This is a genomic window from Pseudomonas sp. BN606, assembly GCF_029873115.1.
Classification (GTDB): domain Bacteria; phylum Pseudomonadota; class Gammaproteobacteria; order Pseudomonadales; family Pseudomonadaceae; genus Metapseudomonas.
Map to the genome: position 1 here is coordinate 171,211 of NZ_SSOF01000039.1, position 54,765 is coordinate 225,975.

At 63.4% G+C, this 54,765-nt stretch carries 58 protein-coding genes, 1 tRNA gene and 1 pseudogene (1 of these 60 only partly in view); 32 read left to right on the plus strand and 28 right to left on the minus strand.

Annotation, left to right across the window (positions count from 1 at the left end; all coding sequences use genetic code 11):
• Window positions 1–5 precede the first annotated feature (5 nt).
• On the plus strand, window positions 6–476 hold the full coding sequence (locus tag E8E75_RS04045) for an LEA type 2 family protein (protein ID WP_153920602.1): 471 nt from the start codon (window positions 6–8) through the stop codon (window positions 474–476).
• A 3-nt stretch (window positions 477–479) separates the two neighbouring features.
• Here the strand turns inward: E8E75_RS04045 and cysC are convergent, their stop codons facing one another.
• Window positions 480–1,061, minus strand: a complete 582-nt coding sequence (gene cysC / locus E8E75_RS04050) for an adenylyl-sulfate kinase (protein WP_120654417.1) — start codon at window positions 1,059–1,061, stop codon at window positions 480–482.
• Window positions 1,054–1,499: pseudogene (locus E8E75_RS04055) on the minus strand (sulfotransferase family 2 domain-containing protein). The gene cysC and the pseudogene E8E75_RS04055 overlap by 8 nt, the downstream one beginning before the upstream one ends.
• A gap of 198 nt (window positions 1,500–1,697) precedes the next feature.
• Between E8E75_RS04055 and E8E75_RS04060 the strand changes: the two are divergent.
• Window positions 1,698–2,039 (plus strand): zinc ribbon domain-containing protein YjdM, encoded by a 342-nt coding sequence (locus tag E8E75_RS04060; protein ID WP_120654416.1) that lies wholly within the window; start codon window positions 1,698–1,700, stop codon window positions 2,037–2,039.
• Window positions 2,040–2,338: 299 nt separating this feature from the next.
• Entirely contained in the window at window positions 2,339–3,151 is an 813-nt protein-coding gene (locus tag E8E75_RS04065) for an NYN domain-containing protein (protein WP_153920604.1), read from the plus strand.
• Window positions 3,152–3,223: 72 nt separating this feature from the next.
• On the opposite strand, the gene E8E75_RS04070 is transcribed toward E8E75_RS04065, so the two are convergent.
• From E8E75_RS04070 to E8E75_RS04080, 3 genes are all read right to left on the minus strand, one after another.
• Window positions 3,224–4,720 carry a CoA-acylating methylmalonate-semialdehyde dehydrogenase gene (locus E8E75_RS04070; protein WP_280358076.1) on the minus strand — a complete coding sequence of 499 codons (1,497 nt, stop codon included), beginning with the start codon at window positions 4,718–4,720 and terminating at the stop codon, window positions 3,224–3,226.
• 101 nt (window positions 4,721–4,821) lie between these two features.
• Entirely contained in the window at window positions 4,822–5,109 is a 288-nt protein-coding gene (locus tag E8E75_RS04075) for a cupin domain-containing protein (RefSeq protein WP_120654413.1), read from the minus strand.
• A complete protein-coding gene (locus E8E75_RS04080; RefSeq protein WP_120654412.1) occupies window positions 5,109–6,455 on the minus strand; it encodes an aspartate aminotransferase family protein in 1,347 nt (448 codons plus the stop codon). The genes E8E75_RS04075 and E8E75_RS04080 overlap by 1 nt, the downstream gene beginning before the upstream one ends.
• A 120-nt stretch (window positions 6,456–6,575) precedes the next feature.
• Between E8E75_RS04080 and E8E75_RS04085 the strand changes: the two genes are divergently transcribed.
• The 5 genes from E8E75_RS04085 to E8E75_RS04105 all read left to right on the plus strand — a co-directional run bounded on the left by E8E75_RS04085 (window position 6,576) and on the right by E8E75_RS04105 (window position 11,220).
• Window positions 6,576–7,496, plus strand: a complete 921-nt coding sequence (locus E8E75_RS04085; RefSeq protein ID WP_120654411.1) for a LysR family transcriptional regulator — start codon at window positions 6,576–6,578, stop codon at window positions 7,494–7,496.
• Between the two features lie 150 nt (window positions 7,497–7,646).
• Complete coding sequence (locus tag E8E75_RS04090; RefSeq protein WP_120654410.1) at window positions 7,647–8,315, plus strand: TetR/AcrR family transcriptional regulator; 669 nt, start codon at window positions 7,647–7,649, stop codon at window positions 8,313–8,315.
• Window positions 8,315–8,899, plus strand: coding sequence for a YigZ family protein (locus E8E75_RS04095; protein ID WP_120654409.1), 585 nt, complete (start codon window positions 8,315–8,317; stop codon window positions 8,897–8,899). Before E8E75_RS04090 ends, E8E75_RS04095 begins: the two co-directional genes overlap by 1 nt.
• Window positions 8,900–9,442: 543 nt before the next feature.
• Entirely contained in the window at window positions 9,443–10,393 is a 951-nt protein-coding gene (locus E8E75_RS04100) for an adenosine deaminase (protein WP_120654408.1), read from the plus strand.
• Between the two features lie 434 nt (window positions 10,394–10,827).
• The gene (locus E8E75_RS04105; protein WP_120654407.1) at window positions 10,828–11,220 is read left to right on the plus strand and encodes a type II secretion system protein M; all 393 of its coding nucleotides are present in this window, start codon (window positions 10,828–10,830) and stop codon (window positions 11,218–11,220) included.
• On the opposite strand, the gene E8E75_RS04110 is transcribed toward E8E75_RS04105, so the two are convergent.
• The 5 genes from E8E75_RS04110 to E8E75_RS04130 all read right to left on the minus strand — a co-directional run bounded on the left by E8E75_RS04110 (window position 11,157) and on the right by E8E75_RS04130 (window position 16,627).
• Window positions 11,157–11,810: a 7-cyano-7-deazaguanine/7-aminomethyl-7-deazaguanine transporter gene (locus E8E75_RS04110; protein WP_153920608.1), complete on the minus strand. Its 654-nt coding sequence runs from the start codon at window positions 11,808–11,810 to the stop codon at window positions 11,157–11,159. The genes E8E75_RS04105 and E8E75_RS04110 overlap by 64 nt on opposite strands.
• A 266-nt stretch (window positions 11,811–12,076) precedes the next feature.
• On the minus strand, window positions 12,077–12,610 hold the full coding sequence (locus E8E75_RS04115; protein WP_280358079.1) for a cytochrome b/b6 domain-containing protein: 534 nt from the start codon (window positions 12,608–12,610) through the stop codon (window positions 12,077–12,079).
• Window positions 12,611–12,613: 3 nt separating this feature from the next.
• The gene (locus E8E75_RS04120) at window positions 12,614–12,880 is read right to left on the minus strand and encodes a PepSY domain-containing protein (RefSeq protein WP_153920610.1); all 267 of its coding nucleotides are present in this window, start codon (window positions 12,878–12,880) and stop codon (window positions 12,614–12,616) included.
• A 120-nt stretch (window positions 12,881–13,000) separates the two neighbouring features.
• Complete coding sequence (locus tag E8E75_RS04125; protein WP_280358082.1) at window positions 13,001–15,604, minus strand: PAS domain S-box protein; 2,604 nt, start codon at window positions 15,602–15,604, stop codon at window positions 13,001–13,003.
• A gap of 108 nt (window positions 15,605–15,712) precedes the next feature.
• The gene (locus E8E75_RS04130) at window positions 15,713–16,627 is read right to left on the minus strand and encodes a LysR family transcriptional regulator (RefSeq protein ID WP_153920614.1); all 915 of its coding nucleotides are present in this window, start codon (window positions 16,625–16,627) and stop codon (window positions 15,713–15,715) included.
• A gap of 100 nt (window positions 16,628–16,727) precedes the next feature.
• On the opposite strand from E8E75_RS04130, the gene E8E75_RS04135 reads away from it, so the two are divergent.
• The 3 genes from E8E75_RS04135 to E8E75_RS04145 all read left to right on the plus strand — a co-directional run bounded on the left by E8E75_RS04135 (window position 16,728) and on the right by E8E75_RS04145 (window position 18,512).
• Window positions 16,728–17,741 carry a zinc-binding alcohol dehydrogenase family protein gene (locus E8E75_RS04135; protein ID WP_153920616.1) on the plus strand — a complete coding sequence of 338 codons (1,014 nt, stop codon included), beginning with the start codon at window positions 16,728–16,730 and terminating at the stop codon, window positions 17,739–17,741.
• 176 nt (window positions 17,742–17,917) lie between these two features.
• The gene (locus tag E8E75_RS04140) at window positions 17,918–18,316 is read left to right on the plus strand and encodes a hypothetical protein (protein WP_153920618.1); all 399 of its coding nucleotides are present in this window, start codon (window positions 17,918–17,920) and stop codon (window positions 18,314–18,316) included.
• A 16-nt stretch (window positions 18,317–18,332) separates the two neighbouring features.
• A complete protein-coding gene (locus E8E75_RS04145) occupies window positions 18,333–18,512 on the plus strand; it encodes a hypothetical protein (protein WP_120655344.1) in 180 nt (59 codons plus the stop codon).
• Here E8E75_RS04145 and E8E75_RS04150 read toward each other — a convergent pair.
• The 3 genes from E8E75_RS04150 to E8E75_RS04160 all read right to left on the minus strand — a co-directional run bounded on the left by E8E75_RS04150 (window position 18,509) and on the right by E8E75_RS04160 (window position 24,172).
• Window positions 18,509–19,699 carry a Bcr/CflA family multidrug efflux MFS transporter gene (locus E8E75_RS04150; protein ID WP_120654399.1) on the minus strand — a complete coding sequence of 397 codons (1,191 nt, stop codon included), beginning with the start codon at window positions 19,697–19,699 and terminating at the stop codon, window positions 18,509–18,511. The genes E8E75_RS04145 and E8E75_RS04150 overlap by 4 nt on opposite strands.
• A gap of 143 nt (window positions 19,700–19,842) precedes the next feature.
• Window positions 19,843–22,983 carry an efflux RND transporter permease subunit gene (locus E8E75_RS04155; RefSeq protein WP_120654398.1) on the minus strand — a complete coding sequence of 1,047 codons (3,141 nt, stop codon included), beginning with the start codon at window positions 22,981–22,983 and terminating at the stop codon, window positions 19,843–19,845.
• Window positions 22,984–22,996: 13 nt separating this feature from the next.
• Entirely contained in the window at window positions 22,997–24,172 is a 1,176-nt protein-coding gene (locus E8E75_RS04160) for an efflux RND transporter periplasmic adaptor subunit (protein WP_120654397.1), read from the minus strand.
• 145 nt (window positions 24,173–24,317) lie between these two features.
• Between E8E75_RS04160 and E8E75_RS04165 the strand changes: the two genes are divergently transcribed.
• Window positions 24,318–24,938 (plus strand): TetR family transcriptional regulator, encoded by a 621-nt coding sequence (locus E8E75_RS04165; RefSeq protein ID WP_120654396.1) that lies wholly within the window; start codon window positions 24,318–24,320, stop codon window positions 24,936–24,938.
• A 64-nt stretch (window positions 24,939–25,002) separates the two neighbouring features.
• Here the strand turns inward: E8E75_RS04165 and E8E75_RS04170 are convergent, their stop codons facing one another.
• Entirely contained in the window at window positions 25,003–25,200 is a 198-nt protein-coding gene (locus tag E8E75_RS04170; RefSeq protein WP_069085773.1) for a cation transporter, read from the minus strand.
• 109 nt (window positions 25,201–25,309) lie between these two features.
• Here E8E75_RS04170 and E8E75_RS04175 point away from each other — a divergent pair, with 109 nt between their 5' ends.
• The 3 genes from E8E75_RS04175 (at window position 25,310) to cueR (ending at window position 28,618) form a co-directional block, all read left to right on the plus strand.
• Window positions 25,310–25,681, plus strand: a complete 372-nt coding sequence (locus tag E8E75_RS04175; RefSeq protein ID WP_120654395.1) for a hypothetical protein — start codon at window positions 25,310–25,312, stop codon at window positions 25,679–25,681.
• A gap of 61 nt (window positions 25,682–25,742) precedes the next feature.
• Window positions 25,743–28,127, plus strand: a complete 2,385-nt coding sequence (locus E8E75_RS04180; protein ID WP_153920619.1) for a heavy metal translocating P-type ATPase — start codon at window positions 25,743–25,745, stop codon at window positions 28,125–28,127.
• Window positions 28,128–28,216: 89 nt separating this feature from the next.
• Complete coding sequence (cueR, locus tag E8E75_RS04185) at window positions 28,217–28,618, plus strand: Cu(I)-responsive transcriptional regulator (RefSeq protein ID WP_120654393.1); 402 nt, start codon at window positions 28,217–28,219, stop codon at window positions 28,616–28,618.
• On the opposite strand, the gene E8E75_RS04190 is transcribed toward cueR, so the two are convergent.
• The 4 genes from E8E75_RS04190 to E8E75_RS04205 all read right to left on the minus strand — a co-directional run bounded on the left by E8E75_RS04190 (window position 28,584) and on the right by E8E75_RS04205 (window position 32,334).
• The gene (locus tag E8E75_RS04190; RefSeq protein ID WP_153920621.1) at window positions 28,584–29,486 is read right to left on the minus strand and encodes an EamA family transporter; all 903 of its coding nucleotides are present in this window, start codon (window positions 29,484–29,486) and stop codon (window positions 28,584–28,586) included. The genes cueR and E8E75_RS04190 overlap by 35 nt on opposite strands.
• 457 nt (window positions 29,487–29,943) lie before the next feature.
• Window positions 29,944–30,408 carry a bacterioferritin gene (gene bfr / locus E8E75_RS04195; RefSeq protein WP_120654391.1) on the minus strand — a complete coding sequence of 155 codons (465 nt, stop codon included), beginning with the start codon at window positions 30,406–30,408 and terminating at the stop codon, window positions 29,944–29,946.
• Window positions 30,409–30,474: 66 nt separating this feature from the next.
• Entirely contained in the window at window positions 30,475–31,368 is an 894-nt protein-coding gene (locus tag E8E75_RS04200) for a PA4780 family RIO1-like protein kinase (RefSeq protein WP_120654390.1), read from the minus strand.
• A 72-nt stretch (window positions 31,369–31,440) separates the two neighbouring features.
• Window positions 31,441–32,334, minus strand: coding sequence for a LysR family transcriptional regulator (locus E8E75_RS04205; RefSeq protein WP_120654389.1), 894 nt, complete (start codon window positions 32,332–32,334; stop codon window positions 31,441–31,443).
• Window positions 32,335–32,435: 101 nt separating this feature from the next.
• On the opposite strand from E8E75_RS04205, the gene E8E75_RS04210 reads away from it, so the two are divergent.
• The 3 genes from E8E75_RS04210 to E8E75_RS04220 all read left to right on the plus strand — a co-directional run bounded on the left by E8E75_RS04210 (window position 32,436) and on the right by E8E75_RS04220 (window position 33,997).
• On the plus strand, window positions 32,436–33,077 hold the full coding sequence (locus E8E75_RS04210) for an NAD(P)-dependent oxidoreductase (RefSeq protein WP_153920623.1): 642 nt from the start codon (window positions 32,436–32,438) through the stop codon (window positions 33,075–33,077).
• 11 nt (window positions 33,078–33,088) lie between these two features.
• Complete coding sequence (locus E8E75_RS04215) at window positions 33,089–33,373, plus strand: DUF2218 domain-containing protein (RefSeq protein WP_120654387.1); 285 nt, start codon at window positions 33,089–33,091, stop codon at window positions 33,371–33,373.
• A 294-nt stretch (window positions 33,374–33,667) separates the two neighbouring features.
• Window positions 33,668–33,997 (plus strand): hypothetical protein, encoded by a 330-nt coding sequence (locus E8E75_RS04220; RefSeq protein ID WP_120654386.1) that lies wholly within the window; start codon window positions 33,668–33,670, stop codon window positions 33,995–33,997.
• Between the two features lie 115 nt (window positions 33,998–34,112).
• On the opposite strand, the gene E8E75_RS04225 is transcribed toward E8E75_RS04220, so the two are convergent.
• On the minus strand, window positions 34,113–35,390 hold the full coding sequence (locus E8E75_RS04225; RefSeq protein ID WP_120654385.1) for an acetyl-CoA C-acetyltransferase: 1,278 nt from the start codon (window positions 35,388–35,390) through the stop codon (window positions 34,113–34,115).
• Between the two features lie 161 nt (window positions 35,391–35,551).
• Between E8E75_RS04225 and E8E75_RS04230 the strand changes: the two genes are divergently transcribed.
• Window positions 35,552–36,907, plus strand: coding sequence for a 3-oxoacyl-ACP reductase (locus E8E75_RS04230; RefSeq protein ID WP_153920624.1), 1,356 nt, complete (start codon window positions 35,552–35,554; stop codon window positions 36,905–36,907).
• Window positions 36,908–37,087: 180 nt separating this feature from the next.
• Here E8E75_RS04230 and E8E75_RS04235 read toward each other — a convergent pair whose 3' ends face one another.
• Window positions 37,088–38,086: an AraC family transcriptional regulator gene (locus tag E8E75_RS04235; RefSeq protein WP_153920668.1), complete on the minus strand. Its 999-nt coding sequence runs from the start codon at window positions 38,084–38,086 to the stop codon at window positions 37,088–37,090.
• Window positions 38,087–38,255: 169 nt separating this feature from the next.
• On the opposite strand from E8E75_RS04235, the gene E8E75_RS04240 reads away from it, so the two are divergent.
• From E8E75_RS04240 to E8E75_RS04275, 8 genes are all read left to right on the plus strand, one after another.
• Window positions 38,256–39,110 carry a MaoC/PaaZ C-terminal domain-containing protein gene (locus tag E8E75_RS04240; RefSeq protein WP_153920626.1) on the plus strand — a complete coding sequence of 285 codons (855 nt, stop codon included), beginning with the start codon at window positions 38,256–38,258 and terminating at the stop codon, window positions 39,108–39,110.
• A 53-nt stretch (window positions 39,111–39,163) separates the two neighbouring features.
• The gene (locus tag E8E75_RS04245; RefSeq protein ID WP_120654382.1) at window positions 39,164–39,466 is read left to right on the plus strand and encodes a MazG-like family protein; all 303 of its coding nucleotides are present in this window, start codon (window positions 39,164–39,166) and stop codon (window positions 39,464–39,466) included.
• Window positions 39,463–40,212 carry a methyltransferase domain-containing protein gene (locus tag E8E75_RS04250; RefSeq protein WP_120654381.1) on the plus strand — a complete coding sequence of 250 codons (750 nt, stop codon included), beginning with the start codon at window positions 39,463–39,465 and terminating at the stop codon, window positions 40,210–40,212. Before E8E75_RS04245 ends, E8E75_RS04250 begins: the two co-directional genes overlap by 4 nt.
• Window positions 40,213–40,419: 207 nt before the next feature.
• Window positions 40,420–41,019 (plus strand): DUF4136 domain-containing protein, encoded by a 600-nt coding sequence (locus tag E8E75_RS04255; protein ID WP_120654380.1) that lies wholly within the window; start codon window positions 40,420–40,422, stop codon window positions 41,017–41,019.
• Between the two features lie 134 nt (window positions 41,020–41,153).
• Window positions 41,154–41,714: a DUF4136 domain-containing protein gene (locus E8E75_RS04260; protein ID WP_120654379.1), complete on the plus strand. Its 561-nt coding sequence runs from the start codon at window positions 41,154–41,156 to the stop codon at window positions 41,712–41,714.
• Between the two features lie 7 nt (window positions 41,715–41,721).
• Entirely contained in the window at window positions 41,722–42,219 is a 498-nt protein-coding gene (locus tag E8E75_RS04265; RefSeq protein WP_120654378.1) for a GNAT family N-acetyltransferase, read from the plus strand.
• 5 nt (window positions 42,220–42,224) lie between these two features.
• Entirely contained in the window at window positions 42,225–42,728 is a 504-nt protein-coding gene (locus E8E75_RS04270; RefSeq protein WP_120654377.1) for a GNAT family N-acetyltransferase, read from the plus strand.
• A 163-nt stretch (window positions 42,729–42,891) separates the two neighbouring features.
• The gene (locus E8E75_RS04275) at window positions 42,892–43,359 is read left to right on the plus strand and encodes a YbaK/EbsC family protein (RefSeq protein WP_120654376.1); all 468 of its coding nucleotides are present in this window, start codon (window positions 42,892–42,894) and stop codon (window positions 43,357–43,359) included.
• 106 nt (window positions 43,360–43,465) lie between these two features.
• On the opposite strand, the gene E8E75_RS04280 is transcribed toward E8E75_RS04275, so the two are convergent.
• The 5 genes from E8E75_RS04280 to E8E75_RS04300 all read right to left on the minus strand — a co-directional run bounded on the left by E8E75_RS04280 (window position 43,466) and on the right by E8E75_RS04300 (window position 47,666).
• On the minus strand, window positions 43,466–43,918 hold the full coding sequence (locus E8E75_RS04280) for a hypothetical protein (protein WP_153920629.1): 453 nt from the start codon (window positions 43,916–43,918) through the stop codon (window positions 43,466–43,468).
• Between the two features lie 195 nt (window positions 43,919–44,113).
• Window positions 44,114–44,395: a hypothetical protein gene (locus E8E75_RS04285; RefSeq protein WP_120654374.1), complete on the minus strand. Its 282-nt coding sequence runs from the start codon at window positions 44,393–44,395 to the stop codon at window positions 44,114–44,116.
• 1,186 nt (window positions 44,396–45,581) lie between these two features.
• Entirely contained in the window at window positions 45,582–46,310 is a 729-nt protein-coding gene (locus tag E8E75_RS04290) for a hypothetical protein (RefSeq protein WP_280358094.1), read from the minus strand.
• A gap of 5 nt (window positions 46,311–46,315) precedes the next feature.
• The gene (locus E8E75_RS04295) at window positions 46,316–46,834 is read right to left on the minus strand and encodes a hypothetical protein (protein ID WP_280358096.1); all 519 of its coding nucleotides are present in this window, start codon (window positions 46,832–46,834) and stop codon (window positions 46,316–46,318) included.
• On the minus strand, window positions 46,812–47,666 hold the full coding sequence (locus E8E75_RS04300) for a ParA family protein (protein WP_280358098.1): 855 nt from the start codon (window positions 47,664–47,666) through the stop codon (window positions 46,812–46,814). Before E8E75_RS04300 ends, E8E75_RS04295 begins: the two co-directional genes overlap by 23 nt.
• A gap of 535 nt (window positions 47,667–48,201) precedes the next feature.
• On the opposite strand from E8E75_RS04300, the gene E8E75_RS04305 reads away from it, so the two are divergent.
• The 5 genes from E8E75_RS04305 (at window position 48,202) to E8E75_RS04325 (ending at window position 51,818) form a co-directional block, all read left to right on the plus strand.
• Entirely contained in the window at window positions 48,202–48,417 is a 216-nt protein-coding gene (locus E8E75_RS04305) for a DNA-binding protein (protein ID WP_280358100.1), read from the plus strand.
• On the plus strand, window positions 48,414–48,662 hold the full coding sequence (locus E8E75_RS04310) for a helix-turn-helix domain-containing protein (protein ID WP_280358102.1): 249 nt from the start codon (window positions 48,414–48,416) through the stop codon (window positions 48,660–48,662). The genes E8E75_RS04305 and E8E75_RS04310 overlap by 4 nt, the downstream gene beginning before the upstream one ends.
• Entirely contained in the window at window positions 48,655–49,038 is a 384-nt protein-coding gene (locus E8E75_RS04315) for a hypothetical protein (RefSeq protein ID WP_280358104.1), read from the plus strand. Before E8E75_RS04310 ends, E8E75_RS04315 begins: the two co-directional genes overlap by 8 nt.
• Before the next feature lie 468 nt (window positions 49,039–49,506).
• Window positions 49,507–50,790: a hypothetical protein gene (locus tag E8E75_RS04320; protein ID WP_280358106.1), complete on the plus strand. Its 1,284-nt coding sequence runs from the start codon at window positions 49,507–49,509 to the stop codon at window positions 50,788–50,790.
• On the plus strand, window positions 50,790–51,818 hold the full coding sequence (locus E8E75_RS04325) for a tyrosine-type recombinase/integrase (protein WP_280358108.1): 1,029 nt from the start codon (window positions 50,790–50,792) through the stop codon (window positions 51,816–51,818). The genes E8E75_RS04320 and E8E75_RS04325 overlap by 1 nt, the downstream gene beginning before the upstream one ends.
• 38 nt (window positions 51,819–51,856) lie before the next feature.
• Here E8E75_RS04325 and E8E75_RS04330 read toward each other — a convergent pair.
• The 3 genes from E8E75_RS04330 to selA form a co-directional block, all read right to left on the minus strand.
• A tRNA-Sec gene (locus tag E8E75_RS04330) sits at window positions 51,857–51,952 on the minus strand.
• 11 nt (window positions 51,953–51,963) lie between these two features.
• Window positions 51,964–53,877: a selenocysteine-specific translation elongation factor gene (gene selB / locus E8E75_RS04335; RefSeq protein WP_280358110.1), complete on the minus strand. Its 1,914-nt coding sequence runs from the start codon at window positions 53,875–53,877 to the stop codon at window positions 51,964–51,966.
• Window positions 53,874–54,765: the 3' portion of an L-seryl-tRNA(Sec) selenium transferase gene (selA, locus tag E8E75_RS04340; RefSeq protein ID WP_153920631.1), read on the minus strand. 515 nt of this gene lie beyond the right edge of the window; the window shows 892 of its 1,407 coding nt (coding positions 516–1,407); its start codon lies beyond the right edge, outside the window; its stop codon occupies window positions 53,874–53,876. The genes selB and selA overlap by 4 nt, the downstream gene beginning before the upstream one ends.

Sequence of the window (54,765 nt, forward strand, 5' to 3'; positions counted from 1 at the left end):
ACGCCATGCGCACCACCGGCCTTGCCGCCCTGTTGATTCCCCTGCTGCTCCTGACGGGCTGTGCCGACTTCGGTACACGCGACCCGTTGCAGGTCGACCTGGCAGGTATGGAGCCCATTCCCGGCGAGGGGTTGGAAGTGCGCTTCAACCTCAAGCTCCGCGTGCAGAACCCCAACGAGGGCGCCATCCATTACAACGGCGTGGCCCTGGAACTGGACTTGAACGACCTGCCCATGGCCAGCGGGGTCAGCAGCAAGGGCGGGACGGTGGCGGGATTTGGCGAGACGCTGATCGAAGTTCCGGTGACCATCTCGGCCTTTTCGGTCCTGCGGCAGGCCTGGACGCTCAGCGGCACCCATCCGTTCCAGAACGTGCCCTACGCCCTGCGCGGCAAACTGGGCGGCGGCTTCTGGGGAACCCGGCGCTTCACCGACGCCGGCGTTCTGAGTATTCCCGAACCCATCGACACGCCCTGAGCCTCAAGTGCTCAGCACGAATCCCAGCAGCTCGTGAGTCGCCGACGTCAGCGAAATAGCTCCGGTATCAATTTCCCAGTCCGCATCCAGCGGCGGCTCGTAGGGACTGTCCAGGCCAGTGAAGTCACGGATACGTCCTTCCAGCGCCGCCTGGTACAGGCCTTTCGGATCGCGCTGCGCACAAACATCGAACGATGTGCTGACGTACACAGAGAAGAATTCACCCGGATTGAACAACTGCCGCGCCATTTCACGATCAGCGCGAAAAGGCGAGATCGCCGCGACGATCACGATCAACCCCGCATCCACCATCAGCCGTGCCACTTCGGCGATGCGCCGGACATTTTCGCGACGATCCTCGGCACTCATGCCCAGGCCGCGACAGAGACCACCGCGCAGATTGTCGCCATCCAGCACATAGGTGTGCAGGCCACGGGCGTTGAGCTCAAGCTCCAGGGCATTGGCCAGGGTGGACTTGCCGGAGCCGGACAGGCCGGTCAGCCAGATGCAGCGTGGACGCTGATGCTTGATCGAAGCTCTGGCCCGTGCAGGCACGGCCAACGTGCAGGTGACTGCCTCACTCATAGCCCAACCACTCGTAATCTCGCGCATAGACCCGGCGCACTATGCGCCGAGTGCGCGCCGAACAGAATTCCCGCACCGGGACCGACTGCCGCTGCAAAGTGTGGTTCATGTGCTGTAGGCGGAACAGGCGCGCTCCAGCGGGTCGCGCACGAAGGTGAACTTGAACGCCCTCGCGTAGTGCTCGGGGAACTGCTGCTCGTACCAGTACAGCGGCACATGCCCCGGCCGCCAGTTGCCGAACAGCGCCGAGCTGACACTGTTGCCGGCGAACTTGGGGACGTGGATGAAGAGACAACCATTGAGGCTGAACTGCGGCGGCAACCCGAGCCTGGCGGACATCGACCGGTTCACTACCTGACGATCCACCGCGCTCAGGCGGCTACGCAGGAAACTGCGCTGCTCCCTGGGGATCAGCTTCCAGAACACAGGTTGCAGCATGGCACCCTCGATGCGGGATAGGCCCGCGCACTATCAATGGAGCCAGACTAGCAGCCGCTTTTCCCGAGAAGATTTTGACATGGTCAAGTCGGTAAAGCGGCGGATACAAACGCATTACGAACGCGCAGAAATGGGCAAGGCGATGGCAAAACCCTATACAATCCATGGTTTTTCGTGACACCGACGTCGAGGTAAACCGTGAGCACCCTGCCGCCCTGCCCCAAATGCAACTCCGAATACACCTACGAAGATGGCGCAATGCTGATCTGCCCGGAGTGCGCCCACGAGTGGTCCGCCGACACCGGCGCTGAGGCAGTCAGCGACGACAAGGTGATCAAGGACTCCGTCGGCAACGTCCTGCAGGACGGCGACACCATCACCGTGATCAAGGACCTCAAGGTCAAGGGCTCGTCCCTGGTAGTGAAGGTCGGTACCAAGGTGAAGAACATCCGCCTGGTCGACGGCGACCACGACATCGACTGCAAGATCGATGGTATTGGCGCGATGAAGCTGAAATCGGAATTCGTGCGCAAGGTGTAAGTCTCTACCCCCCGACAAAAAGCCCGGCATCTGTCGGGCTTTTTGTTGGGTCATAGATGCAAGCTCCATAGGTTGGCGCTGAGCGAAACTAAGCCCAACAAGGTGACCAGACATAACTCCTGCAATCCCCGCAGCACCGCTGCCAGCCTTGCAGGGGGACATCGCTTTACATGCGCATCCAGCCTCCGTCGGTGAGCCGGTGAAGCTTGCGCCACCCTACGAAAACGACCCATCGCTGGCCATGGCACCAGTCACCGGTCCGCAGTATGGTCAGGCATTCACTACCCCAAGGATGAACCATGGCCATCAAGCAGCAAGCCACTCGCCAGCAGAAGCACCTGGCCGTTCTGATCGACGCCGACAACGCGCCGGCCGCTATCATCGAGGGCCTGTTCGAAGAAATCGCCAAGTACGGCGTGGCCAGCGTGAAACGCATTTACGGCGACTGGACCGGCCCGCAACTGGGCAGCTGGAAGAAAGTGTTGCTCGACCACTCCATCCAGCCCATCCAGCAGTTCGCCTACACCAAGGGCAAGAACGCCACCGACAGTGCGCTGATCATCGACGCCATGGACCTGCTCTATACCCGGCGCTTCGACGGTTTCTGCCTGGTTTCCAGCGATAGTGATTTCACCCGCCTGGCCGCGCGCTTGCGGGAAGAAGGCCTGACCGTGTACGGATTCGGTGAGGAGAAGACACCCAAGCCCTTTGTCTCGGCCTGCGACAAGTTCATCTACACCGAGATACTTCGCGCCGAGCTTCTGCCTGAGCCAACCCCCAGCGGTGACAAGCCGTCCGTTGCAGCGCCGCAACCGGCCGAGGCGCCCAAATCGACTGATAAGCCCTCCCCGGTGAAGCCGCAGAAAGTTCCGGTGAACGCAATTGCAACAGTCATCGACGGGCTAGACGAAGAAGACGGCTGGGCTCCCCTCGCAGCTGTGGGTTCCAACATCACCAAGATCCGCACCGACTTCGATCCGCGCCTGTACGGGTTCAAGAAGTTGAGCGACCTGATCAAGGGGAACCCGAAACACTTCGAGCTCGAGGAACGTGGAACCACCACGACTGGGGGAAAGGTGCTGTTCGTGCGCAACCGCAAGATCGGAAAGTAACTGTCCGCTCAGTTACCCATCAAAACAAAAAGGCCCGGCAAATATGCCGGGCCTTTTCGTTCAACGGGTCAATCAACCGTTGCTGGGGAAGGCGAATTGCGCAGCCTCGTGGCTGGCGCGCTGCGGCCAGCGCTGCGTGATGGCCTTGCGACGGGTGTAGAAGCGAACGCCGTCCGGGCCGTAGGCGTGCAGGTCGCCGAACAGGGAGCGTTTCCAGCCGCCAAAGCTGTGGTAGGCCACCGGTACCGGCAGCGGCACGTTGACGCCGACCATGCCCACTTCGATTTCGTCGCAGAACAGACGGGCGGCTTCGCCGTCACGGGTGAAGATGCAGGTGCCGTTGCCGTATTCGTGGTCGTTGATCAGCTGCATGGCGTCTTCCAGGCTGCCGACGCGGACGATGCACAGCACCGGGCCGAAGATTTCTTCCTGGTAGATGCGCATGTCGGCCTTGACGTGGTCGAACAGGGTGCCGCCGACGAAGTAGCCGTCTTCATGGCCGGCCACGCGGTAGCCACGGCCGTCCACCACCAGCTTGGCGCCAGCAGCGACGCCGTCGTCGATGTAGCCGACCACCTTGTCGCGGGCGGCGGCGGTGACCAGCGGGCCCATGTCCAGGCCGCATTGGGTGCCGGCGCCGATCTTCAGGCCCTTGATCTGCGGAACGATCTTGTCCACCAGGGCATCGGCGATCTGGTCGCCCACGCACACGGCCACGGAAATGGCCATGCAGCGCTCGCCGCAGGAACCGTAGGCGGCCCCCATCAGTGCGCTGACGGCGTTGTCCAGGTCGGCGTCGGGCATCAGCACGGCGTGGTTCTTGGCGCCGCCGAGGGCCTGCACGCGCTTGCCGCGCTTGGTGCCTTCGGCATAGATGTACTCGGCGATCGGGGTCGAGCCAACGAAGCTCAGGGCCTTCACTTCGGGCGCTTCGATCAGCGCATCCACGGCTTCCTTGTCGCCGTTGACCACGTTCAGCACGCCCTTGGGCAGGCCGGCCTGATGGAAGAGCTCGGCGATCAGCAGGGTGGAGCTCGGGTCACGCTCGGAGGGCTTGAGGATGAAGGTGTTGCCGCAGGCGATGGCCAGCGGGTACATCCACAGCGGCACCATGGCCGGGAAGTTGAACGGGGTGATGCCGGCGACCACGCCCAGCGGCTGGAAGTCGCTCCAGGCGTCGATGTTCGGGCCGACATTGCGGGTGTATTCGCCCTTGAGGATTTCCGGGGCGGCGCAGGCGTACTCGACGTTCTCGATACCACGCTTGAGCTCACCGGCGGCGTCTTCCAGGGTCTTGCCGTGTTCTTCGGCGATCAGCTTGGCGATGACTGCTTCGTTCTGCTCCAGCAGTTGCTTGAAGCGGAACAGCACCTGGGCGCGCTTGGCCGGCGGGGTGTTGCGCCATGCCGGGAAGGCGGCCTTGGCGGCGTCGATGGCCTGCTGGATAGTGGCGCGGCTGGCCAGGCCGACCTTGCGGTGGGCTTCGCCGGTGGACGGGTTGAACACGTCCGCGGTGCGGCCTTGGTCGTCGATACGTTCGCCGTTGATCAGGTGCGGAATGAGGCTCATGGGTGGGGTCTCTTGTAGGGCATTTTGTCCGGTAGGTCCGCAGGGGAGGTGGTTTCCCTCACCCCAGCCCTCTCCTGGAGGGAGAGGGGGCAGACCGTGCATTACTTGATTTCTGTTTCCACGAAGACCACTTCGTGGTCGCTGGCGTTGATCACGTTGTGTTCGACGCCTGCCTTGCGGAAGTAACTCTGGCCGGCCACCAGGGGGGCGTGCTTGTCGCCCTCCGGGGTTTCCAGCAGCAGGGTGCCGTTGGTCATCGGCACCACGACATAGTCGTAACCATGGCGGTGGCGACCGGTTTCGGCACCGGGGGCGAAGCGCCACTCGGTGACGATCACCTCGTCGTTATCCACCTGCACGGTGGGCACGGCCTGCGGGCGTTGGCTCATCAGTTGACGCCCTGCAGGGCCTGGCCGACGGCGTCGAACAGGCGATCCAGCTCTTCCGGCTTGGCGTTGAAGGTTGGGCCGAACTGCAGGGTGTCGCCGCCGAAGCGCACGTAGAAGCCGGCCTTCCACAGGGCCATGCCGGCCTCGAACGGACGCACGATGGCGTCGCCGTCACGCGGGGCGATCTGCAGGGCACCGGCCAGGCCGCAGTTGCGGATGTCGACGACGTGCTTGGCGCCCTTCAGACCGTGGATGGCCTTCTCGAAGTGCGGAGCCAGTTCGGCCGATTGCTGCACCAGGTTTTCCTTCTCCAGCAGGTCCAGGGCGGCCAGGCCGGCGGCGCAGGCAACCGGATGCGCGGAGTAGGTGTAGCCGTGGGTGAACTCGACGGCGTACTCGGGCGTCGCCTGGTTCATGAAGGTCTGGTAGATCTCGCGGCTGGCGATCACCGCGCCCATGGGGATGGCGCCGTTGGTGATCTGCTTGGCCACGTTCATCAGGTCCGGGGTCACGCCGAAGTATTCGGCACCGGTCATCTTGCCCATGCGGCCGAAGGCGGTGATCACTTCGTCGAAGATCAGCAGGATGTTGTTCTGGTCGCAGATTTCGCGCAGGCGTTGCAGGTAGCCGGCCGGCGGCACGATCACGCCAGCGGAGCCGGACATCGGCTCGACGATCACGGCGGCGATGTTGGACGCGTCATGCAGTTCGATCAGTTTCAGTAGTTCGTTGGCCAGCTCCACGCCGCCGGTTTCGGCTGCGCCCTTGGTGAAGGCCATGCCCGGCTGCAGCGTATGCGGCAGGTGGTCGACGTCCATCAACTGGCCGAACATCTTGCGGTTGCCACCAATGCCGCCCAGGGCGGTGCCGGCGACGTTCACGCCGTGGTAGCCACGGGCGCGGCCGATCAGCTTGGTCTTCTGCGGCTGGCCTTTGAGGCGCCAGTAGGCGCGGGCCATCTTGATGGAGGTGTCGGCGCACTCGGAACCGGAACCGGTGAAGAACACGTGGTTCAGCTCGCCCGGAGTGAGGTTGGCAATCTTCTCGGCCAGCTGGAAGGACAGCGGGTGGCCGTACTGGAAGCCTGGCGAATAGTCGAGGGTGCCGAGCTGCTTGGCCACGGCTTCCTGGATTTCCTTGCGCGAGTGACCGGCGCCACAGGTCCACAGGCCGGAGAGGCTGTCGTAGATGCGACGGCCCTGGTCATCGATCAGCCAGCTGCCTTCAGCGGCGACGATCAGGCGCGGGTCGCGCTGGAAGTTGCGGTTGGCTGAAAACGGCATCCAGTGAGCGTCCAGCTTGAGCTGGCTGGCGAGAGGAAGCTGGGCGGTCTGCGGCATGTTCATGTGTGGCCTCGAATGGGTCTTGTTCTGAGGAACGACGAGCTACTTGCTGCCGACATTGCCACGGGCATAAAGTCACGAAAATCCAACTTTACTTATCTTTAGATCAGAGGTTACTAAACCATGAGCAGCCGCCGCCCCGAGCCGCTGGCGCAGGTCAGCGATTTCGATATCCGCCTGCTGCGCATCTTCCGCAGCGTGGTGGAATGCGGCGGTTTCTCCGCCGCCGAGAGCGTGCTGGGCATCGGTCGCTCGGCCATCAGCCAGCAAATGAGCGACCTCGAGCAACGCCTCGGCCTGCGCCTGTGCCAACGCGGCCGCGCCGGCTTCGCGCTGACCGAGGAAGGCCGCGAGGTATTCCAGTCATCCATGCAGTTGCTGGCGGCACTGGAAACCTTCCGCACCGAGGTCAATGGTCTGCACCAGCATTTGCGCGGAGAGCTGAACATCGGCCTCACCGACAACCTGGTGACGCTGCCGCACATGCGCATCACCAACGCGCTCGCCCGTCTGAAGACCCTCGGGCCGGATGTGCAGATCAATATCCGCATGACGCCACCCAGCGAGGTGGAGCAAGGTGTGCTCGACGGTCGTCTGCATGTCGGCGTGGTACCCCAGACCGCGGCCCTCTCCGGCCTGGAATACCAACCGCTGTACAGCGAACGTTCGCTGCTCTACTGCGCCGTCGGTCACCCGCTGTTCTACGCCGACGATGCGCAACTGAGCGACGAGCGCCTGAATCAGCAGGACGCCATTGCCCCCACCTTCCGTCTACCGGCGGACATCCAGTCCCATTATCAGGTGCTCAACAGCACGGCCAGCGCCTCGGACCGCGAAGGCATGGCCTTCCTGATCCTCACCGGGCGCTACATCGGCTACCTGCCGGACCATTACGCCACCTTCTGGGTGCAACAGGGGCGGTTGCGGGCACTGAAGCCGACGAACCGGTTCTACGACCTGTCGCTGGCCTCGGTCACCCGCAAGGGGCGCCGACCGCACCTGGTGCTGGAGAGCTTCCTGGAAGCACTGGCGGCGACGACCTGACGGTGCGAAACGGCTGCTTCCCAGCCCCATTTGGGTGCAGCCGTGACAAATCCCGCGAATAACCTGACCACGGCTACAGTTTTGGCTTGTCGGACACGCCAACCTGAGTTATCAGTGCTGTCGCCACCCCATCTCAGAATCTGGAAGCCTATGACCTCACTGGTGCCCGCCCACAGCCCGAATCCTTCCGCGAAGCCCGCCGGACGCATCCGTCAGAAGAACGAAGAACTGATACTTGCCGCCGCCGAAGAAGAGTTCGCCCGCCACGGATTCAAGGGCACCAGCATGAACACCATCGCCGTCCGCGCAGGGCTGCCGAAGGCCAACCTGCACTACTACTTCACCAACAAGCTGGGTCTGTACGTCGCGGTGTTGAGCAATCAACTGGAACTCTGGGACAGCACCTTCAATACCCTGACCGCCGAGGACGACCCAGCCGAGGCCCTGGCCCGCTACATCCGCGCCAAGATGGAGTTCTCCCGGCGCAACCCGCTCGCGTCGAAGATATTCGCCATGGAGATCATCAGCGGCGGCGGCTGCCTGGCAGAGCACTTCGATCAGGACTACCGCACGTGGTTCAAAGGACGCGCAGGCGTGTTCGAAGCCTGGATCGCCGCTGGCAAGATGGATCCGGTGGACCCGGTCAACCTTATATTCCTGCTCTGGGGCAGCACCCAGCACTACGCCGACTTCAACACTCAGATCTGCCGTGTCACCGGCCGCAAGCGCCTGACCAAGGACGATTTCGAAGCGGCCACGCAGAACCTCATCCAGATCATCCTCAAGGGCTGCGGCCTGACGCCGCCCGCGACCGCCTGATGCCATACACGCTGTCCTCTCCCGCCGAATACCGCGAGGAAATCAAGAAGAGCCGCTTCATCGCCCACGCCGCACAAGTGGCCAGCGTCGAGGAGGCCCAGGCCTTCATTGCACGGCTGTCCGAGCCCGGCGCTTCCCATAACTGCTGGGCCTGGAAACTGGGCAACCAATATCGTTTCAGCGACGACGGCGAACCCGGAGGCACCGCCGGACGCCCCATCCTCGCCGCCATCGAAGGCCAGGATTGCGACCAGGTGGCAGTGCTGGTAATCCGTTATTACGGTGGCATCCAACTCGGCACCGGCGGTCTGGCACGCGCCTACGGCGGCAGCGCCGCCAAATGCCTGCAGGGCGGCCAACGCGTGGAGCTGGTGGCGCGCAGTCGCATCAGCTGCCACCCCGGTTTTGCCGAACTACCGCTACTCAAGGCTCGCCTCGCCGAGTTCGAAGCCCTGGTGGAAAGTGAAAGCTTCGATGCCGAAGGCGCCGAGCTGGTCCTGGCCCTGCCCGATGGCCGCATCGCCGGGCTGGAACAGGTTCTGCGGGACATCAGTCGGGGACGCCTGGAAGTGAAACGACTCTAGGGATGAATTCATTCGCCAACCGGAGCGAAGGTTCGGCGATCAGCCATCCACAGCCGTAGGGTGCGCCATGCGCACCAAGCCCAGGCCCCGAATCCCTGGTGTGCGCAGCGCACCCTACAGAATGAACCCGCTCCGAATCCCACCCACAATTTCTGTGGAGCCGGCTGTGGATAACTCGTGGACTTCTCGCTGTAACGCCGCTGTGGTGCGGATTAGCGAGAGTTGTTCGCTTTTTGCCCAGCCCCCTCTCTTTTCTCTTGCACCAAAGATAAGCAACTGATTTTCGGTACTTTCCAACGCGCACCAAGGCTGCGCATCTGGCTACCCTCGTGGCCGCGCTTGTCCACCTCCAACGGGGAAAAGACTGTGGATAAGCTTGGGAGTATCCGCCGCAGCCCATGAGCCACGGCACTTGCAGGCGGATGATCAATAAACAGCCAAAAAGCTTCCCTGGTGAACCCGGGCGGGCCGACACCCTCTCAGCACATTCCCATCCAGCCAGTTAAACTTTCCGGCGATCTGGCCTGAAAACGAGAAACCACCATGTACGACTGGCTCAATGCCCTACCCAAGGCTGAATTGCATCTGCACCTGGAGGGTTCGCTGGAGCCCGAACTGCTTTTCGCCCTGGCCGAACGCAACAGGGTCGCGCTGCCCTGGGCCGATGTGGAAACCCTGCGCAAGGCCTACGCCTTCAACAACCTGCAGGAGTTCCTCGACCTCTATTACTCCGGCGCCGACGTGCTGCGCACCGAGCAGGACTTCTACGACCTGACCTGGGCCTACCTCGAGCGCTGCAAGGCGCAGAACGTTATCCACACTGAACCCTTCTTCGACCCGCAGACCCACACCGACCGGGGCATCCCCTTCGAGGTGGTGCTGTCCGGCATTCGCCAGGCCCTGGAAGACGGTCGCGAGCAACTGGGCATCAGCTCCGGGCTGATCCTCAGCTTCCTGCGCCACCTCTCCGAAGACGAAGCGCAGAAAACCCTCGACCAGGCCCTGCCCTTCCGTGACGCCTTCATCGCCGTCGGCCTGGACAGCTCGGAAAAGGGCCACCCGCCTAGCAAGTTCCAACGCGTGTTCGATCGTGCCCGCGCCGAAGGCTTCCTCACTGTCGCCCACGCAGGCGAAGAAGGTCCGCCGGAGTACATCTGGGAAGCCCTGGACCTGCTCAAGATCGAACGCATCGATCACGGCGTACGCGCCATCGAGGATGAGCGGCTGATGCAGCGCATCATCGACGAGCAGATCCCGCTCACCGTGTGCCCGCTGTCGAACATCAAGCTCTGCGTGTTCGACCACATGCGCCAGCACAACATCCTCGACATGCTGGAGCGCGGCGTGAAGGTAACGGTGAACTCCGATGACCCGGCCTATTTCGGCGGCTACGTCACCGAGAACTTCGCCGCCCTGCACGAGCACCTGGGCATGACCGAGGACCAGGCGAAGCGCCTGGCGCAGAACAGCCTGGACGCACGCCTGGTGAAGTAATCGTCACCGCAGGTCGGCGCCAGGCGCAGCACGGCCCGACGCCAGAGCCCGGTTCTGGGCACTGGATCGTTGGGCTTCGCTGCGCTCGCGGATCGCCACCTGCCCCAACCTCAAATTGCCCAGTGGTCACTGGCTTCGCCCGTAGCTTGTAGGAAATTTCCCAGAGCCAAGTAGTCCGGGATGGACGCCCTACCAGACCCGCTTCCGGCGCCCCTTAAGATGCCTCCCATCGCCTTGCGAGACCGCCCGCGCTGTCTTCGCCACAAGACCAAAACCCGATGGATACCGAGGCTCCCTCTTCATGCAGACCAGAATCGTCATTGTCGATGAGGGCCGCATCGTCGACCTTGGCCGCCAGGTACGTGCGCGCATGCAGCAGGTCGGTCAGCCTCACCTCGGCCTGGCAACTGGTCTGACAGCCCCAGCAGCAAGCCTTGCAACACGCCGAACGTCATTATCAGGAGGAACTTCAATTGCAGATCGACCTGGCCAACCTGCCAGCCAATTCCGTCCCGTCGGGCGAACGCGTTACGAACGCGGCACTGCCCGGATTCCTTGCCAGGACCAGTGCCAATGCCGAAATCACCCTTGAGCGCATGGATGGCGATGGCGCTGGCCGCATGAGCCTGAACCTGGCGGGCACGCTGAGCAGTGTGCTCGCCTGGATGGAGCGGTTGGAGGAAAGCGGCGTAGAGGTGGTATCGCTGGGAATGGACGTCGACCGCGAAGCCGACGTAAAGGCGCGGATGGTGGTGGCGACGCCTCAGGAAGCCCGCGCCGGACTCGGCGTCAGCAAGCGCAGAAGACCGCCCAGCAACACACCATAGAGCGGCACGAAGAGCACCAGGCTGATGGCCAGTTTGACGCCGTAGTCGACGGTGGCGATCTCTACCCAGTTCGCCGCCATGAAGGGGTTGTCGCTGCGCCAGAAGGCCACGGAGAAGAACGCGAAGGTATCCAGCAGGTTACCGGCAATGGTCGAGGCCACCGGGGCTACCCACCACTGGCGCATCTTGCGCAGGCGGTCGAAGACCTGGATATCCAGCACCTGACCCAATACATAGGCGAGGAAGCTGGCCAGGGAAATCCGCGCGACGAACAGGTTGAACTCGCCGAGTGCGGCGAAGCCCTGGAAGCTCGCTTCCTGGAACAGCACGGACACCACATAGGACGCCAGAAGCGCCGGCACCATGACCTGGGCGATGACCCGGCGTGCCGCGACCTTGCCCATCAGGCGTACGGTGAGGTCAGTGGCCAGGAAGATGAACGGAAAGCTGAATGCGCCCCAAGTGGTGTGCCAGCCGAACAGAGTAATCGGCAACTGCACCAGGTAGTTGCTGGCGATGATGATGAAGATGTGGAAAGCGATCAGGCCGGTCAGTGCCGGACGCCAGATCGAAGGCGTTGTAGCGGGCATGTTGGTTCGCATCCTTTTTGCCGATGGGGTGAGGGAACCCATGTCGCGGCCCCATGGCCAACGACGGCGCGCATTCTAACTTGACCCGCGCGTCAGGAAAAGACGCTTTGTCCGGGCGCGTGCATCCAACGGCGATAACGCAGTAGGGGCGAATTCATTCGCCAAGCAGGCCGAAAGGCTGCCCTGGTGTTGCCCACATGGGTCAGCTTCGCTGTCCTTGGCGAACAAGTTCGACCCTGCAAAAGGAATGGGCCGCGATGCGGCCCTTAGTCTTGAAGCGTCTTGCGTCGCCCCGTCACCATGGACCAGGGCAGGTTCTCGCGCGTGCGCACACTCTCCACCAGCGCGGCGCCGACGTGCAGGCAGGCCAGCCAGAACAGGCTGTCGGCCATGAAGACATGGATGTCCCGGGGCAGGTCCTCGCCCCAGAAGTAGTCGACTTCTTCCATCAGGAAGCCGGTGACGCCCAGGCCGAACATCAGCAGCAACATGAGGATCATCACCAGCCCGCCCAGGGGTGAATGGCCCATGCGGTGCATGTGACCGCCGGTGAGCAGTGCCCTGGCGTGGGCCACCAGGCGCGCCGGCCGCGGCCAGAAATCTGCCCAACGCGCCGGCCGGGGGCCGACGAAGCCCCAGGCCAGCCGCACCAGCACCACCACCACGGCGTAGTAGCCGAGCCAGCGGTGCCAGCCGTCACCTGCCTCATTGAGGAAGTAGTCACCAATGAAGGCAGCCACCAGGGACCAGTGGCCGATCCGCACCACCGGGTCCCAGAGGCGAACGGTATCGGTGCTCACGGGTCAGTCCTCGATCTCCTGCTTGACCACCTTGCCGTCGACCGGGTTGAAGTAGATCTCGACTTTGCGCTTGTCCTTGTCCCAGCCGTAGATCTCATAGCAGTTGCCATCGGTCACCTTGAACTTCTTGATGTCGTACCCCTGGGTCTTGAGGTCTTCCTGGAACTTGGTCTGGTCTTGCCAGGTAGCCTTGTCGGCTGTGGTGCACTCGGTCTTGGCGAAGGTCAGGGGGCTGACGAGGGCCAGGGAAAGAAGCAGCAGTTTACGCATGGTATCGACCTCGATTCGTACGTTGTAATGCGGAAGACATTGCAAGGCGTTCTCATTTGCCGCCATGACAATGGAGAGTAGGTCAGGCCCTGAGGGCTGTCATATGCCGGCCTGCCGATCTCAGCGACGTTCGACCGCGAATTGACCCCTTCCTGCATGCTTGGCCCGGTAGCAAGCTGTATCAGCCTGTTTCAGAAGTTCCGCCGGTTGCGCGTTGGCGCCGTGGATGCAGGCGATGCCAACGCTGGCTCCCACGCGATATTCCTGGCCTTCCCACTCCAGCACGACGCCCTGGACCTGGGCGATCAGCCGAGCCGCCAGCAGTTCCGCCTGGGGCAACGGGCAACTGCGCAGGATCAGCGCGAACTCGTCGCCACCCAGGCGCGCCAGTTGGTCACCCGCGCGAACCTGGGCCTGCATCAGCCTGGCGAGCTGGCGCAGCAATTCATCCCCGGCGGCGTGGCCCGCGTTGTCGTTTACCTGCTTGAAGCGGTCCAGGTCGATGAAGCAGAGCACGCTGTTGCCGTCGTTCTGCACCACCTCGCGACAGCTTTCGGCAAGGGCATCCTCGAAGGCAGGGCGATTGAGCAGGCCGGTCAGCGCGTCGTGGGTCGCGGCGTAACGCAGGTGCTTTTGCATGGCCCGGGCTTCGCTGACATCAGTCAGCACCAGCACGCTCCCCAGCATGGTGCCGTCGCCTGCGCGCATGGGGGCCGCCTGGCCGCGCAGGGCGATGGTGCCGCCTGCCGGGTGACGCAGCGAGGCCAGGCCCTGGAGGCTGGCAGCGCTGCCGCGCTCCAGGCAGTCACGCACCGGGTTGGGCACCAGGCGCCCATCTTCTCCTTCCAGCAGCAGCACCTGCTCGATGGGCAGACCCCGGGCCTCGTCGCTGCTCCAGCCACTGAGGCGCTCGGCCACCGGGTTAAGGAAACTGACCCGGCCTTCCAGGTCGGAGGTGATGACGCCGTCGCCAATGGCATCGAGGGTCACCTGCAGGCGCTCGCGCTCATCTCGCAGGCGCTCGGCAAGCTGGTGCAGCTCGCTGACGTCCCAGTTGGTGCCGACCATGCGCAGCGGCTGGCCACCGGCGTCGCAGACCAGACGCGCGTGCCCCTTGAGCACCCGATGTTCACCATCGCCACGACGAATGCGGAACTCGATGTCCAGCCGCCGGCTACCTTCTCGCGCAGCCAGCACCTCACGTTCGGCACGGGCCGCGTCATCCGGATGCAGGTGGGCCAGCCAGTCGGCGAAGGACAACTCGTCGCCCAGGCGGCGGCCATAGAGGCGATACATACCCTCGTCCCAGAGCAGGCGATCGTTGACCAGATCCCACTCCCAGACGCCAACGCCACTGGCCTCGGTCGCCACCGAGTAGCGACGGGCCAGTTCCGCCTCGCGTTCCTCGGCACGCTTGCGCCGGTCGATGTCCTCGATCTGCGAAATGAAGTACAGCGGCTCGCCCTCGTGGTCGCGCACCAGGGATACCGCCAGCAGTCCCCAGATTTCCCGCCCACTCTTGTGCAGGTAGCGCTTCTCCAGGCGGTAGCTGTGGCGCCGCCCGGCGAGGATTTCCCGCACCAGTTCGAGATCGTCTGCCAGGTCGTCGGGGTGGGTGACGTCCTGGAAGTTCAGGCTGGAGAGTTCCTCCTCCGCATAGCCAAGCATGTCGCAAAGCGCCCGGTTGACTCGCTGCCAGCGGCCATCCAGCCCCACCAGCGCCATGCCGATGGCGGAGTGGTCCATGGCGTCGCGAAAGCGCGATTCGCTGGCTGCCAGTTCGCGCCGGCGTCTACGCAATTGCTCCACCGCCGAAGCCAGCAGCAATGCCGGCAACAGAGCCAGCAGCAACGGCAGGTAGATCAGCAGGTCGCGCCAGCCCTTCTGCAGAACTGGTACTTCAAGCAGGCCCAAGGCGATGATCGCGCCACCGCTCACCGAAGCCATCGCAACCAGCAGTGCAGTGCTGGCGAAGGTCAGACGCACCGCGGCGATGATCAGCGGCAGGGCCAGGTAGACGAAGGGGAATGGCAACAGCAACAGGGCGAAGGGCGTGCCCAGCAACACCAGCCCGATGTAGAGCAGCAACTCGTGGCGACGGCGCTCGCCAATCAGCTCCCACCCGCTGTTCTGGCGCAGCCAGACCGCCAGGGGTAGCACCGAGACGGCGCCGAGCATGGCGCCCTCGACCCAATACATCCAGCCACGCTCGAAGGAATCCAGCCCCTGCCAGGCGAGGATACTCGCCCCCAGGCTGGCACCCACCAGCGGCGGTAACAGGGCGCCGAAGAACATGAACTGCAGGAAGGCCCCGGGGCTTTCGTTCATCCGCAACGCGGCGCCGCTGACCCGCAAAAGAGACGCGGCCAGTACTACTTCGAGCAGGTTGGGTGGGATGAAGCTCGCCGCCCGCAAGAGGCTATCGCCGAACGTTATGTTCGCCAGCAGGTCCGCCAGCATCGCCACCGTCAGCAGGGGCGCCCAGCGCCGCAACGGCTGGTCCCAGAGCAGCGCCACGGTGAAAGCGTTGGCGTACCAGAGCGTGGCAATGCTGCCGGGCTGGCGCGACAGCCAGACAGCCCCCAGGGCCAGCAGCAGGTAGCCGGCGAAAGCCAGCAGCACGGTCGGCAGGAAAGCACCAGGCTCGCGGTTACGCAGCATCAGCCGGTACCCCCACGGCAGGCGCCGGGCGAGGGCCCGGCAGGATTCAAGCAGGTCGGACACAAGTCAGCCACGGGAATCTCCACGCAGGCCACGGCTTATCCAGACGATAGCGGAACCTCGGGCCCGAGCAATTCGACGATCAGACGCCGGCATTGCCGAGACCGACACTCAACTCCAGGGCGCGCCGACGAGTAGCGTGGCGCAACGTGCCTGGACGAACTCGCGGAGCAGCCGCACCGGCTTGCTGAGCTGGGCGCGGTGGGCGCAGATCAGGTTCAGCGGCGTGGCCTGGCCACGGTATTGCGGCAGGGCCAGTTCCAGGCGCCCGGCCTGGATATCACCGGCTACATCCAGCCAGGACTTGTAGGTGAGCCCCTGCCCAGCCAGGGCCCAGCGCCGCACTACATCGGCATCGTCGCAGACACGGTTGCCGCTTACCGCCACCACTTGCTCGCGCCGGCCCTCGCTGAAGCTCCAGCGATCGTGGACACGCCCGCCCAACTGGTAGAGCAGGCAGTTGTGCCCTTCCAGCTCCGCAGGCTGCTGGGGGCGGCCGTGGCGGGCGAAATAGCCGGGGGACGCGCAAAGCACCCGGCGGTTGCTGGCCGCCAATGGCAGCGCCACCAGGCTGGAATCTTCCGGCTCGCCGTAGCGGATGGCGATGTCCACCGACTGGCGAAACAGATCGGCCACCCGGTCGCTGAGGTGCAGGCGAATGCCCAGGCGCGGATGCTCGCGCTGGAAGTCATCGAGCCAGGGCACCAGCACATTGCGGCCGAAGTCCGAGGGCGCGGACAGCTGCAGCACACCTGCGATGTCTTCGCGACCGCCGGCCAGTTGCCGTTGCCCCTCCTCGAGACTGGCCAGCGCAGTGCGCGCATGGACGAGGAACTGCTCGCCCTCGGGTGTCAGGCGCAGGCTGCGGGTAGAGCGAGCGAACAGGCGGACCTCGAGCTGTTGTTCGAGACGCTTGAGCGCAGCACTGGCCACGGCGGGCGAGACATCCAGCTTGCGGGCGGCGGCCGAGAGGCTACCGTGGTCAGCGGTACTGACGAACAGAGCGAGGTCGTCGAGGCGCAGCATTTTCAAATTCCTATTGAAAGACTGTCGCTTTCTAGCCGATTTTTCTCTCCTGCGAAATAACCGACCATGCGGCCCATCAAGCCCCACGCGGAGAATCCCGATGAAAGCCGTCGCCTACTTCCAGAACCTGCCCATCGACAACCCCGAATCCCTGCAGGACATCCTGCTGCCGGAGCCGCAACCGGGACCGCGCGACTTGCTGGTGGAGGTACGCGCCATCTCGGTCAATCCGGTGGACACCAAGGTCCGCCGCAACGCGCCTCCCGAGGCTGGGCAACCCAAGGTGCTGGGCTGGGACGTTGCTGGCGTGGTCAAGTCGGTGGGCAGCGACGTCACCCTGTTCCAGCCGGGCGACCGTGTTTTCTACGCCGGTGACCTGACCCGTCCGGGCGGCAACGCGGAGTTCCATCGGGTGGATGAACGCATCGTCGGCCACATGCCCGAAAGCCTGGACTTCGCCCAGGCCGCCGCTTTGCCACTGACCTCCATCACCGCCTGGGAGCTGCTGTTCGACCGTCTGCAGATCCCCGAAGGCAAGGCCGACCTGGGCCAGAGCCTGCTGGTGGTGGGCGCCGCGGGTGGCGTGGGTTCGATCCTCGTACAACTGGCCCAACAGCTCACCGGCCTGACCGTGATTGGCACTGCCTCGCGTCCGGAAACCCAGGCCTGGGTCCGCGAACTGGGGGCCCAGCATGTGCTGGATCACAGTAAGCCCCTGGCCGATGAACTGCGCCGCGCTGGTCTCGCCCAGGTTACTCATGTGGCCAGCCTGACCCAGACCGACCAGCACCTGGATCAGTTGGTAGAGGCCCTGGCGCCCCAGGGCCGCCTCGGCCTGATCGACGACCCGGCATCGCTGGATGTGGCCAAGCTCAAGCGCAAGAGCCTCTCCCTGCACTGGGAGTTCATGTACACACGCTCGATGTTCCAGACCCCGGACATCCTCGAGCAGCACCGCCTGCTGGAGCGCGTCAGCCAACTGATCGACGCCGGCGTGCTGAAGACCACCGTGGGCGAACACTTTGGCACCATCAATGCCGCCAACCTGCGCCGCGCCCATGCGCTGCTGGAAAGCGGCAAGGCTAAGGGCAAGATCGTGCTGGAAGGTTTCTGAGGCGATTTCTGTAGAAGAGAGCCGGCTCGCGAAAGATTCCGCTCGGGCTGTTCGCGAGCAAGCTCGCTCCTACAAGTTGGACACTGACCGGCGAGCAGTTGGGCTGGCGAAGGGTCCGGTACGCGAGGGTAAGAGACTTTTATTTTTCCTGGTCTCGCCAGCGGCGCTTCCGCCAGTTGTTCGAGCAGACGCCCCGCAGCGCAGTGCAGGGCTACGATCGCCAGCGTCGGGTGATCCACTGGAACCGCGCCAGCGAATTGCCCCTGCAACGCAGCGATGGCAACCCGGTGACGGTGTTCTCCAGCCACCTGGTGCTGCGCAACTTGCACAACCAGTTGGAGCTCTACTGCGTCGACATCGATTTCAGTGCCCTGAAGTCAGCGAGGGACGCTCTCCGGCAGAGCGAGAATCGTTATCAGGAATTGCTGCAGAGCCTTGGCCAACTCGCCCCGGAGCGGCAATCGAGCAGCGGCGAACAGGGCCAGGACGAACGGTATCGACCACCAGTCGGCTGCTTGATGCTGGTCATTTTCTGTCATCTGGGCGGGTCTACACTCAGCTTCCCCGCCACTTGATTGGGAGATGACCGAGGTGAAAATTCTTGTCCGTCCGACCGCCACCCCTCAGGGTTCTGGCTGGCAAGTCTGCCTTGACCAGCATGCGGTGAGCTTTCGTAGCGAGGCCGAAGCGCGCCGATTCGTCAGCGTCCTCGAGGAGCGCCTGAAGGCGCCCCACGTGCTACCGGACTGGTCAAGACGGATCGCGAGTTAACCCAGGGGCGCCTGGCCGTTGCGGTCGAGGCGCCAAGTCAGCAGCGCACAGGCGACTGCCGCGCAGCCGCACAGGCTGATGACCAGGGCCAGGGGCATGGCACTGCCATCGTGCAACCAGCCCACAAGGGCGGCAGCTCCTGCCGCCACTCCAAACTGCAGACTGCCCATCAGCGCCGAGGCGCTACCCGCGTTCTGGCCCTGGCCGGCCATTGCGCATGCCGAGGCGTTGGGCAGGATGCACCCCAGGCTGGCGATGCAGCCGAACAGCGGTAGCAGAAGCGGCCACAGCGATTGTGTCTGCAAGCTGGAAACCCCCAGCAGCGCCAACGCGCACACCAGATAGACCCAGATCACCCGTCGCATCCAGAAGGCCGGCCCGCGACGGCGCAGCAACACGGCATTGATCTGGGCGACCAGGATGAAGCCCGCGGCGTTGGAGCCGAACAGCCAGCCATAGTGCTCCGGCGGCACGCCATAAAGCTGGATGAATACGAAGGGGGAGCCGGCGATGTAGGCGAACATGCCGGCGATGGCGAAACCACCGCTCATGCCGTAGGCGAGAAATTGCCAGTCGCCGAGCAACCGACGGTACTGCCCGAGGGCGCCACTCAATGGCGCACGCGGAGTGATGTTGGAGAGCGTCTCCGGCAGCCAGAAGGCGATTCCCAGCAGCACCAGCGCGCTGAACAGGGTCAGCGCCCAGAAGATCGACTGCCAGCCGAAAAGCTCAAGGAGCAGCCCTCCGCCCAGCGGCGCCAGGATCGGCGCCAGGCCCATCACCAGCATCAACTGCGAGAAGGCCTTGGCCGAGGCGATGGGATCGCACAGGTCACGCACCACAGCCCGCGACACCACCATCCCCGCACAGCCGCCCAGGGCCTGGACGAAGCGTGCGCCGACCAGCCACTCCAGGCTGGGTGCCAGGGAGCAGGCGACCGAAGCCAGGGTGAAAATGGTCACGCCCACCAGCAGCGGCGGACGCCGACCGAAACGATCCGCCAGCGGACCATAGATCAGTTGACCGAGTGCGAGGCCAATGAAGTAGGACGCCAGGGTGAGCTGCACATGCTCCACATCGGTGGCGAAGGCCTTGGCCATGGCCGGGAAGCTGGGCAGGTAGAAATCGATGGCCATCGGCCCGAAGGCGCTGAGGGCCCCGAGCAGGAGGAGGATGCGGAAAGTCATGGTCGAGGCTGGCGCCATCCCTTGCGGTTAAGGCGCCAGATAGTAACAGGGGATTTCGCGCAAAAGCGGCTTTGGCTGCTGGTCCGTGGGAGCGAATTCATTCGCGAATGAATTCGCTCCCACAATGACTCTCCACGGCCCCCCTAACCCTCATGCGCGTGCTCGACCTTGGACGACTTTTTGCGATCCAGCCAGTCCGAGGCCTTCTCCACCAGCATGAAGAACATGGGGATCAGGAAGGTCGCCAGCACGGTGGCGGCGAGCATGCCGCCGATCACCCCGGTGCCGATGGAATGACGACTTGCCGAGCCGGCACCCGAGCTGATGGCCAGCGGCACGCAACCGAGGATGAAGGCCAGCGAGGTCATCACGATCGGGCGGAAGCGCAGCTTCGCAGCCTCAAGCGCGGCCTCCACCGGCCCCATGCCCTGTTCCCGGCAAAGCACGGCGAATTCGACGATGAGGATCGCGTTCTTCGCCCCCAGGCCGATCAGGGTCACCAGGCCGACCTGGAAGTACACGTCGTTCTGGATACCCCGCAACCACACGGCGAGGATCGCGCCGAACACTGCGAAGGGCACCGCGGTGACCACCGCCAGCGGCAGGGTCCAGCGCTCGTACTGGGCGGCAAGGATGAGGAACACCATGATCAGGCCGAAGATGAACGCCGTGCTACCGGAACCGTGAGTAGCCAGCTCCTGATACGCCGAGCCGATCCAGCCAAGGCTGTAGTCCTCACCCAGCACCTCGTTCGCCACTTCCTGCATCGCCTCCAGCGCCTGGCCGGAGCTGTAGCCAGGCGCCGGACCGCCGAGCACCTTGGCCGCCGGGTAGACGTTGAAACGGGCGTAGGAGTCCGGCCCCAGAATGCGCTCAACGCGCACCAGTGACGACAGCGGTACCAGGTCATCAGTGGTGGAACGCACATAGACCTGGCTGAGGTCATCCGGCTTGCGACGGAACTCCGGCTCCGACTGCAGGCTCACCTGCCAGGTACGGCCGTAGAGCGTGAAGTCGTTGACGTAGTAGCTGCCGAAGGTGGCCTGCATGGCGGTGAACACGTCGTTGATCGCCACGCCCAGGGCCCGTGCCTTGGTGCGGTCCAGGTCGATGTAGTACTGCGGCACGTTGGCGTTGAAGGTGGTGTTCACCCCGGCCAACTCGGGCCGCTTCGACGCCGCGGCAACGAACTTCTGCACGACCGCTTCCAGTTGCTGCACGGTGCCGCCGCTACGGTCCTGGATATAGGACTCGAAACCGCCGGTGGTACTCATGCCGGTGATGGGAGGCGGGTTGAACGACAGCACAATGCCGTCCTTCTGCCCGGCGCCCATGCCCATGAAAGTGTGCGTGAGGTTGCGCGCATCCAGTTCGGGCGTGGTGCGCTCGCTCCAGTCCTTCAGCGGCACGAAGGACACCCCGGCGTTGCTGCGCGTGCCGAAGGTGAGGATGTCGAAGCCGGCGAAGGTAACCACGTCCTGCACGGCCGGATGTTTCATCAGCTGCTCTCCGACGGCGCTGGTGAGCTCCTCGGTCCGGGTCAGGGAGGCTGCCGGCGGCAGGAAGTAGGCATTGAGCACGTAGCCCTGGTCTTCATCCGGCACCAGGGCGCCAGGCACCCGGCCGAAGAGGATGACCAGCAGGGCGAGCATGCCGCCAAACAGCAACAGGCCGATCAGCGACCGTTTGAGGAAGAACTGCACGCCAGCGCCATAGCCCGAGGTCATGCGCTCGAAGAAGCGGTTGAACCAGCGGAACGGCGCGGCCGGCTCGCCATGGCCAGGCTTGAGCATCAGGGCACAGAGAGCTGGCGAAAGCGTCAGCGCCACGATGCCGGAAATCACCACGGATACCGCAATGGTGATCGCGAACTGCTGGTACATCTGTCCTGCCAGACCGCCGAGGAAGCCTACCGGGATGAACACCGCACAGAGCACCAGCACGATGGCGATGATCGGCCCGGTCACCTCCTCCATGGCTTCGATCGCCGCTTCGCGCGGGCCGATCTTCTTCGTCGCCATCACCCGCTCGACGTTCTCGATCACCACGATGGCGTCGTCTACCACGATGCCGATGGCCAGCACCATGCCGAACAGCGTCAGCAGGTTGATGGAGAAACCGAGCACGTACATGCCGGCGAAGGTACCGACCAACGACACCGGGATCGCCAGCACCGGGATCAGCGTCGCCCGCCAGTTCTGCAGGAAGATGAAGACCACCAGCACCACCAGAATCAAGGCTTCGAAGAAGGTGTGGATCACCTCTTCGATCGACACCTCGACGAACTTGGTCGTGTCATAGGGGATCTTGTAGGCGATGCCCTCGGGGAAGCGCTTGGCCAGGCGTTCCATCGTGTTGTTGACCGCTTCGGCGGTATCCAGGGCGTTGGCACCCGGTTGCAGGTAGATACCGAAGGCGGCGTTCTGCTGGCCGTTCAGGGAGGTCATGAGGGAGTAGTCCTGGGCCCCCAGCTCCACGCGCGCCACATCTTTGAGCAACAGGCTGGCGCCGGTGGCGTCGGAACGCAGGATGACGCCCTCGAACTCCTTGGGATCGGTGAAGCGACCCTGGGTGGTCACCGTGTAGGTGAAGTCCTGGGGCTGGTTGAGCGGTTGCTGGCCAAAGCTGCCGGCGGCGAACTGGGAGTTCTGCTCGCGGATGGCGCTGACCACGTCGCTGGGTGTGAGGTCGTACTGCGCCAGCTTGTCCGGCCGCAGCCAGATACGCATGGAATAGTCCTTGGAGCCGAACTGGCTGGCATCGCCCACGCCGGGAATCCGCTTCAACTCGTCGATCACGTTGATCAGCGCGTAGTTGCTGATAAAGATCGGGTCACGGGAGTTGTCCGGCGAAAAGAGGGTGACCACCTGGAGGATGTCGGAGGATTTCTTCTCCACCTTCACGCCCTGCCGGCGCACCTCTTCGGGCAACTTGGCGAGCGCGGCCTGGACCTTGTTGTTGACGTCGATGGTGGCCTGGTCGGGGTCGCGGCCCACTTCGAAATACACGGTCAGGCTCATGGCACCACTGCTGTCGGAGTTGGACAGCTGGTAGATCATGCCCTCGACGCCGTTGATTTCCTGCTCGAGAGGGGCGGCAACCGTTTCTGCGATCACCTGGGAACTGGCACCGGGATAGACCGCAGAGACCGACACTTGCGGCGGGAGGATTTCGGGGTACTGGGCGATCGGCAGCGCGCGCATGGCGGCAAGGCCGGCGAGCACGATCACGATGGAGATGACCGCAGCGAAGACCGGGCGGTCGATAAAGAAGCGCGAGATCACGTTAGGCGCTCCTTCAGGATTGCTTGGCGGATTGTTCGGCCGGGGCCTGGCTGGCCTCCACGGCCTTTACCGGCGAGTCGGGGCGGACCTTGGGCAGACCTTCGACTATCACCCGGTCGCCAGTCGAGACGCCGGACTCGATCACCCAGCGACCGTCGCGGGTATCACCGGTCTTGACCTGGCGCACCCGCGCCATGCCGTCCTTGTCCACCACGTAGACGAAGGTGCCGCGCGGCCCCTGTGCAAGGGCACGTTCGGGGAGAGTGATGGCCTGAGGCCGCGTGAAGCCCTTCACCAGCACGCGCACGAACATACCGGGCAACAGCTTCTGCTCCGGATTGGGTACCACGGCGCGCGCACTGACGGTACCGGTGCCGGTGTTGACGAAACTGTCGGTGAAGTCGACCCGGCCGGAGAGCGGGTAGGTGGAACCGTCGCCAAACCTCAGATCAGCACTGAGCAATCCGTCCGGCGGCAACTCGACCTTGCCGTTCTTCACACCTTCGCGCAGGCGCTCGGCCTCGGTATCGGGATAGGCGAAGTTGACGTAGATGGGATCGAGCTGGGTGAGTTGGGTCAGCAGGCTGCCATTCGGATCGCCTGCCACGATGAGGCTGCCCTCGGATCGGGTTTCCTTGCTGGTCATGCCGGAAATGGGCGCTTCCACCGTGGTGTAGTCGAGGTCGATCTGACGGGCCTTCACCTCAGCCTGGGCGGCCTCGACGTTGGCCTTGCTCTGCTCGAAGTTGGAAATCGCGTTATCCAGTTCGCTTTCGCTGGCGAACCCCTTCTTCTGCAACTCGCGGGTTCGCTTGAGGTCGCGCTCGGTCTGCCGGTAGCGCGCCTGTTCCTGGGCCAGCGCGCCCTTGGCCCGAGCCAGGGCGGCTTCGTAGGTACGTGGGTCGATACGGAACAGAATCTGGCCCTGCTTCACCCGGCTGCCTTCGGTGTAGGTGCGTTGCTGGAGGATGCCGCTGACTTGCGCCCGGACCTCCACTTCACGGAATCCCGCTGTACGCCCGGCATACTCGAGGACAAGCGGGAGCGGCGCGGCCTTGGCGGTCTCCACCACCACTTCGGGGGCCGGTGGTGCGCCACCCGGAGCATCAGCGGCACCGGCAAGGCCGGTAAAACTGGCGCTTGCGGCGAGAAGTGCAAGGCTGAAGGGAAGGCTGCGGGTTAACGGCATAAGGTGTCTCCATACGGTGCCGAATCGGCAAATGAAGCAGGCGCTGAGCTATACATTCATTTGTGTCTGTAACGGTCATGTACCAGCAAAATCGGTACACTCCGCTCCCCAAACAAGAAGCCTAGTCACTATTGGCCCAACTGCTATGCGCAGAACGAAAGAAGAAGCAGAGAAGACCCGGGGGGCGATCCTCGACGCCGCCGAACACCTTTTCCTGGAAAACGGCGTGGCACATACATCGCTGGAACAGATTGCCCGCGCCGCCGGGGTGACCCGTGGCGCGGTCTACTGGCACTTCCAGAACAAGGCCCACCTGTTCCACGAGATGCTCTCCCAGGTGCGCCTACCCCAGGAGCAGATGACCGAACGGCTTTGCGGGTGCAATGGCCAGGACCCGATGCTGTCGCTACGCGACCTGTGCCTGGAAGCCATCGTCAACCTGGCAAGGGACGAGCAGCGCAAACGCATCTTCAACATCCTGCTGCACCGCTGCGAATTCACCGAAGAGCTGCGCGAGGCCGAAGAGCGTCACTACGCCTTCGTCAATCAGTTCATCCAGCTCAGCGAAGCGCTGTTCGCCCGCCCCGCCTGCCACGAGCGCCTGCGCCCGGGCATTACGCCGTTAGTGGCGTCCCGGGCGGTGCATGGCTTGGTGATCGGCCTGTTCAGCGACTGGACCCGCGACCCCGCGCTGTTCGACCCGCTGACCGATGCCGAACCCATGGTGGACGCCTTGTTCCGGGGGCTGGTGAAGGATTGGGACTGAGAACCAAGGTGTTGGGAGCGAATGCATTCGCGATTGAAATCGCTCCCAAATCCAGGGGCCGGCCTCAGGCCGCCTCGGCCTGATAACCCTCTTCGCGGATCGCTTCCAGAACCTGCTCTTCGGCAAGCCGGCTGGCGACCCGCACTTCGCCGGCCGCCAGGTCCACCTGTACTTCAGCCGCCTGGTCGCGGGCCTGCACAGCCTGGGTGATGGCGCGGACGCAGTGCCCGCAAGACATGCCTTGAACCTTGAATACCTGCATGGTCGTTCTCCTCGTGAGTGGAACCTGACGCCAGTCTCATCCTTTCCACCGTGGCAAGGTCAAGGGCTGGTCCTACACTGGGTTGAACATCTTGCAGGAGACTTTCGCCATGTACGGCTTCCGACCTGCCCTGCTCGCTTTTCTGGCGGCACCGCTGCTGGCCCAGGCCCAGCCTCCGGTCGACTATGGCGTGCTGATCGTCTCCCGGGAGCGCCTGGAACTCGCCACCGCCTGCGACGTCGGCCTCTATCTGGAAGACCAGTTGGCCGCGCGGCTGGTGCAGGGTCAGATCGTTTCCTTCAACCTGCCGCCGGGACCCTTGTCGATCCGACTGAGCCTGCTCGGCCCCGGGCGCTGCAAGCCGGGGGTCGAACAGTTGCGCCAGCAGACCATCACGCTGATGGCCGGCGAGGTACGCAAATACCGCCTCGCGCAGAGCACCGAAGGCCTCTATCTGGTACCGACCGCCGCCGTGCAATGACCACTTGACCTTTCCCTCGTGTCAAGGTTGATCCTAGGTTCATGCCAAGGAGGATCGACCCATGACCAACCCAACCGCATTCGACCTGCCCATCTCCGGGATGACTTGCGCCAGCTGCGCCGGACGAGTGGAGCGCGCCCTGGCCAAAGTGCCCGGCGTGCAGGCCGCAAGCGTCAACCTGGCTACCGAACAGGCTCGTGTTAAAGCCTCGGGCGACAGCCTGCCGGCCCTGGTAGCGGCCGTGGAAGCCGCGGGCTACCAGGTGCCCGCCCAGCGGCTGGAACTGGCCATCGGCGGCATGACCTGCGCCAGCTGCGTCGGTCGCGTGGAGCGGGCCCTGCGCAAGGTGCCGGGCGTGGCCGACGTGACCGTGAACCTGGCCAGCGAACGCGCCCACCTGCAAATCTTCGGCCCCCCCGACGGCACCCGCCTGGTCCAGGCGGTGGAAGCCGCCGGCTATACCGCCAGCCTTGTGGATGAAGATCAGCCACCAGTGGATGACACCGAAGCTCGCCTAAGCCGTGAACGCTGGGCCGTCCTGCTTGCCCTCGCCCTGGCGCTGCCACTGGTGGTCCCCATGCTGCTGGAATGGTTCGGCCTGCACTGGATGCTGCCGGCCTGGGCACAGTTCGCCCTGGCCACGCCCGTGCAGTTCATCCTTGGCGCACGCTTCTACCGCGCAGCCTGGAAAGCGGTGAAAGCAGGCGCCGGCAACATGGACTTGCTGGTGGCCATTGGCACCAGCGCCGGCTATGGCCTCAGCCTCTATCAATGGTGGACCGCGCATCCCGGCCACACACCGCATCTCTACTTCGAAGCCTCAGCCGTGGTGATTGCCCTGGTTCTGCTGGGCAAATATCTGGAAAGCCGGGCCAAACGTCAGACCAGCGCCGCCATCCGCGCCCTGGAAGCCCTGCGCCCGGAACGCGCCACTCGCCTTAGGGATGGCCGCGAGGAGGACGTCGCCATCGCCGCTTTGCAACTTGGTGACCTGCTGGTGGTGAAGCCCGGCGAGCGCTTCCCCGCCGACGGCGAGGTCAGCGAAGGGCAAAGCCACGCCGACGAAGCGCTGATCAGCGGCGAGAGCCTGCCGGTGCCCAAGCAGCCCGGCGACCGCGTCACGGCAGGAGCCATCAACGGCGAAGGGCGTCTGCTGGTGCGTACCACGGCACTTGGTGGTGAGACCGTGCTGGCGCGAATCATCCGCCTGGTCGAAGACGCACAGGCGGCCAAGGCGCCCATCCAGAAGCTGGTGGACCGCGTCAGCCAGGTGTTCGTCCCGGCGGTAATGCTGACTGCCCTGGCCACTCTTGCCGGCTGGTTGTTGGCCGGTGCCGGCATCGAGACCGCGCTGATCAATGCCGTTGCGGTGCTGGTCATCGCCTGCCCCTGTGCACTTGGCCTCGCCACTCCCACCGCGATCATGGCCGGAACCGGCGTGGCGGCACGCCACGGAATCCTGATCAAGGACGCCGAAGCCCTGGAAGTTGCTCACGCCGTGACGGCCGTGGCCTTCGACAAGACCGGCACTCTCACCTCCGGCACCCCGCGCATCGCTCACCTTGTTGCGGCGCATGGCGACGAGAACGAGCTGCTGCAACTGGCCGGAGCGCTGCAACGCGGCAGTGAACACCCGCTCGCCAAAGCGGTGCTGGATACCTGCGTCGATCGCGGCCTGGACGCTCCCAACGTGGACGACAGTCGTGCCTTGGCCGGCCGCGGGATCCAAGGCAGGGTGAACGGCCGCCTGCTGGCCCTGGGAAACCGTCGTTTGCTGGATGAACAGCAGCTTGCGGCAGGCGACCTGGCCAGCCAGGCCAAAGAATGGGAGACCGAGGGACGCACTCTGTCGTGGTTGCTGGAGCTGCAACCGGAGCCGCGTGTGCTCGGCCTCTTCGCCTTCGGTGACACCCTCAAGGATGGCGCTGCACAGGCTGTCACGACCCTGCGCGAGCGGGATATCCACAGTCACCTGATCACCGGCGATAACCGCGGCAGTGCGCGGGTGGTGGCCGAGGCCCTGGGCATCGACTCGGTACACGCCGAGGTGCTGCCGGCGGACAAGGCCGCCACAGTGGCAGCGCTCAAAGCCCGGGGGGCAGTAGTAGCAATGGTTGGCGACGGCATCAACGACGCCCCGGCCCTGGCCGCCGCCGACGTCGGCATCGCCATGGGCGGCGGTACGGACGTGGCCATGCACGCCGCCGGTATCACCCTGATGCGCGGCGACCCGCGCCTTGTTCCAGCGGCCCTGGATATCTCCCGCCGGACCTATGCGAAGATTCGCCAGAACCTGTTCTGGGCCTTCATCTACAACCTGATCGGCATCCCCCTGGCCGCCGCCGGCCTGCTCAGCCCCGTAGTGGCGGGTGCGGCCATGGCGCTGTCCAGTGTCAGCGTGGTGAGCAATGCACTGCTGCTGAAGACTTGGAAGCCGGACGATTGACACCCATTTCCGCAGGAACCAGCTTGCTTGCGAGGGTTCGCGAGCAAGCTCGCTCCTACGGTCGCGGCCCCGCAAGAGAGGAAACGCCAATGAACATCGGCCAAGCGGCGAAGAAAAGCGGGCTGACCGCGAAGATGATTCGCTACTACGAAGGCATCGGCCTGCTGCCGGAAGCCGGACGCACCGACAGCGGCTACCGCCAGTACAACAGCCAGGACCTGCACACCCTGGCGTTCATAAAACGCTCGCGGGACCTCGGATTTTCACTGGAGGAAGTGGGCCGGCTGCTGGAGCTCTGGCAAGACCGCCAGCGCGCCAGCGCCGATGTGAAGGAGCTGGCCCGCGACCATATCGAAGCGCTGAACCGCAAGATCTCCGAGCTCGCGGGTCTGCGCGACACGCTTCAGGAGCTGGTGGATCACTGCCAGGGCGACCATCGCCCGGATTGCCCGATCCTCAAGGACCTGGAGTCAGGCGGCTGCTGCCACTGAAGGTGCGCCCCAACAAGCCCTTGGGCAGTACGGTGATTGCCAGCCCTACGAACACCAGCACGCATGCCAGCCAGCCGGTGGCACTGAGTTCCTCGCCCAAAAGCAACCAGCCGGACAGCAGCCCCGACACCGGCACCGCCAGGGCGAAGGGTGTCACCAGGCTGGCCGGATAGCGCTGCAGCAGGAAGCTCCAGAGGCCAAAGCCCACGGTGGTGGCGAGGAAGGCGATGTAGACCAGCGCGCCGATGCCGCCCCAGCTCGGGTGGCTCAACGCGCTGGCAATGGCTTCGGGGCCTTCGAAGACATAGGAGAGCAGCAGCAAGGGCAGCGGCGGGATCAGGCTGACCCAGCAGATCAACCGCAGCATGTCCTTCGCGCCGCTGCGTTTGGTGGCGATATTGGCGAAGGCCCAGGCCAGCGCCGCGGCAATCACCAGCATGAACGCCAGCAGGCTGTCCCCCAATGGCCGGCCCAGGCCGATCAGCACCAGCCCGGATGCTGCCAGCAGGAGCCCCAGCAGGCCTCTACGGCTGGGCCGCTCGCCGAGAAATAGCGCCGCGATCAGGATGGTGAAGAACACCTGGCTCTGCAGCACCAGCGACGACAGCCCAGCCGGCATTCCCAGGTGCATGCCGACGAACAACAGGCCGAACTTGATCACGCCCAGTAGCAGGCCGATCTGCACGATGCGCCAGAACGGCGCCGGCATCGGTCCGCGCAGGAACAGCAGCGGCAGCGCCGCGAGGGCGAAGCGCAGCGCGCAGAACAGCAGCGGAGGGAAATCTTCCAGACCGACCTTGATCACCACGAAATTGACGCCCCAGATCAGGGTGACCAGCAGGGCCAGGAGAATGTGTGGAAGAGGCATGGCGAGGACTCCGGAAGTTCAGGCACACGCTAGCAGCCTGGCGGTCGGATGTAAGGACACAGAACGCTGGAAAAATCAGCAGGGGCTGTATGGCTGCCCTCCCCCCTATCCCGCACGCGGGAGAGGGGGCAGCTCGTGCCAGGGAGTTGGAATGTGCCTCCTGTAGGGGCGAATTCATTCGCCAGGCAGGCGAAGGACTGCCCTTCACTGCTGCGCCGTACCTGCCTGCCCTCCCCCGCCCTGCGCCCCTGTCCGATCGCTTCGCGCTCAGGCGTTCATCGGCCCCGGCAGCGGTGCTTCGGAAAGCGGGCTTCTTCACCCCAGAGGGAGAAGGGGCTGTCTGTGCCGAGGTCGATTCACGCGGAGTGCCGTGGGAGCGAATTCATTCGCGAAAGGCGACGGAACTCGCCCAACAAAAAGGCCGCATTGGCGGCCCTTCCGGTTCAGCTCGATCAGCTCAAGCCTGCGACTGCAGGTAGTTCTGCAGGCCGATGCGGTCGATCATGCCGAGCTGCTGTTCCAGCCAGTAGGCGTGATCTTCCTCGGTGTCCTTGAGCTGGGCGGCGAGGATGTCGCGGCTCATGTAGTCCTTGTGCTTCTCGCACAGGGCAATGCCCTTGCTCAGCGCGGCACGAACTTCATATTCCAGCTTGAGGTCGGCACGCAGCATGTCCGGCACGGTGTGGCCGGGATGAATGGTGCGCGGGCGCATGTCCGGAGTGGCTTCGAGGAAGAGGATGCGCTGCAGCAGGGCATCGGCGTGCTGGGTCTCTTCTTCCATCTCGTGGTTGATGCGTTCGAAGAGCTTGTTGAAGCCCCAGTCCTGGTACATCCGCGAATGCAGGAAGTACTGGTCACGGGCGGCCAGTTCACCGCGCAACAAGTCCTTGAGGTAATCAACCACTTCGGCTTGGCCTTGCATCTGCACATCTCCTGATAAAACCAATGAGCAAGGATCGTGCGCCGACCCTGCCAGGTCAAGTGACGGTCAGCCGCGCATCCAGGGTGGCGTTGGCTCTTCAAGCCCTTGCGGCGCGTCCTGCTCGGCCAGCGCCGCCTGGCGTCGGGCCTCGTCAGCCAGGGCCGCCTTGATTTCGCGCATCACCGCGTCCAGGTCGGCAGAGTCCTCGGGCTCGTCGAAGTGGCCGGTAAGCGGACTTTCCGGGGTCAGCTTGCCTTCCTCGAAGAGCGCCCACATTTCCTTGGCGTAGCGGGTGAACTTCAATTCGGGGGCGAACTGGCCGAAATACTCGGCCATATTGCCAACATCTCGCTCCAGCATGCGGAAGGCGTGGTTGTTGCCTGCCGCATCCACGGCCTGGGGCAGGTCGATGATGACCGGGCCGTAGGGGTCGAGTAGCACGTTGAACTCTGACAGGTCGCCATGGACCAGCCCGGCGCAGAGCATCTTGACGATCTCGCCGATCATGAAACCGTGGAACTCGCGCGCATCCTCCGGCGTCAAGTCGACATCGTTAAGGCGTGGCGCGGCATCGCCTTCACCGTCGCTGACCAGCTCCATGAGCAGTACGCCATCGAGGAAGTCGTAGGGCTTGGGTACCCGTACTCCGGCGTTGGCGAGTCTGAACAGCGCCGCCACCTCGGCGTTCTGCCAGGTTTCCTCGCGCTCGCGGCGGCCGTACTTCGAGCCCTTGGCCATGGCCCGGGCATCGCGGCTGTTACGCACCTTGCGGCCTTCCTGGTATTCGGCGGCCTGGCGGAAACCACGCTTGTTGGCCTCCTTGTAGACCTTGGCGCAACGCAGCTCACTGCCGCAGCGCACCACGTACACGGAGGCTTCCTTGCCGCTCATCAGCGGGCGCAGGACTTCATCGATCAGGCCATCTTCCAGCAATGGCTCAAGGCGTTTCGGGGTCTTCATGCAGGTGCTGCGAGTGCCTTCAAGGGGACGGAGAGGATGGGCCGACGTTATACGGCATGCGGGCAGCGGCGGCTATCCACGACGCAAAAGACCGCGACGAAGGGCTTCGATGGCATAGCGCACCTTGGCCGGCAATGCATCGCGGCGCGGGGTGACAATGTAGAGCCCCACCGGCCTCGGCTGCCACTCGGGAAGCAATGCCAACAGCCGGCCGCTGGCCAATTCCTCGCGCACTTCCGGTTCCGGCTGCAACGAAATACCGAGGCCAGCCAGGGTGAAGCTGCGCACCGCGAGGATATTGTTGCACGCCACGCGCGGCTCCAGGCGCAGCCGTTGTTGTTCCCCGCCGGGGCTGGTGAAAGTCACCTGGTGCTGCTGGCGTTCGCCATTGAGGCTGATCCAGTCCAGCTCCAGCAGCCGCTCGGGCCGCTGGATCGGACCGCTGCGGGCCAGATAGGCCGGCGCGCAGCAGAGCACCGCCGGCCAGTCAGCAAGATGCCGGGCCACCAGGCTGGAATCTTCCTGAGAGCCCACGCGGATGGCCAGGTCGATGCGCTGCTCCACCAGGTCGATCTGCTCGTCATGAAAGAACAGTTGCAGGCTGAGGCCAGGATGGGCTTCCAGCAGTGGCGCCAGAGCCTCGGTCAGCATGCCGGTAGAGAAGCCCACGGGCGCCGCGATGCGCAGCTCGCCCACCGGGGCATCGCGCAGTTCCGCCAGGCGCTGCTCGGCCTGCTGCGCCAGCTCCAGCACCTGGGCGCAGCTCTTGTAGAACACCGCGCCAGCCTCAGTCAGGGTCAGCTTGCGCGTGGTGCGATGCAGCAGGCTGACCTGGGTTTCCTCTTCCAGCTTGCGAATTTGCTGGCTCACTGCCGAGGCCGTCATGCCCAGCACTTCGGCGGCTGCCACCATGCTGCCGCGCTCGACCACGGTGGCGAACACCGCCATGCGCTTTAGCTGCTCCATTCGTAAGCTCCGCTTAATTGTGAAAGCACCTTTCGGCACTTTTTCCGCCGATTATCCAGCAGCGATTATGCGTCACCTCGCAACCCAGCATGGAGATGCACATGAAAATCGCCCTGATCGGCGCCACCGGTTTCGTCGGCTCCGCCGTCCTCAGCGAAGCCCTGCAACGCGGCCACCAGGTGACCGCCATCGTCCGCCATCCGGAAAAACTCTCGCAGCACGCTCAGCTCGACGCCGTGAAAGGCGACGCCTATGACGCCGCAAACATCGCCGGGGCAGTAGCCGGCCACGACGCAGTGATCCACGCCTTCAACCCCGGCTGGGGCGAAGTGAAGATTCGCGAGCTGTTCATCCAGGGTACCCAGGCCATCTTCGCCGGAATCCGGCAGGCCGGCCTCAAGCGCCTGCTGGTGGTCGGCGGGGCCGGCAGCCTCTATGTCGCGCCAAACCTGCAGCTGATCGATACCCCGGATTTCCCTGCCGAGTACAAGGAAGGCGCGGAAGGCGCACGCCAGGCACTCCGCCTGATCCGCGAAGAACAGGACCTGGACTGGACCTTCATTTCCCCGCCCGCCCTGCTGGAACCGGGCGAGCGCACCGGCCGCTTCCGCGTCGGCGGCGACCAGCTGCTGATGAGCGGCGGCCATCCGGCACGTATCTCGGTGGCGGACCTCGCCGTGGCCATCGTCGACGAACTGGAACAACCCCAACACATCCGCCAACGTTTCACCGTCGGCTACTGAGGAACATACCCATGACCCTGACCGCATCCGCCCATGTCGCCACCGCCACCCCGGCGCGCTACATCACCCGCCTGTGCAAGCACTTCGCCCATCGCGTGCCCGTGAGCCACGACAATCAGCAGGGCCGCATCGAGTTCGACCTGGGCCTCGGCCTCCTGCGCGCGGAGGACGATGGCCTGACCTTGTCCGTGGAAAGTCAATCGACCGAAGGCCTGGAGCGACTGAAGGACATCGTCGGCAGTCACTTCGTGCGCGTGGCCTGGCAGGAAGAGCTGCAGCTGGAGTGGAGTGCCTGAGCCACCGTACGGCCCTCTCCCTGAAGGGAGAGGGGGCTGTCCGCAAGACCTGGTATCGCTGTCGCGGACAGGCCTTTCCGGTGGGGGTGAGGGATGCCCCCACTCCTGTGTCCCAATCCCCAGTCCCGACGCCGCAACGCGCCTCACCTCCCCCGCAAGCCCCCATCCAGAGCAGTGCAACGCTTGTGGCACAGCCCTTGCTCTGTACCTGTTGCAACGGTGATACACCCAGGTGCAGACCCGGACGGCAGCATGCGTCCGAACGCAATCGTGCAATAGGGAGGTTGTTTCAAAATGACTGACCCCAGGCTGCTGTGCGAACACGAACCTAGCGTTACCGAATTGCTGTTCCCCGAGGAGGCCATCTTCAAGAACGGCCTGCCGACCACGGCCGACCGCAAAGAGATACCCCAGACTCCCTGGATCGAGTACGTCGCTGGCCAATGGGTGGTGCTCAGGCGACGCCGCGACGTGCCGCAGGAAAGGCGCGGCTTCCACGCCATGCGCAAGCACATCGACAAGCTGATCGACCAGGGCTGGAGCATTACCGGTCGCGATCCGGTGCGCCTTGAACGCCATCATCAGGTAAAGATCGTCAAAGGCGGCGTGCTGATCGATGGCTGAAAACCGCCCTGCCATCCGGACGAAAAAAAGGGCGGCCCCGACATTGCGGGCCGCCCTAAATCACGGAGTTGCTTACATCGCGTGGCAGCGATGACTTGCCGCCACGGGTATTGGATTACTTTTCCAGGATCGCGGTCACACCCTGGCCACCCGCAGCGCAAATCGAGATGAGTCCGCGCCCCTCACCCGCCACCGAAAGCAGCTTGGCCAGGTTGGCGACAATTCGCCCGCCGGTGGCGGCGAACGGGTGGCCAGCCGCGAGCGAGCTGCCCTTGACGTTCATCTTGCTGCGGTCGATGGAGCCCAGCGGCTTGTCCAGATCGAGACGGCTCTTGCAGTAGTCGGCGTCCTCCCAGGCCTTGAGGGTGCAGAGCACCTGGGCGGCGAAGGCTTCGTGGATCTCGTAGTAATCGAAGTCCTGTAGGCACAGGTTGTTGCGCGCGAGCAGACGCGGAACCGCGTAGACCGGCGCCATCAACAGGCCTTCCTCGCCGCTGACGAAATCCACCGCCGCCGCTTCGCCGTCCCGGAAGTAAGCGAGGACCGGCAGGCCGCGCGCCTTCGCCCACTCCTCGCTGGCCAGCAGCACCACCGAGGCGCCGTCGGTCAGAGGCGTCGAGTTCGCCGCCGTCAGGGTGCCGCGCGGGCCGCGCTCGAACACCGGTTTCAGGCCGGCCAACTTCTCGGCATTGATGTCCGGGCGCAGGTTCTGGTCGCGGTTCAGGCCACGGAAGGGGCTCATCAGGTCGTTCTGCCAGCCCTCGGCATAAGCTGCCGCGAGCTTCTGGTGACTGGCGATGGCCAGTTGGTCCTGCTCATCGCGCGGGATGGCCCAGGTCTGCGCCATCAGCTCGCAGTGTTCACCCATGGACAGCCCGGTACGCGGTTCGCCGTTGCGCGGAATGTTCGGCGCCAGGTGACGCGGGCGAACCTTCAGAAGGGTCTTGATCTTGTCGCTGGTGGTCTTGGCACGGTTGGCTTCCAGCAGGATCTTGCGCAGCTCCTCATGCACACCGATGGGCGCGTCGGAAGTAGTGTCCACGCCGCCGGCGATACCGCATTCGATCTGGCCGAGGGCGATCTTGTTGGCCACCAGGATGGCGGCCTCGAGGCCCGTGCCACAGGCCTGCTGGATGTCGTAGGCCGGGGTTTCCGGTGCCAATCGCGAGCCCAGCACGCATTCACGGGCCAGGTTGAAATCGCGGGAGTGCTTGAGTACTGCGCCAGCGGCGAACTCGCCTACGCGCACGCCATGCAGGTTGAAGCGTTCCACCAGGCCCTCCAGGGCGCTGGTCAGCATGTCCTGGTTGCTCGCCGTGGCGTAGACGGTGTTGGAGCGGGCGAAGGGGATGCGGTTGCCGCCGACGATGGCGACCCGGCGAAGCTGGGCCATGGTGACTCCTTGCGATGAGGGTTTGCGGGTTGCAGTGTCGGATACAAGACTAGACGGCTGGATTGGCCGCCTCGCCGCTTGGCAGGTCAGCGCGGTCAATTGCGCTCAACGCGTGTCTGCGTAGAGTGAGGCCACTTTCGATTGACCAGCAGGAGCTACCCATGAACGACCGTTACCTCGCCTTTGCCAACTCCAACGCCGGCCGGCGCCTGGTGGGCGCCCTGGGCTTGCCGGCGCCGGTGTGCCTGGAGCGCTGGATGGCAGGCCGCGCACGGCCGGTTGACGGAGCCCTGCTGATCGGTGGCCAAGGTGCACTCGCCGAAGCGGCCAGCGGTGTGCTGAACAAGCTCACCGACCAGTATTTCGCCGATGAGGACGGCCGTTTCGGCCTGTCGCGCTGGACCGCCGAGCACGGTCCGAAACTCAAGGCGCTGATCTACGATGCCAGTGGGCTGACCCGCTTCGAGCAACTGATCGAACTGCGCAACTTCTTCCAGCCAGCCATGAAAGGCCTGGGCAAGTGCCCGAAAGTGGTGGTCCTGGCCCGCGCCCCCGAAGCGACCAAGGACCTGGTCGCCGCCAGCGTGCAGCGCTCCCTGGAGGGTTTCACCCGCTCCCTCGGCAAGGAGGTCCGTCGGGGCGGCAACGTCCAGCTGATCTACGTGGGCAAGGGCGCGGAAGACCAGCTCGAAGGTGCGCTGCGCTTTTTCCTGTCCCCCAAGAGTGCCTACGTTTCTGGCCAGGTACTGCGCTTGACCGCCTGCCCGGAGAGGGTCCAGGACTGGACCCGCCCACTGGCCGGCAAGCGGGCGCTGGTGACCGGAGCCTCCCGCGGGATCGGCGCCGCCATCGCCGAAACCCTGGCCCGCGACGGCGCCGAGGTGGTGCTGCTGGACGTCCCCCCGGCGAAGGACGCCCTCGACGGCCTGGCCGCGCGCCTGGGCGGCTACAGCATCGCCATGGATATCACTACCGAGGATGCCGCCAGCCAACTGGTCGAAGCCCTGCCGGAAGGTGTGGACATCCTGGTGCACAACGCCGGTATCACCCGCGACAAGACCCTCGCGAAAATGAGCGACGACTTCTGGAATTCGGTGCTCAACGTCAACCTGCGCGCCCCGCAGGTGCTCACTCAGGCCCTGCTGGACGCCGGCAAGCTGCACGACAACGGCCGCGTGGTGCTGATCGCCTCCATCAGCGGCATCGCCGGCAACATGGGCCAGACCAACTACGCGACGAGCAAGGCCGGGGTGATCGGGCTGGCGCAGAATTGGGCGCCAATGCTGGGCAAGCGCGGCATCAGCATCAATGCCGTAGCGCCGGGTTTCATCGAAACCCAGATGACTGCCGCCATTCCCCTGACCATCCGCGAAGCGGGCCGGCGCATGAACTCCATGAGCCAGGGCGGCCTGCCCCAGGACGTGGCCGAAGCCGTCGCCTGGTTCGCCCAGCCGGGCTCAGGCGCCCTGACCGGACAGGTGATGCGGGTGTGCGGGCAGGGTTTGCTGGGGGCCTGATGCGCGAATTCATTCGCCAAAGGGCAGCGCAGCTGCCCCAATAGGCTCTGCTAGGCAAACCTTCGGACTGCTTGGCGAATGAACTCGCCCCTACAGGAAGAGCACCTCGACCAAACGTTGCACGCAAAGCCCCCTCTCCCTCTGGGAGAGGGTTGGGGTGAGGGAATTCCCGCTCGAGCCTCAGCCCTCGCCCTTCCCCTTCCGCCGAAACTCCACCGGCGTCTCCCCCACCCAGCGCTTGAATGCCCGGTAGAAGGTGCTGGGTTCGGAGAACCCGGTGCGTTCGACGATGACCTCGATGCGCTCGTCGGTCTTCAGCAGCAGTTCCTTGGCCAGCCGGCAGCGGTAGTCGGTAACCAGGTCGTTGAAACGCACGCCGGCCGTGGCCAGTCGTTCGCGCAGGCGGCGGGCCGGCATGTTCAGGCGTGCGGCGACCTGCTCCAGGGTGGCTCCGCCATCCACCAGCAGTTCGCCGATCAACTCTCGCACCTGGCGCACCAGGTCCAGGCGCTCCACCTCCGCTAGCTGGCGGCGCGCCAGTGACTCGTGCATGCGCAGCAAGTCCGGCGCGGCGTGGCGCGAGGGTTTATCCAGCACCTCGGCGTCGAAGATCAGTGCGTAGCGATCGGCCCCCAGCTTCGCCGGGCAGCCATAGACCAAGTGGTAACGCTCCGCGGGGGCTCCTTCGGCGTGCATCAGTTGCACTTCGTGGGGCTTGAACTGCCCATCGGTCAGGGCATGGAAGAGGCGGATCACCGCACCGGCGAGCATCTCCGGGAAGTGCCGATTGCTGCCCGCATGCCGGCCAAGGGAGAGGACAGCGCGATCATCTTCAACTTCCAGATGGGCACTCAGGGTGTCGGAGAGCAAGCGCACGTAGCGCAGGGCATGTCGCAGCCCCTCGCCAAAGGTGCCACTGGAGAGGAACAGGTACTCCAGCAGCAGTCCGTGAAAGGCCGGTAGGTGGCCCGCCAGGTAGAGGCCGACATGCTCCTCACCGCACTCGGCGGCCGCGGCCTTCCAGAACTGGGTTTGCGCAGCATGGGGAAAGCGACCCGGGGGTAGTCCGCCTGGCGGCAGGCCGACACGCACCAGAACCTTGTCCGGGTCGGTGCCGCTGGCACGCAGGGCGTCGATCACCGGGCGCATCAGCGCCACATCGTCGGTCAGATCACGCATCATTTTCGGAGAATTCTTATTGTCTGCGAGGCGCGGCCATCTTATTCGGCTTTTTCCTCCCCGCTCAAGGCCGTGATTGACTGCCCTGCCGCAGTCCCGGGACGGTCGGCCAATGTGCGGGGCGAACCGCTGGCTATGCTGAGCCCCATTCGCCCCAAGGAGATCACGCATGGCCACCGACTGGCTCGACCTTTCCGCACCTCCCGCCCTCCCCGGCCTGTTCGCCCGCGCCGCCGTGCACCGTGGCATGCGCGGCAAGGCCCTGCCCGAGTTGGGCGTGCGCTGCCAGGTGAGCGTCGACTCCGGTCATCTGGCGCGCTATCGCGCCGTCTGCGGCTTCAGCGACAAGGGACTGCTGCCGGCAACCTACCCGCACATACTCGCCTTCCCCCTGCAGATGCGACTGCTCACCGACCCGCGCTTCCCCTTCCCGCTGCTGGGCCTGGTGCACCTGGAAAACCGTATCCGCGTCTTGCGCGCCCTGGGCGGCCTGGGCCCCTTCACCGCCAGCGTGCAGGTGAGCGATCTCCAGCCCCACGAGAAAGGCGCCACCTTCAGCCTGATCACCCGCCTGGAAGACCAGCTCGGCCTCGTGTGGGAAGGCGACAGCCGCATCCTCTTCCGCGGCCTTCGCCTGCCCGGCCAGCCCGAACCGCGCGCCCCCCAGGAAAGCCTGCCGCTGGTGCACCTGGACCAGTGGTACGCCGCCGCCGACATCGGCCGGCGCTACGCCCGCGTGGCCGGCGACTACAACCCCATCCACCTTTCGGCTACCACCGCCAAGCTGTTCGGATTCCCCCGCGCCATTGCCCACGGCCTGTGGAACAAGGCGCGCTGCCTGGCGGCCCTGGAAATCCACCGGCCGAATGCCGGTTACGAGCTGGAAGTGCGCTTCCAGAAACCCGTGTTCCTGCCTGGCGAGGTCACCCTGCTGGCCAGCACGCCAGCGCCGGAAGGCCAGCTCGCGCTTCGCGGCAGGGGCGACACACCACACATGGCCGGGAGCTGGCGACCACTCGGTTGACCCTTGCGTGGACATGAAAGCGGCGGGACCATAGGCGGCTCAAGGAGAGCCCCATGAACCTCGACGAAATCACCGCCCGCCTGCACGCCATCCGCGATCACAACGACTGGCGGCAGTTCCATAGCCCGAAGAACCTGGCCATGGCCGCCAGCGTGGAAATGGCCGAGCTGGTGGAAATCTTCCAGTGGCTGACCGAAGAACAGTCGCACCAGTTGCCCCCCGAAAAACTCGCCCACGCCGGCCAGGAAGTAGGCGACATTGTCCTCTACCTCCTCCTGCTCTGCGCCGAACTCGGCCTGGACATGGACGCCGTGGTCCGCGCCAAGCTGGCCGACAGCGAAAGGCGCTTCGCATGAGCGACCGTCACTTCGATGAACTGGCGACGCGTTTCGCCGAAAAGATCTACGGTGGTGCCAAGGGCGCCATCCGCCTGGCCGTGCTCCAGGCCGACCTGGCCGAAGTCCTGCCCGAGCGCCCGTTGCGCGTGCTCGATGTGGGCGCCGGCCTTGGCCACATGGCCCTCTGGCTGGCCGAGCGCGGCCACCAGGTCACCCTCGCCGAACCCGCCGAACCCATGCTCGAAGGCGCTCGCCAGCGCTTTGCCGAAGCCGGGCAGGCGGCCAGCTTCATCCAGTCGCCCTGGCAGGAGCTGCTCGGTCAGCTCACCGAACCCTATGATCTGGTGCTCTGCCACGCCGTACTGGAATGGCTGGCCGACCCGCACGCCATCCTGCCTGTGCTGCACCAGCTGACGGCCAAAGACGGGATGCTCTCGCTGGCCTTCTACAACAAGGACGCGCTGATCTATCGCAATCTGTTGAAGGGGCATTTCCGCAAGCTGCGCAAACATAAATTCGCCGGTGAAGGGCAAAGTCTGACCCCACAGCAGCCGCTGGCCCCGCGTGACCTGGCCACGCAACTCGAAGGCCACTGGCAAGTCGAAAGCCAGAGCGGGGTACGCGTGTTCCACGACTACATGCCCCAGGAATTCCAGGCCAAGGCCGAACTGGTGGACTTGCTGGAAATGGAGCTCGCCTATCGCCGCCACCCCAGCTATCAGGGACTTGGCCGCTATCTGCACTGGATTTGCCGCCCTCTGTGAAACCCGCTCACGATTAACTGCGCGTCGGAATAGCTGCGTTGAAATGGCTTCGGAATGCTCATTTACATCCGTAGACTCTGCTTCCTGAGCCATCTGATTCGCTGGCGCTCTCCCTTCGGGCCAGCCTGCGGCTGTTACTCCCGTTGGTCGTTGCGCCTTGCTCTTCGCTAGCTCACAAAATCGTGAGCAGGTTTGAACGGAGGCCCCATGAAACTGCCCGCGCTACTCGCCCTTGCCCTGCTGTTGTCCGCCTGCCAGAGCCCCAACCCGTACAAGGCCGAGTCCCGCCCGCTGCCGCCCGCCCCGCCGGGCGCGGCGACCACCTTCGACAGCAGCGCTTACCCCGCCGCCCCCCGCGACTTCGGTCGGTATCGCAGCTGGACCTGGCTCGACGGCCAACTTCCCGCCGGCAACAACTGGGCGACGCCCGAGCAAATGGCGGAGATGGTCAACTCCGGCCTCGACCAGCACGGCCTGCGCCAGGCACGCACTCCAGGCCAGGCCGATCTCAAAGTCAGCGCCAGCCTGCGCTACGAGCGACGCCTGCGGCAGTACGACGACTATGGCGGTGCCTATTACGGCAGCGGCCCGTGGCGCGACCAGTACGGTGCCTGGGCCACCGTGCCCGTCGTGCGCACCTACGAGGAACAGGTTGCGGTGGTCTACCTGGAGTTCTACGACGCCCGTGACAACCAGCCGATCTGGAGCGGCAGCGGCGAAACCTATGCCAACGGCAATCGCTCCGATGGCGTGGCCGCACTGCGCGAAGCGGTGAAGGAAGCCCTGCACGACTATCCACCGAATTGAGGGCGAAGTAGCTCCCCTCTCCCTTTTGGAGGGGCTGGGAGTGAGGCACCTGATGACCTGAAGGCCCGCAAATTCCCCTTGCCGGCTGCTCTGCCTTGCGTTTCGATAATGATTCCGGCAGAGGAGATCCAACCATGATCCGCCGCACGCTACTCCTGTCCACCGTCCTGCTCGTGGCGGCCTGTCAGAGCTACGACGTGAATCGCGATTACGACCGCACCCGCGACTTCGGCGCCTATCGCAGCTGGAGCTGGAAGGAACCTGCCCTGCAGTACCGCCCCGACGACCCACGCATCAAGAGCGACCTCACCGAACAACGCATCCGCGACGCCGTCGGCCAGCAACTCGACCAGCGAGGTCTGCGCCCGGCCTCCAGCGGCAAGGCCGACCTCAACGTCCAGTCCTGGCTCATAGTCGATGAACGCCAGCAACAGACCAGCTACAACTACGGCGGCTACTGGGGCGGCTATTGGGGAGGTGGCTACATGGGCGGCCCGGCTTATACCGAGACCCGCACTTACAACTACAAGGTGGCCACCATCCAGGTGGACCTCTACGACGGCAAGGATGGCAAGCTGGTCTGGCGCGGAAGTGCCGAGCAGATCATGAAGAGCTCCCCACCGACCCCCGCCGAACGTGAAGCCGCCATCCGCGAAACGGTCGCCAAGGTGATCGCCCAATACCCACCGCACTGAGGACCTCATGCCCGCCGCTAATCCCCAACTGCAACACCGCCCCGCCAGCGCCGAAGACCTCCACGAGATCGTCCGCTTCCCCCAGGATGCGGACGAACTGTTCTTCGCCTACCCCAAGGCCAGTTGGCCTCTCACCGTAGGTCAGCTCGCTGCCGCCATGGCCGAGCGCCGCGGCAGCACCGTTGCCCTGCTGGATGGCAAGGTCGCCGGCTTCGCCAACTTCTACCAATGGCAGCACGGCGAGTTCTGCGCCCTCGGCAACATGATGGTGGCGCTCTGGGCACGCGGACATGGCGTGGCCCAGTACCTGATCAGCACCATGGAGCGCCAGGCTCGCGAGCAGTACAAGGCCAGGCTGATGAAAGTCTCCTGCTTCAACGCCAATGCCGGCGGACTGCTGCTCTATACCCGGCTCGGCTACCAGCCACGCGCCATCGTCGAACGCCTGGCCCCGGACGGCCGGCGCATCGCCCTGGTCCAACTGGACAAAGCCCTCCCGGACTGAGCCCGATGACCATTCGCCTCGCCACACCGGCCGATATTCCTCGGCTGGCTGGCATCGAGCTTCGCGCGGCCGAGCTCTTCGGCCCTGACGACCTGCCACCCCATCTCCGCGGCAGCACCCTACCCCTGGAATGCCTGAACCTTGCCCTGGCCAGCGACCTGCTCTGGGTCGCGCTGGCACCCACGTACAACGTGGCGGGCTTTCTCGCCGCCCAAGCCGTCGGGAACGTGCTGCACATCAGCGAAATAAGCGTCCTGCCCGAACAGGGTGGCAAGGGGTTGGGGCGCGCGCTGCTGGCTGCAGCAATCGAGCGCGGGCGCGATGGTGGATACGCGGCCCTGACCCTCACCACCTTTGCCCACATCCCCTGGAACCGCCCCTTCTACGAGCGCGCCGGCTTCCGTGCCCTCGCGCCCCAGGAGTGCGACCAACGCCTGCGGCAATTACTGGATACCGAACGCCACTCAGGCTTGCGTAACCGCCTGGCCATGCTCCTCGACCTGCCCTGAACCGGTCAGCGCTTTCCGGCCCGTTAAGCCGCTCCCTCACTAAACTTATCCACAAGGCAGCGGCCAGAGCCGATGCCGGGTGGGGAGCGGGAGGCTCCTCCTTGCGTGCCGGCGACGCAGGCTTACCGGGAGCGACGAGCTGCCGCCTGGCAGGAGGTGTCCCATGACCATGATCACCCAGCTGCAAAGCAGCCTTATGCAGCACAAGACACGCTTCGACGTGCTCAACCACACCGCATCCATGACCACCCGCGAAGCGGCTCGCCGCGCCGGCATACCGCCGCAGCAAATGGCCAAACCGGTAATCCTCGACGACTTCCAGGGCCACTGGATGATGGCCGTGGTGCCCGCTTCTCGCCACGTTGACCTGGAAAAGATCCACAAACTCACCCATCGCCACTGGCGCCTGGTGCGCGAACGGGACTTCGGCAAGCGCTTCGCCAACTGCGAAACCGGCGCAATCCCCGCCGTGGGCAACCTGTTCGGCCTCGACACCCTGATCGACCAGTCCCTGGCGGAACAGCCGGACATCTACTTCGAGTCCGGTCGCCATGACGAACTGGTGCACATGAGCGGCAAGCAGTACATGGCGCTGATGCCGGAAGCCAAGAGCGGGAAACTCTGCGAATAACCGGCAAGTAGGAGCGAGCTTGCTCGCGAACAGCCTGAACACGCTCATTCGCGAGCAAGCTCGCTCCTACGGAATGTCCGGCGCTCTCAAGCAGCAAGGCGATCCTTCAGTGGATATCCCCACAGAAAATGTCGTAGTTGCCATCTGCGGGCGCCGTCCGCAGTACAAGCGAGTAATCGCCTGCGCGTAATGCCGAGAACGGAACGGGCGCGGACTTCGACATCCGCCAGACGTCCCCCCGGAAATGGCGCTCCGTGGTGACCGTATTGTTCAGCTCATAGGCTGGCGAGGCCCCCGGATGCGCGCAACTCCCCGGGTAAATGAAGGTGTAAAGGCGAACGGGCCTGGTCGTGAAAGACGGTACACCGCTGATCACAAACGAAATGCTCGTCTCCTCGCCCCGTGGCACCAGCGTCGCCTGCGCGATACGCCCGGCGTTCTTCGGCGTGGCGTTCAATCTGACTTCGAGCAACTCTTTCTTGCCCTCGCCTGCTGGGCCCGCGCATGCGCAAAGTCCGAAAACGACCAGGATCAGTGCCAGATACCTTGCTGCATTCATCGCACGCCTCCTACGGGGAGAAGCGCCGTTGCAATGGTCATCTATCCACTATATGCGCGGGACTGGCGGCAGCCGTGCCTCCCTACCCAACGGTCGAGAGCGCGAGAACAAAGAGCAGAAAGCCTCCATGAATGGTGGCTTTAGAGGAGTGGGCGACGGGAGGAAGTTCGTTCCTTCCTCGCGACCGAAACGAACTCAGGGCTTGTACTGGGCTTGCGCAACGCACCACTTGCTGGCCGGGTCCTTCGCCTTGGTGCAGGAGTTGCGGAAAATCACCTGCGCATGCTGCTGGCAGTTGCGGAACTGCTTGGAGCCCTTCTCGTTCTTGCTGCACACCGTGTCCAGAGCGATCGCGCCGTTACGCTCCTGCCAGTTCAGGTAGTAATTGTCACTGTCCTTCTTGGCTGCCGGAGCTGCGGCAAAAGCCACGCTCGCCATGAGGACCAGCGCGCTGCCCAGTGCGAATCGGATAGTCATGTCAACTCCTGATGGTCGCTGTGTTTCAGAACGCCCTCTTAGAGGCGCTAGCTGTTGTGGCAGGTTCGAGTTCGAGCAGCCAACCCCTGACCACCCTCTCCCGACTCAAGAACTGCAGGGATAACTGCTTAAATAGTGCTCAGCGCCCGTTATTGCCGCAAGAGCCATAGCTCCCAACGGAATGACCGTCTGTCTAAATGTCAGGCACGACACTAAGAAACTGGCGCAAGTCACGGAAATAATGGGAAAACACAGACGTTGAACACTGCATTGCGCTTTGAATTGGCGGAAGGCAGTGGGAGTCGAACTCTAAAAATGGGTGGCTCAGTGCGTTCCAAAGCCTGTCATTACGGGGCCTTTAGCCGACCTCCGATCTCGTTCCGAGGCATTCTGTGGCTCTGATTTCGACACTTCTTCGACAACTTTGACATGCTCGCTGAACGCCGTATGATCGACCGCAACAGAGCCAAATCCCCTCCTGGTCTTGCACCAGTGACGATTTGGCCTTTTTTTTGCCCGTAGAAAAGTAGCGCTATGGATCAGCCTGCCCCTCCTCCGTCGTACCTATTCAAGTCGGGATAGAAACCACTTTTTCTACTGATCAAGAGTTATTGAAGGCAAGCACGGCCGGTTGCGGGGCGGGGCGGGGCGGGGCGGGGCTTCAAGCCTGAAGGTTGCTGGCTCATTGCGTGGCAAAGCCTGTCGTTATGGGTTTCGAGCCAATCGCCAATGTCGATTTAGGCCAGTTTGTGCCAGTGGCTTCGACACTTTTTCGACACACTAGAACTGGCAACTGAGGAACCCCCTAGATTTAATTTCAGGCTTCCTAAATCATACTCAAATCGAAAAATCTGAGTCTTCGTGTCTGTTGTTAGGTTTTAGTTGAAGTTCAAGTTTTTGTGCATGCCGGTCTGCACAACACTCAGCCTTGCATTTTGGACAGCGAGCAGTAAAAGTGCAGCCACCAGCTCCCTCAGGTGAATGCATAGATTTGATGTTTCTTCTTACGGAGTAGCGATGCCCGCACGCACAAATGACCATGCCGCTTTCAATTTTGCACTCCGAAATCCTTGAAACCTCTTTCATTCCTTCTCCTAATTACCAGGTCCTGCTCGGCTGATAAATACGCCTAGCTGGCACTGCAAAAATGTGGCGCTTATTAAGTCTCTAAAAAATTTCGATAAGATCAGAAGGCTTTTCGCGGGTCAAGGATTCCCGCCCTCACCTCGTCAATTAATATCTGATCGAATATCTCCTTGCTTTTAAAGTGAGCCTTTAGATACAGGGGAGGAGAGGATAAGAAAATTACGCCCGCAATGGCCTTGCAGATTGAGAGGCAATAATAATTCCAGGACTCAAAATCTTCTTTGCTAATTACAGGAAAGTGAGAGAGCGCATGAACACCTGACATATGGTCAAGGCTCGCAGAATGAGTAAACTTGCAAAGCTCAGCATAGTCAGACTTCAGTCCAAACAAAAACTTTTCTCTCGCTCCGAAAAATGGCTTCGTGGTTTTCGCAACAGCAAAAAGCCGAAAAACGCTAGTAGTTGTCAGTGCTTCAGAATCAAAAAAACCAGCGGAAAACCTAATAAAATTCTCAATGCTGCTCCTGAGTGACATGTGCGCTGGCTTATATGCACCATGAATGCAGCAAAAAAGACCATTTCCAATATCTGATACAGACTCTCTAAAATAGCTGATCAGCTCACTTTCTGACTCCAAAGTCTCCCCATCAATAACCAGCGCTCCTTTTGTAAGGCTGTGGTTAAATTGCGCCCACACATTCAGCATCGAAAAGTAGCACTTATGCGCCTTTTTGAGCTCAACATTCTCAGAGGAAGCGGCTCCTTCCAGAGAGTACCTTTCAAGATATTTTGTAAACTCTGCAAAATCGGAAGCTGTCGATCGACTCATTTCGCCTAGGACTCAAGAAGATCCTGAATTGTTTCATTCCAAGAGAAAGTACCCTCTCTCTTCTTGATCGCCATCTGCTCGATTCGATCCTCGTTTCCAACTAGCTTCTCCAGTGCTGATACGAGATGCGTTAACTTTTCCTCATCCAGCATATCGGTCTCAACAACTACCTTGCCAATAATCTCATATCTTGAACGTTTCTCAGAACGGCTCATTTCCAAGCCTAGAGCATTGGCCGCAAAGTCAACAATGTCCTCGTTCTGAGGGAAAATTTTCTTATCTTGAAAAAGGCGCGGCAAAACACCGATCAAGAAATGCTTATTAGGGTCGCTCGATTTGTAACTCTGGCCAACACTACCCCATTGCTGATAACTATTTATATTGCTTCGCAAAAGGTTCGCGGCCTCTTTAAGGCTCTCAATTTTCAACCCTTGAATTTGCCAAATCAAATCATCAAGGGCCATCGAGGCCTTTTGTAGTCGAACAACTTCACGATCGCGATTAGATTGCTTGAGCTTTGACACCTTCGACCCCCTTGATAATCTTATCGACTATATCATTTAGCTTCTTCCTGAGGCTGTAGTCCTCCATAAGCAAAATGAATGGCTGCTCAAGTTGCTGGCGCGCTAGATCTGACTTTTTGGGGAGGTGACACTCAAAAACATATTTTTTCCAAAACTCGTTCCCTTTCAGACTTCGCATCGCCTCACCAAAAAGAACGCTATCGGGCCGCTCAACCATTGTCAAAACAACCCCGAGGCATTTCAAATTTAGCGAATAGCTCCTTTTTCTTCTTTCAATTATAGTCCTGAGCAAGTCAATTCCTATAAGGGAAAGCGGATCTGGTTTCACAGGGATAATATAGTAGTCAGATGCGATAAGAGCGCTTGTCATCCACGTCGAGGGCGTCGGAGGCGTATCAATAATTACGTAATCAAAACCTTCCGCAGCGAGCTTTTCCTCTACGAAGCGCTTTAACGAAAACTCTCTCCCCTCTCCGGCAACCATTTCCAGCCTATACAAGTCTATGTTGCCCGGAAGGATCCACAGGCCATGCGCTTCCTGTAACTGGATATCCTCCAGATTTTTAGGCTTGCTTGCCTCCACACCAGAGACAACACTTGCAATTGGCCTCTCATCTGAATCGAATATATCGACCGCAGTATCTGCCCCTCTCTTTAGGAGTTCGACATATTCGGCGCCGCTAAATAGGCACTGAGTTGCATTGAACTGGGGGTCTACATCAATAACGGCGACCTTCTTGCTATGCATTCTTGCGAGGCAGTGAGCAACATTTAAGGCCAAAGTTGTTTTCCCCACGCCGCCCTTCATGTTGACAAAGCTAATAGTCTTCACTGCATGCTCCTTTCTGACTATCCCTATCGTAATTCAACTTATTTATAATTATTTGTACTTTCTTCTCATCCGTACACCCAGCACTTTGTATCGCGCACCAAGTCAAAATTTCAACAAGCTTGGCTCTGTATTAGGGATGAGACGAGTTTGTACGGGCATCTTCGTATGCGGGACTCGTTTGGCCGATCTCGGGAGCAATCTGCCCGCTAGCCAGCCAAAGGGCGTACTGCGGGAACGCCTTCACAAGTACATCGATTTCTTCCGTGCTGACCCGCACAGCGCCTTTGCTAACACTCCGCCAACGGTCGTGATTGCCCCCGCCAAGCTCGCTGGCCTTCTTCGGACCAAGCAGCTTGATCAATGCTCGCGCTCTATCGCCCGCTGTCTGCATAAAACCGTCTTTCACCTTGCGATCTGGGCAATAGATTCCCAGATCGCCATTCCGTGGGATATAGTTTCCCTCGTGGGAAATATTTACCCAGAGGATGAAGGCGGACAGGCCTTCAAAACAGCCACGAATAGTGACGGAACGAGCATGGAACTGGAAGAGCTCTCCCCGGCCAATCTGGCCGGCCCGCAACAGGACGTAGAACCCATCGCCGCCTGGGCAGATCGCAACGGCGTCACCTGCGACACCGCTCGCGCCTGGGTGTATCGGGGAATCATCCCCTCGGTGAAGCTCGGCAAGCTGCGCATGGTGAACTGCGCCCTGCTCCGCCAATGGCTTCTGGAACAGGAGTGGACCGCATGAACGGCAGCAATCAACCCCTCAACCTCAACAACCTGCCCGCCGGCCACTACGACGCAGTGTGCAGCCCGGAAGCCTTCGCCAACATGTGCGGCGTCTCCGACGACACCGTGATGGGCTGGATCAAGACGGGCACCATTCCAGCCGTAAAGGTGAAGAACTCCCAACTGGTGAACCTGGAGCGCCTGTGCCAGGACCTGGAGCAGGGCAAGGACCTGTTTGCCGAGGGGGACTATGCCAATGACTAGCCCTCGCTTTGTGGTGAACCCAGCCACTGCTGCATCCCTGATCGGTCAGACCGTGATGGTGGAGCTGGTCCTGGAAGACGAACCCGAATCCCTCTGGCGTTGCTTCCACATCGTCGGGCTGGTAGCACCCATACCGGGCCTTGTGAAGGAAGGCCACTTCCTGTGCTTCAACGCGCTTCAGGAAGAGCAGTTCCCGAACGAAATCTTCTGGTGTGACATCCGCACCCTCACCACGCTGCACCGCCGCCCGCTGGAAGGCGCCGACCAGCCTTCCCCCGTGCTCGGCGGCCTGATCCGGTCAGGGGCCGCGCTCCCGGCTCGTCGGAACAGCTCCACCGTTCCGGCGAACGGAAGCACGGGCGCAGCGCACCCTTGACCGTACTCCTGCCCGAACAGCCTCGGCTGGGGAGTGTGGGGCAGCTTTTCCGCCCCGCGCTCCCGAGCCCTCGGCGGCAAGAGCGGGATGACAAGGGCGGCGCCCTTGGTGTTTTCAGTGTCCTGCTTTGCGCCTTGGTCCTCTTCGCTGCACTGGCCTCGCTGCCCCGGGTTCAGTTCCTGAACCCACCTCCCCCGCTGGAAAGCCTGCTGTTCCCCTGCTGGTCAGAAGGCCACTTCCCCACGATCACCTCGATCAGCCCTCCCCGGGAACTGTGTGAAAACCCGAGCGCACACGCGTTTTGCACGGATACGCGCACAGCGCGTACCGCGCAAACGCGTGAGCGCGGGAGGGCTCCCGCGTGCGGGTGGGACCCGCGCTCAAGCGGCCTGCGGGACGTCCCTGTAGCACGTCCTATCAACGGCTTAACGCCGTTTCAATTCGTGTCATTTCATGGAGTTTGACGACATGAGGAAAGCTGTAGACCAGATTCGCGTCGATTTGCAGACCGGCCAGGAGTGCCGGAACTCCCGTCTGTTCTTCGACCCGAAGGCGGCCCGGATGACCAACCTGTCGAAGGTCCGCCTGTTGGGCTGCCGCGTGGATACCGTGCGCCAGTTGTACCGGGGCATGGTCCGGCCCGAGGTGCTGGCCCTGTTCGAGGAAAGCGGTCTGGTCAGCTTTGCCGGGCACCAGTGGCATGCCGGGCGCGTCAGCCGGGATTCCGGCTACCAGTACAAGCTGCAGAACAACGACCTGGGCTTCGTGCTGCTGCTGAAGAACTTCAACGTGAAGGCCGACGTGATCGGTGCGCACATGAAGATCGAGGTCAGCCCGCATGCCATCCAGTCGAGCCCGCCCGACGTGCTGCAGGAGTGGATGGACCGCTTCGCCACGGCCGCCTTGCAGTGCATGGAGGCCAACCAGTGCGCCGTCCACCTCGCCCTGGACGTACAAGGCTGGCAACCGCCGAAGGACCTGATGGACCGTCTGCTCTGCCGCGCCCGCACCCGTCGCAGCATCACCGGCATCAACGAGGTGTTCTATGACGGGGAAGCCGTGTCCTACGGCAACGGCCAGTCCTTCCTGTTCGGCTCCGCCTCGGGCATGCAGCTGGCGATCTACGACAAGACCCTGCAGGCCTACAGCATCGACAAGCTCGACTACTGGCAGTCGGTGTGGAAGACCATGGACAACCCCTTCGCCCCGGACGACGACCAGAACTACGACGCCAAGGCCCCGGTGTGGCGCGTGGAGCTGCGCTTCCACCACTCCATCGTCCAGCAGTTTGCCGACGGCTCGGCCAGCATGGACACCGGCGCCATGATCGACAGCCGCACCTACCGCGACCTCGCCCCGCACCTGGACGGGCTGTTCCAGTACGGTCTGGAATCCTTCCGCCTGTGCTCCAGCAAGGGCGTGTTCGATGCGTTCTGGACCCTGCTGCGCCAGAACACGAAAGTCTCCGTGCCGGCTGTCTCCCTCGCTGGCCGTACCCACTACAAGCGCCACTACAAGACCTCGCAGGGCTTCTCCGGGAAGAACGTGGACCTGTTCATCGGCAACTTCATCAGCCTGGTGGCCCGTGAACGGGTTGGGGCAAAAAAGGCCTTTGCCAGCCTTCGCAACTGGGAGTGCTGGCCGGTGATCCGTGACCACTACGCCCACAAGGGCATGGATGAGCGGGCCCTGTACAAGCGCATCAAGCAGCTCCTGGAGGAACGCGTCGTCCGATGGGGGCGTGCGGTCTGATGGCCATCGAGCAACTGCCGGATGGCCGCTGGAAAGTCGATACCGAGCCCATCAAGGGTCGCCGCTTCCGCAAGACGGTGAAGACCAAGGCCGAAGCCCTGCGCTTCGAAGCCACCTGCCGCGCCAAGTGCATCGAAACCCCGGACTGGTCCCCGCGGCCCAAGGACACCCGACGGCTCCTGGACCTGATCGACCGCTGGCGCCTACTGCACGGCCACGCCCTCTCGGATATCTACCGCACCGAGCTGGTGCTGCGGCGCATGGCCGAAGACATGAGCAACCCCATCGCCAGCCGCCTGACCGGCGCCCACTACACTGAGCATCGAGCACGACGGCTGGCTGCCGGTGTGAGCGGCAAGACGGTGAACAACCAGTTGGGCTACCTGTGCTCGATGTTCAACGTCCTGGAGCAGCTCGGGGAGATTGATTACCCCAACCCGCTGGCGAAGGTGAAGGTGCTCAAGCTCCAGGAGCGCGAACTGACCTACCTGAACCCGGAGCAGATCGGGGTGCTGTTCAAGGCCATCCAGGAACACTGCCGCACACCGCATACGCGAATGGTGGCGACCATCTGCCTGGCTACCGGATGCCGCTGGGGAGAAGCCCAAGGGCTACGCCCTGAGCGCGTGAAGGATGGTGCGGTGCACTTCGTGAACACCAAGTCCAAGCGTCGTCGTTCAGTGCCAATCGACATCGCCCTGCAGGACAGCATCCTGGAACACTTCGACCGTCACGGCCTGTTCAGCAACTGCCGCGACAGCTTCGACTTCGCCGTGAGAATGTCCGGCCTCGATCTACCTGCAGGTCAGAAGAGCCACGTACTGCGCCACACCTTCGCCTCACACTTCATGATGAACGGCGGCAACATCCTCACCCTGCAGCAGGTCCTGGGCCACGCCTCGCTGACCATGACCATGCGCTATGCACACCTCGCCCCGGACTTCCTCCGCGACGTAATCAGCCTTGGGCCGATTCGGGATTTTCGACACTTCTTCGACACCCAAGCCGAAACGGCGCCGGGCCAATAGCTGAAAGCCCCGTATTCCGGGGCCTTCAGAGAGAAAATTGGCGGAAGGCAGTGGGAGTCGAACCCACCCAGGAACGGCTGCCGTCCCCCACCGGGTTTGAAGCCCGGCCACGCCACCGGGCGTGCTTGCCTTCCATGACTCGTGCTCAGGGGTCGGACGCTTGGGCTAGCGCAGAGTCTTCCCTGATCTTGCGTTGGTCGCCGATGCGGCGGGTGAAGCCGATGCGGTCGAAGTATTCCAGTAACTGGATGCTGCGCTTGCGGCCGATGGCGAGATGGTCGCGCCAGACAGCGGCTTTGATGCTGCCGCTTTCATCCTGTAGTTGCCGGGCCAGTGTAGCCAGTTGGCGGATAGTCGTGTCCGGGTAGAACAGGTCTTTCACCACCTGATGCAGCAGGCCGAGGCGGGCGAGTTTGCGTTCCAACAGGCGCATGGCGCCCTCCTCAACCGCCAGCTCCTTGGCCAGGTCGCGAACCCAGGGCGGGTCGTATCGACCGGCCTCCAGCAGCGGCCAGATGCGCAGGCGCAAGGCCTCGTCGGCTTCGTTCAACTGCACGCGGTGGTCCGGCAGGTGCAGCCAGGCGCCGCTGGCTTGCACGGCGCCGCTGGCGAGGTACTGCTCGAGCAGGGCGATGAAGACGGGTCGTTCCAGTTCAGGCAGGGCGTAGCGGCGCAAACGGTCGCGGTCGGGGCCGAGCTCATCGGGGAGTTCGGCGTGGAAGCGGGCCAGGCCGTCGAGCAGTTGCTGTTCCAGCGCTTGCCAACGTTGTTTGGCGAACAGTCGCAGGCCGATGCGGGTGGGGATTTCTACCGCGTCGGCGGGCAGCGCCCAGCCGACGCGGGGGTGGTTGAACTGCCGCTCCAGCAACTGCGGGTCGAGGCCATTGCTGGCCGTGCTGAGCAAGGCCGGCAAGGCGGCTTCCAGGCCGTCTCCGCGCAGCGCTTGCAGTTGGGCCAGTCGCTCGGGCGTGCGCCGATTGCGCGCAGGTGCGAAGGGGTCGAGCACACGGCCGCCGCCGAGGGTGCGCTGGGCGGACTGGTCACGCAGCACCAGACGGTCGCCGTGTACCGCATGGGCCGGCGCATTCAGCAGCAGTTGGGCGAAACTGCGGCGGCCGGGGGCAAGGCTGGTGCCCTCCAACAACGCCACGCGACCGGTGACGTCCTGAGCGCCCAGGTGAATGTGCACCGGCGTCCAGTGGGCGAGGTCGTGGGGCTCACTGGGCAGCAGGCGCAGGTCGATATCCACACGTGTGGTGGGCGCCAGCAGGGCCGGGGCCAGTAGCCAGTCGCCGCGATGAATCTGTTCCAGGTTCAGGCGGTCGCCCGTGATGTTGAGGGCCACGCGCTGCCCCGCCTGGACCTCTTGTACTTGCTGGTTGCGTGCGTGCAGGCCGCGTACGCGCAACGTTCGGCCAGAATGGCTGAGGACCAGCTCATCCCCTACCTTCACTCGCCCGGCAAAGGCTGTACCGGTGGCCACCACACCCGCACCGGAGACGCTGAAGGCGCGGTCGATTGGCAGGCGGAAATATCCGTCAGTGTCGCCCCCGGTGCTGCGCGCCGCTTCCGCCAACAGCGCCTGGCGCAGCGTGTCGATCCCCTGTCCGCCAAGGCTGTCCACCGGAAAGATTTCAGCACCTGCCAATGGCCCCGGCGCCAGCAGCGCCGTGACCTCGGCTCGTACCTGGCCCACACGTTTGGCATCGACACGGTCGAGCTTGGTCAGCGCCACAACGGCCCTGCGGACACCCAGCAGTTCGGCAATGGCAAGGTGTTCACGGGTCTGCGGCATCACTCCGTCGTCGGCGGCCACGACCAGCAGCAATAGGTCGATGCCACAGGCGCCGGCCAGCATGTTGTGGATGAAACGTTCGTGGCCAGGCACGTCGATGAAGGCAGTAGGTTGGCCGTCACCGAGGTCCGCATGCAGGTAACCAAGGTCAATGGTGATGCCGCGCTCGCGCTCGGCCGGACGGCGGTCACCTTCCAGGCCGGTTAGGGCCTTGAGGAGTGCTGTCTTGCCGTGATCGATATGGCCTGCGGTGCCGACAATCACTCAACGGCCCCCTGCAGTTGCGGCAGTTGAGCGAGGAAGGCGGGTTCATCGTCGAGCTGGCGCAGGTCGAGCCAGAGGGCGTCGTCGTCGAGGCGACCGATCACCGGGATGGGCAAGGTGCGCAGGTTTTCTTCCAGCAAGCGCAGCGCTCGGCCGCGCAGGCGCTTGGGTTGTTGTGGGCGCAGGCAGAGGGCTGCGCTGGGCAAGCGTGCTACCGGCTGCGCACCGCTACCGATCATCCCGAGTGCCGGCACCGCGCTTACCAGCCAGCCAGCCCCAAGTTGCGCAGCCACCTGTGGCGCAAGGCGCTCGGCCTGAATCTGGATGTCCTGTTGCGAGCGGCTTAGCAGGCGCAGGGTGGTGAGGCGCTCGGCCAGGCGTTCCGGATCGCGATACAGGCCAAGCACGGCCTCGAGGGCAGCGAGGGTCAGCTTGTCCACGCGCAGGGCGCGCTTGAGAGGATTCTTCTTGATTCGCCCGATCAGCTCCTTGCTGCCGAGGATCAGTCCTGCCTGAGGGCCGCCGAGCAGTTTGTCGCCACTGAAGGTGACGATGTCAGCGCCGTCTCGCAGGGCCTCTTGCACAGTGGGTTCCTTGGGCAGGCCCCAGCGGGTGAGGTCCACCAGCGTACCGCTCCCGAGGTCTTCCAGCAGGGGCAGGCCATGGGCGTGGGCGATGGTCGCCAGCTCTGCCGTGGGTACGCTGGCGGTGAAGCCTTGCACGCTGTAGTTGCTGGTGTGCACGCGCATGAGCAGGCCGGTGCGCGGGCTGATGACGGCCTGGTAGTCCTTGGCGTGGGTGCGGTTGGTGGTGCCCACTTCGACGAGTTTCACACCGGCGCGGGCCATGATGTCAGGAATGCGGAATGCGCCACCGATCTCGATCAGT

Bases quoted from the DNA above. Each gene is read 5' to 3' on its own strand.
- E8E75_RS04235 (WP_153920668.1), bottom strand. From the start codon at position 38,086: ATGCGTGATCTGACCGACGATGTGGCGCTGATGCGCCCGGTGATCGAC.
- E8E75_RS04245 (WP_120654382.1), top strand. From the start codon at position 39,164: ATGAACCTCGACGAAATCACCGCCCGCCTGCACGCCATCCGCGATCAC.
- E8E75_RS04305 (WP_280358100.1), top strand. From the start codon at position 48,202: ATGGAACTGGAAGAGCTCTCCCCGGCCAATCTGGCCGGCCCGCAACAG.
- E8E75_RS04095 (WP_120654409.1), top strand. From the start codon at position 8,315: ATGCCATACACGCTGTCCTCTCCCGCCGAATACCGCGAGGAAATCAAG.
- E8E75_RS04320 (WP_280358106.1), top strand. From the start codon at position 49,507: ATGAGGAAAGCTGTAGACCAGATTCGCGTCGATTTGCAGACCGGCCAG.
- E8E75_RS04085 (WP_120654411.1), top strand. From the start codon at position 6,576: ATGAGCAGCCGCCGCCCCGAGCCGCTGGCGCAGGTCAGCGATTTCGAT.
- E8E75_RS04120 (WP_153920610.1), bottom strand. From the start codon at position 12,880: ATGCGTAAACTGCTGCTTCTTTCCCTGGCCCTCGTCAGCCCCCTGACC.
- E8E75_RS04110 (WP_153920608.1), bottom strand. From the start codon at position 11,810: ATGCCCGCTACAACGCCTTCGATCTGGCGTCCGGCACTGACCGGCCTG.
- E8E75_RS04170 (WP_069085773.1), bottom strand. From the start codon at position 25,200: ATGCAGGTATTCAAGGTTCAAGGCATGTCTTGCGGGCACTGCGTCCGC.
- E8E75_RS04280 (WP_153920629.1), bottom strand. From the start codon at position 43,918: ATGAATGCAGCAAGGTATCTGGCACTGATCCTGGTCGTTTTCGGACTT.
- E8E75_RS04100 (WP_120654408.1), top strand. From the start codon at position 9,443: ATGTACGACTGGCTCAATGCCCTACCCAAGGCTGAATTGCATCTGCAC.
- E8E75_RS04250 (WP_120654381.1), top strand. From the start codon at position 39,463: ATGAGCGACCGTCACTTCGATGAACTGGCGACGCGTTTCGCCGAAAAG.
- E8E75_RS04090 (WP_120654410.1), top strand. From the start codon at position 7,647: ATGACCTCACTGGTGCCCGCCCACAGCCCGAATCCTTCCGCGAAGCCC.
- E8E75_RS04135 (WP_153920616.1), top strand. From the start codon at position 16,728: ATGAAAGCCGTCGCCTACTTCCAGAACCTGCCCATCGACAACCCCGAA.
- E8E75_RS04240 (WP_153920626.1), top strand. From the start codon at position 38,256: ATGGCCACCGACTGGCTCGACCTTTCCGCACCTCCCGCCCTCCCCGGC.
- E8E75_RS04285 (WP_120654374.1), bottom strand. From the start codon at position 44,395: ATGACTATCCGATTCGCACTGGGCAGCGCGCTGGTCCTCATGGCGAGC.
- E8E75_RS04130 (WP_153920614.1), bottom strand. From the start codon at position 16,627: ATGCTGCGCCTCGACGACCTCGCTCTGTTCGTCAGTACCGCTGACCAC.
- E8E75_RS04260 (WP_120654379.1), top strand. From the start codon at position 41,154: ATGATCCGCCGCACGCTACTCCTGTCCACCGTCCTGCTCGTGGCGGCC.
- bfr (WP_120654391.1), bottom strand. From the start codon at position 30,408: ATGCAAGGCCAAGCCGAAGTGGTTGATTACCTCAAGGACTTGTTGCGC.
- E8E75_RS04325 (WP_280358108.1), top strand. From the start codon at position 50,790: ATGGCCATCGAGCAACTGCCGGATGGCCGCTGGAAAGTCGATACCGAG.
- E8E75_RS04190 (WP_153920621.1), bottom strand. From the start codon at position 29,486: ATGCCTCTTCCACACATTCTCCTGGCCCTGCTGGTCACCCTGATCTGG.
- E8E75_RS04180 (WP_153920619.1), top strand. From the start codon at position 25,743: ATGACCAACCCAACCGCATTCGACCTGCCCATCTCCGGGATGACTTGC.
- E8E75_RS04065 (WP_153920604.1), top strand. From the start codon at position 2,339: ATGGCCATCAAGCAGCAAGCCACTCGCCAGCAGAAGCACCTGGCCGTT.
- E8E75_RS04290 (WP_280358094.1), bottom strand. From the start codon at position 46,310: ATGAGTCGATCGACAGCTTCCGATTTTGCAGAGTTTACAAAATATCTT.
- E8E75_RS04265 (WP_120654378.1), top strand. From the start codon at position 41,722: ATGCCCGCCGCTAATCCCCAACTGCAACACCGCCCCGCCAGCGCCGAA.
- cueR (WP_120654393.1), top strand. From the start codon at position 28,217: ATGAACATCGGCCAAGCGGCGAAGAAAAGCGGGCTGACCGCGAAGATG.
- E8E75_RS04230 (WP_153920624.1), top strand. From the start codon at position 35,552: ATGAACGACCGTTACCTCGCCTTTGCCAACTCCAACGCCGGCCGGCGC.
- E8E75_RS04165 (WP_120654396.1), top strand. From the start codon at position 24,318: ATGCGCAGAACGAAAGAAGAAGCAGAGAAGACCCGGGGGGCGATCCTC.
- E8E75_RS04070 (WP_280358076.1), bottom strand. From the start codon at position 4,720: ATGAGCCTCATTCCGCACCTGATCAACGGCGAACGTATCGACGACCAA.
- E8E75_RS04275 (WP_120654376.1), top strand. From the start codon at position 42,892: ATGACCATGATCACCCAGCTGCAAAGCAGCCTTATGCAGCACAAGACA.
- E8E75_RS04315 (WP_280358104.1), top strand. From the start codon at position 48,655: ATGACTAGCCCTCGCTTTGTGGTGAACCCAGCCACTGCTGCATCCCTG.
- E8E75_RS04255 (WP_120654380.1), top strand. From the start codon at position 40,420: ATGAAACTGCCCGCGCTACTCGCCCTTGCCCTGCTGTTGTCCGCCTGC.
- E8E75_RS04270 (WP_120654377.1), top strand. From the start codon at position 42,225: ATGACCATTCGCCTCGCCACACCGGCCGATATTCCTCGGCTGGCTGGC.
- E8E75_RS04310 (WP_280358102.1), top strand. From the start codon at position 48,414: ATGAACGGCAGCAATCAACCCCTCAACCTCAACAACCTGCCCGCCGGC.
- E8E75_RS04175 (WP_120654395.1), top strand. From the start codon at position 25,310: ATGTACGGCTTCCGACCTGCCCTGCTCGCTTTTCTGGCGGCACCGCTG.
- E8E75_RS04045 (WP_153920602.1), top strand. From the start codon at position 6: ATGCGCACCACCGGCCTTGCCGCCCTGTTGATTCCCCTGCTGCTCCTG.
- cysC (WP_120654417.1), bottom strand. From the start codon at position 1,061: ATGAGTGAGGCAGTCACCTGCACGTTGGCCGTGCCTGCACGGGCCAGA.
- E8E75_RS04210 (WP_153920623.1), top strand. From the start codon at position 32,436: ATGAAAATCGCCCTGATCGGCGCCACCGGTTTCGTCGGCTCCGCCGTC.
- E8E75_RS04160 (WP_120654397.1), bottom strand. From the start codon at position 24,172: ATGCCGTTAACCCGCAGCCTTCCCTTCAGCCTTGCACTTCTCGCCGCA.
- E8E75_RS04225 (WP_120654385.1), bottom strand. From the start codon at position 35,390: ATGGCCCAGCTTCGCCGGGTCGCCATCGTCGGCGGCAACCGCATCCCC.
- E8E75_RS04200 (WP_120654390.1), bottom strand. From the start codon at position 31,368: ATGAAGACCCCGAAACGCCTTGAGCCATTGCTGGAAGATGGCCTGATC.
- E8E75_RS04075 (WP_120654413.1), bottom strand. From the start codon at position 5,109: ATGAGCCAACGCCCGCAGGCCGTGCCCACCGTGCAGGTGGATAACGAC.
- E8E75_RS04220 (WP_120654386.1), top strand. From the start codon at position 33,668: ATGACTGACCCCAGGCTGCTGTGCGAACACGAACCTAGCGTTACCGAA.
- E8E75_RS04080 (WP_120654412.1), bottom strand. From the start codon at position 6,455: ATGAACATGCCGCAGACCGCCCAGCTTCCTCTCGCCAGCCAGCTCAAG.
- E8E75_RS04215 (WP_120654387.1), top strand. From the start codon at position 33,089: ATGACCCTGACCGCATCCGCCCATGTCGCCACCGCCACCCCGGCGCGC.
- E8E75_RS04205 (WP_120654389.1), bottom strand. From the start codon at position 32,334: ATGGAGCAGCTAAAGCGCATGGCGGTGTTCGCCACCGTGGTCGAGCGC.
- E8E75_RS04150 (WP_120654399.1), bottom strand. From the start codon at position 19,699: ATGACTTTCCGCATCCTCCTCCTGCTCGGGGCCCTCAGCGCCTTCGGG.